At 68.0% G+C, this 56,741-nt stretch carries 50 protein-coding genes (2 of these 50 cut by a window edge); 26 read left to right on the top strand and 24 right to left on the bottom strand.

Features of this window, described 5'->3' with window-relative positions:
- The 5 genes from hpnD to mltG all read left to right on the top strand — a co-directional run.
- Nucleotides 1-418, top strand: the 3' portion of a protein-coding gene (gene hpnD / locus C556_RS0114145) for a presqualene diphosphate synthase HpnD (RefSeq protein WP_018748909.1). Its footprint begins 452 nt before the window's first position; 418 of the gene's 870 nt are visible here — the last part of the coding sequence; its start codon lies off the left edge, out of view; its stop codon occupies nt 416-418.
- Nucleotides 419-428: 10 nt separating this feature from the next.
- Complete coding sequence (hpnE, locus tag C556_RS0114140; protein WP_018748908.1) at nt 429-1,718, top strand: hydroxysqualene dehydroxylase HpnE; 1,290 nt, start codon at nt 429-431, stop codon at nt 1,716-1,718.
- A 15-nt stretch (nt 1,719-1,733) separates the two neighbouring features.
- Nucleotides 1,734-2,510, top strand: coding sequence for an SDR family NAD(P)-dependent oxidoreductase (locus tag C556_RS0114135; protein ID WP_018748907.1), 777 nt, complete (start codon nt 1,734-1,736; stop codon nt 2,508-2,510).
- 221 nt (nt 2,511-2,731) lie between these two features.
- On the top strand, nt 2,732-4,717 hold the full coding sequence (gene yoaA / locus C556_RS0114130) for a DNA repair helicase YoaA (protein ID WP_018748906.1): 1,986 nt from the start codon (nt 2,732-2,734) through the stop codon (nt 4,715-4,717).
- 22 nt (nt 4,718-4,739) lie between these two features.
- Nucleotides 4,740-5,717, top strand: a complete 978-nt coding sequence (gene mltG, locus C556_RS0114125; RefSeq protein WP_018748905.1) for an endolytic transglycosylase MltG — start codon at nt 4,740-4,742, stop codon at nt 5,715-5,717.
- Nucleotides 5,718-5,773: 56 nt separating this feature from the next.
- Here mltG and hemG read toward each other — a convergent pair whose 3' ends face one another.
- The 5 genes from hemG to C556_RS21775 all read right to left on the bottom strand — a co-directional run bounded on the left by hemG (nt 5,774) and on the right by C556_RS21775 (nt 12,363).
- Complete coding sequence (hemG, locus tag C556_RS0114120) at nt 5,774-6,319, bottom strand: menaquinone-dependent protoporphyrinogen IX dehydrogenase (RefSeq protein WP_018748904.1); 546 nt, start codon at nt 6,317-6,319, stop codon at nt 5,774-5,776.
- Nucleotides 6,320-6,439: 120 nt separating this feature from the next.
- A complete protein-coding gene (locus C556_RS0114115) occupies nt 6,440-7,240 on the bottom strand; it encodes an amino acid ABC transporter permease (protein ID WP_018748903.1) in 801 nt (266 codons plus the stop codon).
- Nucleotides 7,241-7,453: 213 nt separating this feature from the next.
- Nucleotides 7,454-8,191: a basic amino acid ABC transporter substrate-binding protein gene (locus C556_RS0114110; protein ID WP_245559257.1), complete on the bottom strand. Its 738-nt coding sequence runs from the start codon at nt 8,189-8,191 to the stop codon at nt 7,454-7,456.
- Between the two features lie 178 nt (nt 8,192-8,369).
- The gene (locus C556_RS20515; RefSeq protein WP_018748901.1) at nt 8,370-9,182 is read right to left on the bottom strand and encodes an HDOD domain-containing protein; all 813 of its coding nucleotides are present in this window, start codon (nt 9,180-9,182) and stop codon (nt 8,370-8,372) included.
- A gap of 133 nt (nt 9,183-9,315) precedes the next feature.
- A complete protein-coding gene (locus C556_RS21775) occupies nt 9,316-12,363 on the bottom strand; it encodes an Rne/Rng family ribonuclease (protein WP_083930605.1) in 3,048 nt (1,015 codons plus the stop codon).
- A 615-nt stretch (nt 12,364-12,978) separates the two neighbouring features.
- On the opposite strand from C556_RS21775, the gene C556_RS0114095 reads away from it, so the two are divergent.
- The 8 genes from C556_RS0114095 (at nt 12,979) to C556_RS0114060 (ending at nt 20,220) form a co-directional block, all read left to right on the top strand.
- Entirely contained in the window at nt 12,979-13,953 is a 975-nt protein-coding gene (locus C556_RS0114095) for an RluA family pseudouridine synthase (protein WP_026263102.1), read from the top strand.
- A 5-nt stretch (nt 13,954-13,958) separates the two neighbouring features.
- Nucleotides 13,959-14,612, top strand: coding sequence for an HAD-IIIA family hydrolase (locus tag C556_RS0114090; protein ID WP_018748898.1), 654 nt, complete (start codon nt 13,959-13,961; stop codon nt 14,610-14,612).
- Complete coding sequence (locus C556_RS0114085; protein WP_018748897.1) at nt 14,612-14,989, top strand: Rieske (2Fe-2S) protein; 378 nt, start codon at nt 14,612-14,614, stop codon at nt 14,987-14,989. The genes C556_RS0114090 and C556_RS0114085 overlap by 1 nt, the downstream gene beginning before the upstream one ends.
- Nucleotides 14,990-15,002: 13 nt before the next feature.
- Entirely contained in the window at nt 15,003-15,938 is a 936-nt protein-coding gene (locus tag C556_RS0114080; RefSeq protein WP_018748896.1) for a S49 family peptidase, read from the top strand.
- Nucleotides 15,939-15,954: 16 nt separating this feature from the next.
- Nucleotides 15,955-16,761: a flagellar motor protein MotD gene (gene motD / locus C556_RS0114075; RefSeq protein ID WP_018748895.1), complete on the top strand. Its 807-nt coding sequence runs from the start codon at nt 15,955-15,957 to the stop codon at nt 16,759-16,761.
- A 144-nt stretch (nt 16,762-16,905) separates the two neighbouring features.
- Nucleotides 16,906-17,649: an alpha/beta hydrolase gene (locus C556_RS0114070; protein WP_018748894.1), complete on the top strand. Its 744-nt coding sequence runs from the start codon at nt 16,906-16,908 to the stop codon at nt 17,647-17,649.
- Between the two features lie 376 nt (nt 17,650-18,025).
- Nucleotides 18,026-19,279: a 6-phosphofructokinase gene (locus C556_RS0114065; protein ID WP_018748893.1), complete on the top strand. Its 1,254-nt coding sequence runs from the start codon at nt 18,026-18,028 to the stop codon at nt 19,277-19,279.
- 239 nt (nt 19,280-19,518) lie between these two features.
- Nucleotides 19,519-20,220, top strand: a complete 702-nt coding sequence (locus tag C556_RS0114060; protein ID WP_018748892.1) for a MarC family NAAT transporter — start codon at nt 19,519-19,521, stop codon at nt 20,218-20,220.
- Nucleotides 20,221-20,375: 155 nt separating this feature from the next.
- On the opposite strand, the gene miaA is transcribed toward C556_RS0114060, so the two are convergent.
- The 3 genes from miaA to mutL are packed head-to-tail and all read right to left on the bottom strand — an operon-like array spanning nt 20,376 to nt 23,922.
- Nucleotides 20,376-21,302 carry a tRNA (adenosine(37)-N6)-dimethylallyltransferase MiaA gene (gene miaA, locus C556_RS0114055; RefSeq protein WP_018748891.1) on the bottom strand — a complete coding sequence of 309 codons (927 nt, stop codon included), beginning with the start codon at nt 21,300-21,302 and terminating at the stop codon, nt 20,376-20,378.
- A complete protein-coding gene (locus tag C556_RS0114050) occupies nt 21,299-22,069 on the bottom strand; it encodes a hypothetical protein (RefSeq protein ID WP_018748890.1) in 771 nt (256 codons plus the stop codon). The genes miaA and C556_RS0114050 overlap by 4 nt, the downstream gene beginning before the upstream one ends.
- Entirely contained in the window at nt 22,069-23,922 is a 1,854-nt protein-coding gene (mutL, locus tag C556_RS0114045; RefSeq protein ID WP_018748889.1) for a DNA mismatch repair endonuclease MutL, read from the bottom strand. The genes C556_RS0114050 and mutL overlap by 1 nt, the downstream gene beginning before the upstream one ends.
- Nucleotides 23,923-24,119: 197 nt before the next feature.
- Between mutL and C556_RS0114040 the strand changes: the two genes are divergently transcribed.
- Complete coding sequence (locus C556_RS0114040; protein WP_018748888.1) at nt 24,120-24,491, top strand: hypothetical protein; 372 nt, start codon at nt 24,120-24,122, stop codon at nt 24,489-24,491.
- Nucleotides 24,492-24,554: 63 nt separating this feature from the next.
- Here the strand turns inward: C556_RS0114040 and C556_RS0114035 are convergent, their stop codons facing one another.
- Both C556_RS0114035 and tsaE read right to left on the bottom strand, forming a co-directional pair.
- Nucleotides 24,555-25,862 (bottom strand): N-acetylmuramoyl-L-alanine amidase, encoded by a 1,308-nt coding sequence (locus C556_RS0114035; protein ID WP_026263100.1) that lies wholly within the window; start codon nt 25,860-25,862, stop codon nt 24,555-24,557.
- Nucleotides 25,835-26,311, bottom strand: coding sequence for a tRNA (adenosine(37)-N6)-threonylcarbamoyltransferase complex ATPase subunit type 1 TsaE (gene tsaE / locus C556_RS0114030; protein WP_018748886.1), 477 nt, complete (start codon nt 26,309-26,311; stop codon nt 25,835-25,837). The genes C556_RS0114035 and tsaE overlap by 28 nt, the downstream gene beginning before the upstream one ends.
- A gap of 29 nt (nt 26,312-26,340) precedes the next feature.
- Between tsaE and queG the strand changes: the two genes are divergently transcribed.
- The 7 genes from queG (at nt 26,341) to C556_RS0113995 (ending at nt 32,290) form a co-directional block, all read left to right on the top strand.
- Complete coding sequence (gene queG, locus C556_RS0114025) at nt 26,341-27,399, top strand: tRNA epoxyqueuosine(34) reductase QueG (protein ID WP_026263099.1); 1,059 nt, start codon at nt 26,341-26,343, stop codon at nt 27,397-27,399.
- Entirely contained in the window at nt 27,396-28,049 is a 654-nt protein-coding gene (gene pxpB, locus C556_RS0114020; RefSeq protein WP_018748884.1) for a 5-oxoprolinase subunit PxpB, read from the top strand. The genes queG and pxpB overlap by 4 nt, the downstream gene beginning before the upstream one ends.
- Complete coding sequence (locus C556_RS0114015) at nt 28,046-28,990, top strand: 5-oxoprolinase subunit C family protein (protein ID WP_018748883.1); 945 nt, start codon at nt 28,046-28,048, stop codon at nt 28,988-28,990. Before pxpB ends, C556_RS0114015 begins: the two co-directional genes overlap by 4 nt.
- The gene (gene pxpA / locus C556_RS0114010; RefSeq protein WP_018748882.1) at nt 28,966-29,721 is read left to right on the top strand and encodes a 5-oxoprolinase subunit PxpA; all 756 of its coding nucleotides are present in this window, start codon (nt 28,966-28,968) and stop codon (nt 29,719-29,721) included. The genes C556_RS0114015 and pxpA overlap by 25 nt, the downstream gene beginning before the upstream one ends.
- Nucleotides 29,722-29,926: 205 nt before the next feature.
- Complete coding sequence (murI, locus tag C556_RS0114005) at nt 29,927-30,739, top strand: glutamate racemase (protein WP_018748881.1); 813 nt, start codon at nt 29,927-29,929, stop codon at nt 30,737-30,739.
- Nucleotides 30,740-31,215: 476 nt separating this feature from the next.
- Nucleotides 31,216-31,563 (top strand): CidA/LrgA family protein, encoded by a 348-nt coding sequence (locus C556_RS0114000; protein WP_018748880.1) that lies wholly within the window; start codon nt 31,216-31,218, stop codon nt 31,561-31,563.
- Entirely contained in the window at nt 31,556-32,290 is a 735-nt protein-coding gene (locus tag C556_RS0113995; RefSeq protein ID WP_018748879.1) for an LrgB family protein, read from the top strand. The genes C556_RS0114000 and C556_RS0113995 overlap by 8 nt, the downstream gene beginning before the upstream one ends.
- Before the next feature lie 112 nt (nt 32,291-32,402).
- Here the strand turns inward: C556_RS0113995 and C556_RS0113990 are convergent, their stop codons facing one another.
- The 7 genes from C556_RS0113990 to C556_RS21765 form a co-directional block, all read right to left on the bottom strand.
- Nucleotides 32,403-32,873 (bottom strand): hypothetical protein, encoded by a 471-nt coding sequence (locus C556_RS0113990; RefSeq protein ID WP_018748878.1) that lies wholly within the window; start codon nt 32,871-32,873, stop codon nt 32,403-32,405.
- A gap of 182 nt (nt 32,874-33,055) precedes the next feature.
- Nucleotides 33,056-33,556 carry a putative pterin-binding protein gene (locus tag C556_RS0113985; protein ID WP_018748877.1) on the bottom strand — a complete coding sequence of 167 codons (501 nt, stop codon included), beginning with the start codon at nt 33,554-33,556 and terminating at the stop codon, nt 33,056-33,058.
- Entirely contained in the window at nt 33,553-35,664 is a 2,112-nt protein-coding gene (locus C556_RS21770; protein ID WP_018748876.1) for an ATP-binding response regulator, read from the bottom strand. The genes C556_RS0113985 and C556_RS21770 overlap by 4 nt, the downstream gene beginning before the upstream one ends.
- Before the next feature lie 259 nt (nt 35,665-35,923).
- Complete coding sequence (locus tag C556_RS20500; protein ID WP_157236190.1) at nt 35,924-36,460, bottom strand: putative metalloprotease CJM1_0395 family protein; 537 nt, start codon at nt 36,458-36,460, stop codon at nt 35,924-35,926.
- A gap of 148 nt (nt 36,461-36,608) precedes the next feature.
- Nucleotides 36,609-38,783, bottom strand: a complete 2,175-nt coding sequence (gene recG, locus C556_RS0113970) for an ATP-dependent DNA helicase RecG (protein WP_281166344.1) — start codon at nt 38,781-38,783, stop codon at nt 36,609-36,611.
- A 57-nt stretch (nt 38,784-38,840) separates the two neighbouring features.
- Nucleotides 38,841-39,464, bottom strand: a complete 624-nt coding sequence (locus C556_RS0113965) for a DUF6273 domain-containing protein (RefSeq protein WP_018748873.1) — start codon at nt 39,462-39,464, stop codon at nt 38,841-38,843.
- Nucleotides 39,465-39,505: 41 nt separating this feature from the next.
- Entirely contained in the window at nt 39,506-40,558 is a 1,053-nt protein-coding gene (locus C556_RS21765) for a rhomboid family intramembrane serine protease (protein ID WP_018748872.1), read from the bottom strand.
- Nucleotides 40,559-40,881: 323 nt separating this feature from the next.
- On the opposite strand from C556_RS21765, the gene C556_RS0113955 reads away from it, so the two are divergent.
- The gene (locus C556_RS0113955) at nt 40,882-42,360 is read left to right on the top strand and encodes a PTS transporter subunit EIIC (RefSeq protein WP_018748871.1); all 1,479 of its coding nucleotides are present in this window, start codon (nt 40,882-40,884) and stop codon (nt 42,358-42,360) included.
- A gap of 972 nt (nt 42,361-43,332) precedes the next feature.
- Nucleotides 43,333-44,982: an alpha,alpha-phosphotrehalase gene (gene treC / locus C556_RS0113950; RefSeq protein WP_018748870.1), complete on the top strand. Its 1,650-nt coding sequence runs from the start codon at nt 43,333-43,335 to the stop codon at nt 44,980-44,982.
- A gap of 97 nt (nt 44,983-45,079) precedes the next feature.
- On the opposite strand, the gene C556_RS20485 is transcribed toward treC, so the two are convergent.
- From C556_RS20485 to C556_RS21760, 3 genes are all read right to left on the bottom strand, one after another.
- Nucleotides 45,080-45,964, bottom strand: a complete 885-nt coding sequence (locus tag C556_RS20485; RefSeq protein ID WP_018748869.1) for a glycoside hydrolase family 16 protein — start codon at nt 45,962-45,964, stop codon at nt 45,080-45,082.
- On the bottom strand, nt 45,961-46,710 hold the full coding sequence (locus C556_RS0113940) for an alpha/beta hydrolase (protein WP_018748868.1): 750 nt from the start codon (nt 46,708-46,710) through the stop codon (nt 45,961-45,963). The genes C556_RS20485 and C556_RS0113940 overlap by 4 nt, the downstream gene beginning before the upstream one ends.
- Nucleotides 46,711-47,074: 364 nt before the next feature.
- Nucleotides 47,075-47,962, bottom strand: a complete 888-nt coding sequence (locus C556_RS21760) for an AraC family transcriptional regulator (protein ID WP_018748867.1) — start codon at nt 47,960-47,962, stop codon at nt 47,075-47,077.
- 242 nt (nt 47,963-48,204) lie between these two features.
- Here C556_RS21760 and C556_RS0113930 point away from each other — a divergent pair, with 242 nt between their 5' ends.
- Nucleotides 48,205-48,981 carry a DUF4397 domain-containing protein gene (locus C556_RS0113930; protein ID WP_018748866.1) on the top strand — a complete coding sequence of 259 codons (777 nt, stop codon included), beginning with the start codon at nt 48,205-48,207 and terminating at the stop codon, nt 48,979-48,981.
- A 64-nt stretch (nt 48,982-49,045) separates the two neighbouring features.
- On the opposite strand, the gene C556_RS0113925 is transcribed toward C556_RS0113930, so the two are convergent.
- A complete protein-coding gene (locus C556_RS0113925; RefSeq protein ID WP_157236189.1) occupies nt 49,046-49,513 on the bottom strand; it encodes a hypothetical protein in 468 nt (155 codons plus the stop codon).
- A gap of 246 nt (nt 49,514-49,759) precedes the next feature.
- On the opposite strand from C556_RS0113925, the gene C556_RS0113920 reads away from it, so the two are divergent.
- The gene (locus C556_RS0113920; RefSeq protein ID WP_018748864.1) at nt 49,760-50,305 is read left to right on the top strand and encodes a DUF2087 domain-containing protein; all 546 of its coding nucleotides are present in this window, start codon (nt 49,760-49,762) and stop codon (nt 50,303-50,305) included.
- 54 nt (nt 50,306-50,359) lie between these two features.
- Here the strand turns inward: C556_RS0113920 and C556_RS0113915 are convergent, their stop codons facing one another.
- The gene (locus tag C556_RS0113915; protein ID WP_018748863.1) at nt 50,360-52,129 is read right to left on the bottom strand and encodes an ABC transporter transmembrane domain-containing protein; all 1,770 of its coding nucleotides are present in this window, start codon (nt 52,127-52,129) and stop codon (nt 50,360-50,362) included.
- Between the two features lie 247 nt (nt 52,130-52,376).
- Here C556_RS0113915 and C556_RS0113910 point away from each other — a divergent pair, with 247 nt between their 5' ends.
- Nucleotides 52,377-53,342, top strand: a complete 966-nt coding sequence (locus tag C556_RS0113910; RefSeq protein ID WP_308417185.1) for a bestrophin family protein — start codon at nt 52,377-52,379, stop codon at nt 53,340-53,342.
- Between the two features lie 53 nt (nt 53,343-53,395).
- Here C556_RS0113910 and aceB read toward each other — a convergent pair whose 3' ends face one another.
- A complete protein-coding gene (aceB, locus tag C556_RS0113905) occupies nt 53,396-54,988 on the bottom strand; it encodes a malate synthase A (RefSeq protein WP_040431189.1) in 1,593 nt (530 codons plus the stop codon).
- Between the two features lie 474 nt (nt 54,989-55,462).
- Nucleotides 55,463-56,741: the 3' portion of an isocitrate lyase gene (gene aceA / locus C556_RS0113900; RefSeq protein ID WP_018748860.1), read on the bottom strand. 2 nt of this gene lie beyond the right edge of the window; 1,279 of the gene's 1,281 nt are visible here — the last part of the coding sequence; the start codon is cut by the window's right edge — 1 of its three bases falls inside, at nt 56,741; the stop codon is at nt 55,463-55,465.

The following is a 56,741-nucleotide window of genomic DNA, read 5'->3' as shown; positions in this document are numbered from 1 at the left end:
TCGCGATCGCCAGACCCAGAAGTACGCACACGACCTGGGCATCGCCTTCCAGCTGACCAACATCATCCGCGACGTCGGCGAGGACGCGCGGCGCGGCCGCATCTACCTGCCGGTCGAGGAATTGCAGCGCTTCGACGTACCCGCCGCGGACATCCTCAACTATCGCGAAACCGACAACTTCCGCCGCCTGATGGAATTCCAGATCGAGCGCGCGGAATCCTATTACGCCAAGGCCATCGAGCAGTTGCCCGCAGTGGACCGCAAGTCGCAGCGCACCGGCCTGGTGATGGCGGCGATCTACCGCGCCACGCTGGAGGAGATCAAGCGCGACGGCCCGCAGAAGGTGCTCAATCAGCGGCTGAGCCTGACGCCGATCCGCAAGCTGTGGCTGGCGTGGAAAACCTATTGGTTCGGTTGATGGGCCGATCATGAAGCGTGTCGCGATTCTCGGCGGCGGCTACGCCGGCATGGCCGCCGCGGTCGAACTGGCCGACGCCGGCCTGCGCGTTGCCGTGCTGGAGGCTGGCAAGGTGCTCGGTGGCCGCGCGCGCAAGGTGCCACTGGATGGCCGCGCGCTGGACAATGGCCAGCACCTGGTCATCGGCGGCTATCGCGATCTGCTGGCGATGATGCAACGGGTCGGCGTCGATCCGGATACCGCGTACCTGCGCACGCCGCTCGATCTGGCGGTGCAGCCCGATTTCCATCTACGCTGCCCGGCCTGGCCGGCGCCCTGGCATCTGGCTGCGGGCCTGGCACGGGTGAAGGGCCTGAGCTGGGGCGAGCGCTGGGCGCTGACCCGCGCCGTGCTCGGCGCCCAGCGCGCGCGCTGGGTATTGCCGACGGATTGCTCGGTGGCGGCCTGGCTGCACCTGGAGCGCCAACCGACGCGCCTGATCGATTGTTTCTGGCGTCCGCTGACGGTCGCCGCGCTGAATACGCCGCTGGAACTCGCATCGGCGCAAGTGCTGTTCAACGTGCTGCGCGACAGCCTGGGCGGTGCGCGCGATGCCTCGGACCTGTTGTTCCCCAAAGTGGATTTTTCCGCCCTGTTCCCCGAAGCCGCCGCGGCCTACGTCGAGCGGCACGGTGGTTCGATCTGGCTGGGGCAGACGGTGAAGCAACTGGCGCGGACCGGGGAGCGCTGGCGGGTCAACGACGACGCCACCGCGTTCGACGGCGTGGTCTGCGCGTTGCCGCCGCACCGCCTTGGCATGGCGCTGCATCGCGATCTGGCCGAGGAACTGGGCGTCGATGTGGCGGCGCTGGAATCCTGGGATTACCAGCCGATCGTGACGCTTTATCTCGAATACCATCGCGCCGCCCTGCCGCAACCGATGGTCGGCTTGTCCGGCGGCCTGGTGCAGTGGGTGTTCGATCACGGGCATACCCATGACGTGCCCAACCGCATCGCCGTAGTGTTGTCGGCGCGCGGTGCGCACAGCGAACTGCCCCGCGAGGTGCTGGAGCGGGCGGTGGCCATCGAACTGGACCGCGCATTCGGCTGGGGCCAGCCCGACTGGTGTCGCCTGATCGCCGAAAAGCGCGCCACCTTCGCTTGCGTGCCGGGTCTGTCGCGGCCTGCCAATGCCACTCGCGCGCCGACCTTGTGGCTGGCGGGCGATTACACGGTGGGCGATTATCCCGCTACGCTGGAAGGGGCCGTACAAAGCGGCCGAAAGGCGGCGCGTGGGATAATCGTCGCATTGCAAACATGAAGACGGTTGAAACGCATGAGCGACTGGAAGACCTATCAGGCCAAGGCCGATGAACTCAAGGACCGGGTGATTCTGGTGACCGGCGCCGGGCAGGGCCTGGGCGAGGCCGCCGCGCTCGCCTTCGCCCGCCAGGGCGCCACCGTGATCCTGCTCGGACGCAACGAAAAGAAGCTGGCGCGCATCTACGATGCCATCGAGGCGGCCGGCGGCGCACGGCCCGCGGCGATTCCGCTCGATCTGGCCAAGGCCAGCGAGGCGGAACTGGCGCAGATGGGCATGCTGATCCAGCGCGAGTTCGGTCGCCTGGATGGCATCCTGCATGCCGCCAACGGTTTTGCCTTCCTGTCGCCGCTGACCAGCCAGAAGCTGGACGAATGGGTGGACCAGTTCCGCGTCAACGTCGCCGCGCCGTTCGCCATGACCCGCGCGCTGCTGCCGCTGCTGGAGAAATCACCCGACGCGTCGGTGCTGGTGCTGGGTGAAAGCCATGCCTTGCAGCCCAAGGCCTACTGGGGCGGTTACGCCGTCTCCAAGGCCGGTCAGCGCTCCTGGGTGGAGATCGCCGCGGACGAATGGGACCAACTGCCCAACCTGCGGATCAACCTGCTGGTGCCCGGCCCGATCCGCTCGCCATTCCGCACCAAGACCCACCCGGCAGAGTCGCCCGACACGCTGCCGGCCACCGACAGCATCGTGCCGTCACTGTTGTACTGGATGGGGCCGGCCAGCAAGGGCCAGAGCGGGCAGACGGTGATTTTCAACGATCGCGAGCCCGGTGCGCCGGCCGCGTAATATGTCACAGAACCTTTCAACGATGGCGGCGCTCTACCTTGAAGGCTCTACGTGCCTCCCTCTTTCGGAGCATGCCTGAACCTTTGTAGTGTCTCCATCTCCCTGTTGTACGCCCTGCTCACGCAGGGCGTCTTTTTTTGCCGCGCGGCGCGCAGGGCGGAATTGCCGGAGCGGCGCCATGCCGCCTGATACAATTCCCGCTTTCCCAGTGCACGCAGTTCATGACGATCGAAGAACTCTTCGCCGCCGACGGGCCCATCGCCGCCGCGTTTCCCGGCTACACGCCGCGGGCGCAGCAGGTGGCGATGGCGCAGGCCGTCGAGCACGCCATCCGCCAGCGCGGCCGGCTGATCGCCGAGGCGGGTACCGGCACCGGCAAGACCTTCGCCTACCTGGTGCCGGCGCTGATGAGCGGCGGCAAGGTGATCGTCTCCACCGGCACCAAGACCTTGCAGGATCAGCTCTATGCGCGCGACCTGCCGCTGGTGCGCGACCTGCTCAAGGTGCCGGTCACCATCGCCCTGCTCAAGGGGCGCGCCAACTATGTGTGCCACTACCATCTGGAGCGTGCGCGCCACGAAGGGCGCTTCCTGCGGCGCGAGGATATCGCCGGCCTGCAACAGGTGGAGCGCTACGCGCGGCTGACCCAGTCCGGGGACAAGGCGGGCTGTACCGGCGTCGCCGAGGACGCGCCGATCTGGGCTCACGTCACCAGTACCCGCGACAATTGCCTGGGTAGCGATTGCCCGCACCACAAGGACTGCTTCGTGCTGAAGGCACGCAAGGAGGCCCAGGAAGCCGACGTGGTGGTGGTCAACCATCACCTGTTCTTCGCCGATGTCTGGTTGCGCGACGAGGGCGCCGGCGAGCTGCTGCCCGCCTGCAACACGGTGATCTTCGACGAGGCGCATCAACTGCCCGAGGTGGCCAGCCTGTTCTTCGGCGAAACCATCACCTCGGGCCAACTGGTGGAACTGGCGCGCGATGCGCGCGCCGAGGCGCTGGTGATCGCCAAGGATTACGTGCGCCTGCCGCAGGCATCCGAAGCGCTGGAAAAGGCCGTGCGCGACTTCCGCCTGGCGTTCCGCCCCGAGCCGGCGCGGCTGCCGCAGAACGAACTGGCGACCAAGTTCAAGGAATACGAAGCGCGGTTGGCCGAGCTGGGCGACAAGCTGGCCGCGCTGGAGGGCGAACTCGCCGCCCAGGCCGAGCGGGCGGAAGAATTGCAGAAGTGCCACGAGCGCGCCACCGCGCTGCGCGAAGTGCTGGCGAAGTGGCAGGGCGGCGACGACGAAGAGGCGGTGCACTGGATCGACATCACGCCGCACGGCTTCATGCTGCACGCCACCCCGCTCAACATCGCCAAACTGTTCCAGCGCCAGCTCAACAGCGGCCAGCGCGCCTGGGTATTTGCCTCCGCCACGCTGGCGGTCAACGGCCAGTTCACCCACTTTCAGCACGAGCTGGGCCTGTGGGAGGCGGAAACCGCCACTTGGGACAGCCCGTTCGACTACAAGCAGCAGGCCGTGCTCTACGTGCCGCGCGACATGCCCGAGGCCAACGCGCCCGGCTTCACCGCCAAGGTGATCGAACGCGCGTGGCCGCTGCTGGAACTGACGCAGGGGCACGCCTTCCTATTGTTCACCAGCCTGCGCGCCATGCGCGAAGCGCACGAACTGGTGACGCAAAAGCTGAAGGACGCCAAGCTGGATTGGCCGGTGCTGCTGCAAGGGCAGGGCAGCCGCACCGAATTGCTGGACAAGTTTCGCCGCTCGCCCAATGCCATCCTGGTTGCCAGCCAGACCTTCTGGGAGGGCATCGACGTCAAGGGCGAGCAGTTGTCGCTGGTGGTGATCGACAAGCTGCCGTTCTCGCCGCCGGACGACCCGGTCCTGTCCGCCCGCATCGGCCAGATGCAGAAAAGCGGGCGCAACGCCTTCGTCGATTACCAGTTGCCGCATGCCGCCATCACCCTCAAGCAGGGCGCCGGTCGCCTGATCCGCGACGAACGCGACACCGGCATCCTGATGATCGGCGATACCCGGCTGGTCGATAAACCCTATGGCAAGCTGCTGTGGAAAAGCCTGCCGCCGATGTTCCGTTCCCGCGAACTCGACACCGTCAAACGTTTCTTCGAGGTAAAACGCCAGCATGGCCGCCCGCAAGACGACCAGCAGACCGGCCCCGCGCCGGCCGAAAAAGACTAACGGAGGCGGCTTCGGCCGCTTCGTGCGCCGCCTGTTCACCGGGCTGTTGCTGCTGGCGCTGTTGGGGGCCGCGGCCGGTTATTACTACGCCACCCGGCCGCTCGACCTGCCATTGCCGACGCGTTTTACCGTCGGCCCCGGCTCGGTGCGGGCCACCGCGGTACAACTGGCGCAGCAGGGCGTGATTGATTCGCCGCTGGCCTTTCGCCTGCTGGCGCGCCTGACCGGGCAGGACACCAAACTCAAGGCCGGTGTCTACGACCTGACCGTGCCCACCTCGATGGTCGAACTGATCGGCAAGCTGGCGCGCGGCGAGGCCAGCCAGATCGCCTTCACCGTGATCGAGGGCTGGAACTGGCGTGAACTGCGCGCGGCGCTGGCGCGGCAACAGTCGCTCAAGGCCGAGGCGGTGTTGCTCAGCGATACCGAACTGCTGATGAAGCTGGGTATCGATGCGCCCAGCCTGGAAGGCCAGTTCTTCCCCGATACCTATTTCATCGCGGTCGGCGGTTCCGACCTGCAAGTGCTGGTGCGCGCCCATGAGCGCATGCAGGGCAAGCTGGACGCCGCGTGGGCCGCGCGCGATCCCGCCACACCGCTCAAGACGCCGTACGAAGCGCTGACGCTGGCATCCATCGTCGAGAAGGAAACCGGCATCGAGGCCGACCGCGCCATGGTCGCCGGCGTGTTCGCCAACCGCCTGCGCATCGGCATGCGCCTGCAGACCGACCCGTCCGTGATCTACGGCATGGGCGAGCAATACACCGGCAACATCCGCAAGCGCGATCTCCAGACCGACACGCCGTACAACACCTACACCCGCGCCGGCCTGCCGCCCACCCCGATCGCCATGCCCGGCGAGGCCGCATTGCTGGCCGCCACCCGGCCGGCGCCGACCAAGGCGCTGTACTTCGTCGCGCGCGGCGACGGCAGCTCGCATTTCTCCGAATCGCTGGATGCCCACAACGACGCGGTGAACCGCTATATCCGCAAGCGCTAGCGCGGGATAAGCCGTCACTGAAAGGCTGATTCGCCCCGCGCCCGCCGCAGCGCCGATCAGCCGCCGTGCATCAGCGCGGCGCAGCGCTCGGCAAACGCATCCACCTTGGCCCAGTCGGTGTACTCGATCCGCGTCGCCGGATCGGTCGGGCCGCCGGTCAGCGCCATGATGGCGCGGATCATCTGGCGATCCAGCCAGCCGTAGCGGGGGTAGTCCAGCACGCCGGCGAAGGCGGTGGCCAGTGCCGGGGTCAACTGGTGGCGAGCCAGCCATTTGCGCAGATAGGGATTGTGCTGGGCGTCGTCGCGGCCGGGCTTGCGCGCCACCAGGTTTACCGAAGCCAATGCCAGCGGCTTGCGGACCAGCGCCTCGCGATGGCGCAGCAGAAAGGTCTCGGCGCTCGGCAGATGGTGGCCGTAGCGCACGGCGGCCACCAGTACCACTGCCTGCGCATAGCGCAGCTGGCTGGCGTCGGGTTGCGCGGCGGCCAGGTCAAAGTTTCTACAGGACAGCCCCAGCAGTGACGGATGTTCGGCGATGCGTTCGGCAATGCGCCGCGACTGGCCATCGCGCGTGGCATGGCAGATCAGCAGGTAGGTCATCCCCGCAGCTTAGCGGGCCCAGCGCGCGCCGGCTTTGCGCAGGGCCAGCCTTCGGTGCCCGGCAGCGGTGAATAAAAACGGCAGACCGTGGTCTGCCGTTGTGGGGGTGGCGCAGCCGGATCAATGAATGCCGCCGCTGGCCTTGAAGCGCTTTTCCATCGCGTGCACGCCCCAGGCCATCAACATGGTGAGGATCAGGTAGATCACCGAGATGGTGATGTAGGGTTCCCACGGGCGGGCGTAGTTGCCGAAGACCGTACGCGCGGCGTAGGCCAGCTCGGTGAAGCCGATGGCCGAGACCAGCGAACTGTCCTTGAGCAGCATGATCGCCTCGTTACCCAGCGGCGGCAGCATGCGGCGGAACGCCTGCGGCACGATGACGTGGTGCATGGTCTGCCAGTAGTTCATGCCGAGCGAGCGGCTGGCCTCGAACTGGCCCTTGGCGATCGACTGGATGCCGGCGCGGAAGATCTCGGTGATGTAGGCGCCGGAATTCAGGGTCAACGCCATGAAGCCGGAAATGAACGCGCTGTAGTTCTGATTCAGCGTGTTGGCCAGTTCGCCGCTGATCAGCAGGCCGTCGTCCGGGTTGACCAGCAGCGGCCTGAGCGCGAAGTGGATCAGCAGGATCTGCACGAACAGCGGCGTGCCGCGAAAGTAGGTCACATAGGCGGTGGCCGGCCAGCGCACCAGCAGCTTGATCGGGTACTTCCACGGCCCGTGGCGCACTTCGGCCAGCCGCGCCATCCCCATTACCAGGCCGATCAGCGTGCCGAAGACCACCGCCAGCGCGGTGATCAGCAGCGTCATCTTGGTGCCTTGGATGAACAGCTCGCGATACTCCCAGACGATCTGCAACCGGAAGTTCTCGAGCAATGGCACGCTGTGCTGGACGTACCCCCAAAACTGATTGAAATCCATGTTCTTGTCTTGTCGAAACCAAACAGGAGCGGCTAGCAAAACCCAGCGTAGCGGTCCTGGCAAGGAGCGCGAAACGCAGACAGGAGGCGTACGGCAAGTTCAGCTCGGCGCCCCTGCGCGACGCAGCCAGAAGGGTTTTGTCAGCCGCTCCAAAAAAAGCGCAAACCGGAGCCGGGTTGCGCTTCGTGTCGCGGGCGGGCCGCTATCGGGCGATCAGTTGCCGAAGTACTTGCGGTAGATCTTGTCGTAGGTGCCGTCGGCCTTGATGGTGGCCAAGCCCTTGTTGATCTTGGCGAGCAGATCCTTGTTGCCCTTCTTCACCGCAAAGCCGTAGTGCTCCTTGGCGAAGCTGGGATCGTCCAGCGTCTTGAGCTTGGCGTTCTTGTTGTTGGCCAGGAAGTTCACCACCACGCCATTGTCGGCCACCACGGCATCAACGCCGCCGGACAGCAGTTCCTGCAATGCCAGCGGGGTCGATTCGAAACGCTTGATGTTGGGGCTGGTCTTGCCCAGCAGCTTCTGTACCACTTCGTCGCCGGTGGTGCCGGTCTGCACGCCCACCTTCTTGCCTTTCAGGTCGGCGAAGCGCTTGATCGGGCTGTTGGCCGTCACGGCGATCAGCTGCTTGGCCTCGAAGTACGGATCGGAGAAATCCATGGTCTGCTTGCGCTCGGGGGTGATGGTCACCGCCGAGGCCACGATGTCGCGATCGCCGGTGGCCAGCGTGGCGAAGATGCCTTCCCACGGCGTGTTGTGGAACTGCACCTTGATGCCGGCCTTGGCGGCGGCTGCGCTGAGTACGTCGATGTCGAAGCCGACGACCTTCTGGTTCTTGTCCTGCCACTCGAACGGGGCATAGGCGGCGTCGGAAGCCACTTGATAGACCTTTTCCGCTGCCTGGGCGCCGGCAACGAGGGCAAGGCCAAGCACGGCCGCAAAAAGGCGATTCATGGAACGCATCGGTTCTCTCCTGAAGGCGGGCGAAACACCCGGCATTGTAAGGTTGGCTGCTCGCAGACTAGGCAGAGCGTTCCCGCCCGCCTATTAGGTCAAACCCTAGCCCAGCCGAGCGGTGTCCGCTTTGGGGCGGATCAGTATTCCAGGGAGAAAGTGCCGGAGCCGGGCCGGGTCAGCTCAGGATGCGTTCCATCTCGGGATCGAGCGCGGTCAGCTCGTCCACCTCGGCGGCGATCGCCTCGCGCAGCGCCGGTTCGTGGTCGGCCAGCAGGCGCGCCAGGCCCGATGCCAGTTGCTCCGCGGAAGGGGGTTCCGGCTGGGCGGCCAGCAGCACTGCCAGTTGCAGCAGGCGCGACAACGGGGCTTCCGGCGTCGGCTGGTTCTGCTCCGCCAGGGCGTGCTGGATCGGCGCCGGGAAGTTCCAGCGCGATGCCAGTTCGGCGGCGACCTGGACGTAATCGAATCCGATGTTCTGGTCCTCCAGCGCGATGCGGTTGCTGCCACCTGCCACCGAGCGGTCGATGCGTACCGCCAAGTCGGGCTGGACCACGTGGATCAGCAGTTCGCCGATGTTATGCAGCAGACCGCAAAGGAAGGCCGCCTCGGGATTCACGCCCAGGTGAGCGGCCAGTCTGCGGGCGGTGCTGCCGACGCGCAGGCTGACGCGCCAGAATGCCTTGCGATCGAAGCCCGGGGTGGCGACGAAGGCGCCGGTCACGCCCGATGCCACCACCAGGGTGCGCACGGTGTCGAACCCCAGCACGATGATGGCCTCGTTGACCGAGCCGATCCTGCGGCTGGCGCCGAACTGCGCGGAATTGGCCAGCCGCAGCACCTTGGCGGTGATGACCTGGTCCAGTGAGATGCGTTTGGCGACCTCGCCGATGTTGATGTCGCTCTGACTGAAGGTGCCGAGCAACTCCTGCACGATGCGCGGAATGGTGGGCAGTTTGTGGGTCTGATCGAACAGGTCTTCCAGATGCATGCATCCTCCGGCGGGCGCGCGGGCCCTTGAATCAGCCGCCATGCTAACGCAGCAGCTGGAGCAAAAACAGGACGACCGACAAGGAAAAAGCCGCCAGGGATCGGCGGCTTTTTCCTTGGGGCGGGCGACGCGATCAGGCGTCGCGCGTTTCCACCTGCGTCAGCGGCTGTGCTTCGGGCTGCGGCGCGGCGACGGCATCGCTGCGGCGGGTGCGCGCGGCGGGCTTGGCCGGTGCCGGCGCCTCGGCGGCCGGCGCGGCGTCGGCGCGGGTCTCGACCAGTTGCAGCGGCTCGCTTTGCGCCGCCTGATCGGCGGACTGCTTCACGTCGCGACGGCGGCGGCGCGTCGGTGCCGGCGGCACGTCGACCGCTGCCGGTGCCGCTTCGGCGCGGGTGGCGACCATCACCAGACCGGCTTCCTCGGGCGTGCCGACTTCGATGGCCGGTACGCTGGCAGGCGCGGCCGGTTCGAAGGCCAGCGCGCTTTGCTGCGGCGCGGTGGCGACGGGTTGCACGTCGGCTTCGGGCTTGGCTTCCACCTGTTGCGCAGGGACCGGTGCCTCGACCACGACGACCTCGACCGCGGCAGGCTCGGCCACCGGTGCTTCCTGCACCGGCTCTGCCACTTCCACGGCTTCGACAACCGGTGCCGGTACAGCGGCAACCGGCTCGGCCGTTTCGATCGGCGCGGGGGCCGCAGCGGCAACCGGTTCGACCGGCGCCGGAGCGGGCGCGGCGGTGGTCGGTTGCGCTACCGGCGCGGCCTGTTCCTCGACCTCGGTCTTGGTTTCCCACCACGGTTGGCCGGCCGGTGCGGCGGTAGCCGGCACTGCGGCGGCTTGCGGCGCCTCGGTGGTGCCTTCCTCGGCGATCACGCCGGCTTCGGCGTTCTCGGCCACATTGCCTTCGCCATTACGGTCGCGACGGTCGCCACGGCGGTTGCGACGACGACGGCTGCGGCCTTCACCTTCGGCTTCCGCGTTCGGCGCGGCCTGCGCCTCGACGGCCGGCACGGCGGCCAGCGGGGTTTCCAGTTCGGCCACCGGCGCGGGCGTCACTTCCTTCGGCGCGCGTTCGGCGCGCGGCTGGCGCTGCTGACGCGGCTCGCGCGGTTCACGTTGCTCGCGATTGCCGCGCTCGCTCTGGGTTTCCAGGGCCGGGCGTTCCTGGCGTTCGTTCCGTTCCTGGCGCTCGCCACGCTCGGACTGGTTCTGGCGCTCGTTGCGGTTGCCGCGCTGGCTGCGGTTGGCGAGATCTTCCTCGATGCGGGGCTTGTTGCCGCCGCGGCGTTCGTTCTGGCCGCGTTCCTGGCGTTCGCCGCGCTGCTCCTCGCCACGCTCCTGGCGCTCGCCACGGTTGCCGCGATTGCCGCGCTCGTTACCGTTGCGTTCGTTACGGTCGTTGCGCTCGCGACGGCCGTTGCCGCCCTTCTGCTGTGCGCGCTTGGGTTCGGCGGCCGGTGCGGGCTGCGCTTCGCCGCTGCCGCTGAGCCAGCCGATGATGCGCGACCACAGCGACGGGGCGCTCGGCGCGGGCGTCGGGGCCGGCAGCGTGTCACGCGCCGAGACCGGCGCCGGCTGTGCCGGGGTGATGCCCTTGACGGCGGCTTCCGGGCGCTTGGCCTGTTCTTCCTTGGCGCGACCGGGCTGATAGCCTTCCTCGGGCGGCACTTCCATCATCTTGTACGACGGCAGCACTTCCTCGATCTGGTTCAGATCGTCGTGGCGCAGGCGGGTGACGGTGTAGTTCGGGGTTTCCAGATGGATGTTGGGGATCAGCACCACCGCCACCTTGAGGCGGGCTTCGATGGTGTGGATCTCGGCGCGCTTCTCGTTGAGCAGGAAGGTGGCGACGTCCACCGGCACCTGCGCGTGCACCGCGCCGGTGTTCTCCTTCATGGCCTCTTCCTGCATGATCCGCAGGATGTGCAGCGCGGACGATTCGATGCCGCGGATCACGCCGGTGCCGTGGCAGCGCGGGCAGGCGATGTGGCTGGTTTCCTCCAGGCTCGGTTGCAGGCGCTGGCGGGAAAGCTCCATCAGGCCGAAGCGGCTGATCTTGCCGGTCTGGACCCGGGCGCGATCGAAGTGCAGCGCCTCGCGCAGGCGGTTCTCCACCTCGCGCTGGTTCTTCGGGTTCTCCATGTCGATGAAGTCGATCACGATCAGGCCGCCCACGTCGCGCAGGCGCAGCTGGCGGGCGATCTCGTCCGCGGCTTCCAGGTTGGTGCGCAGCGCGGTTTCCTCGATGTCGGTGCCCTTGGTGGCCCGCGCCGAGTTCACGTCGATGGAGTAGAGCGCTTCGGTCTTGTCGATGACGATGGCGCCGCCCGACGGCAGGGTCACTTCACGGGCATAGGCGCTTTCGATCTGGTGTTCGATCTGGAAGCGCGAGAACAGCGGCACGTCGTCCTGGTAGATCTTCACCCGGTTGACGTTGCCCGGCATCACGTGGCTCATGAACTGCCGGGCCTGCTCGTAGATGTCGGCCTTGTCGATCAGGATTTCGCCGATCTCGGGCTGGAAGTAATCGCGGATGGCGCGGATGACCAGGCTGGATTCCTGGTAGATCAGGAACGCGCCGTTCTGCGAGGTGGCGGCGCCTTCGACGGCCTTCCACAGTTGCAGCAGGTAGTTCAGGTCCCATTGCAGCTCTTCGACCGAACGGCCGATGGCGGCGGTGCGGGCGATCAGGCTCATGCCGGACGGGGTTTCCAGCTGGTCGAGCACGGCGCGCAGTTCCTGGCGCTCGTCGCCCTCGATGCGGCGCGACACGCCACCGCCGCGCGGGTTGTTGGGCATCAGCACCAGATAGCGGCCGGCCAGGCTGATGTAGGTGGTCAGCGCCGCGCCCTTGTTGCCGCGTTCGTCCTTTTCCACCTGGACGATCAGCTCCTGGCCTTCGCGCAGCAGGTCGGCGACGCGACCGCGGCCGCTGTCGCCTTCGCTCATGTAGGAGCGGGCGATTTCCTTGAATGGCAGGAAGCCGTGGCGCTCGCAGCCGTAGTCGACGAAGCAGGCTTCGAGACTGGGCTCGATACGGGTGATGACACCCTTGTAGATGTTGGACTTGCGTTGTTCCTTGCCGACGGTCTCGATGTCGAGATCGATCAGTTTCTGACCGTCGACGATGGCGACGCGCAGCTCTTCGGCCTGCGTCGCATTGAACAGCATTCTCTTCATGAAAAAGGCTCCTGCACGCACTCCTACGGCAGGGAGCCCCGGCGCGCAAACGCCAGCAACCCGGGATCGGTTGCGCAACAACCCGGCGACAGGCGCAGGATCGTGCGGCAACGGGTGAAAAAGCGGGTCGTGGTGTGCGGAATATCCTCAATCGGGCGTCGGATCGACGCGAAGGGAGCCGGGGTGACCAGGGCTGGCTGCGGCGCGACGCGCGGCGGGTGCTTCAGCGCTGGCATCCACGTTCTAGGCCGCTCGGTCGCGCTCCCTTCCCGGGCTGCGCGGGCCGCGCGGTATCAAACCGTGCGAGTGCGTTGCGTGTACAAATCAATTACCATCGCTACTTTTTTGCGGTGAGCAGGTTTAACCGCTTCCCGGATCGAGGACGACCCGGACGCGCCGCTGCGAGACCCGCGCACACACTCCCGATAACGATGCCGAATAGACGGCGCCGGGAGGGGTACGACATACGGTACGGCGGGAAAGGTGATCGCTGGCGTATGCGGCCGGAACGGCCAAAGAACGGGAAAAAAACGCGCTGCGACGAGATAGGCGGCATGGCTCGAATGGCGAACCCGTTCCGGCCCTGTCGCGGCGTGCAACAGAGTATATGTCAAGATGTCACAGACTAGCAAAGCACCTGCTCCACCCGCCGTTTCCTTCGTGACGGTGAGCGCCGACAACGCCGGGCAGCGGATCGACAACTTCCTGCTGCGCGAGCTCAAGGGCGTGCCCAAGAGCCGTATCTACAAACTGATCCGCGGTGGCGAGGTCCGGGTGAACAAGGGCCGTATCGACGCCACCTATCGCCTGCAGGAAGGCGACGTGCTGCGCATTCCACCGGTGCGCGTGGCCGAGAAACCCGACGCCGCGCCGGCCGAGATGGCCAGCGAGCGCATCCAGGTGCCGGTGGTGTTCGAGGACGACGCGCTGCTGGTGGTCGACAAGCCGGCCGGCCTGGCGGTGCATGGCGGCTCCGGCGTGTCGTTCGGCCTGATTGAGCTGCTGCGCGCGCAGCGGCCGCAGGCGAAGTTCCTGGAACTGGTGCACCGGCTGGACCGCGAGACCTCCGGCCTGCTGCTGGTCGCCAAGAAGCGCAGCGCGCTTACCGCCCTGCACGAACTGCTGCGCGACGCGCACAACATCGACAAGCGCTACCTGGCGCTGGTCAAGGGCGCCTGGCCCGACGAAAAGCGCAACCTGCGCTACAAGCTGTTCAAGTACACCACCGCCGACGGCGAACGCCGGGTGCGGGTGACGCCGGACGGCCAGGACGCACATACCGTGATCTACCGCCGCAAGCTGTGGTCCGACTGCGCGCTGGTGGAATGCGAGCTGAAGACCGGCCGCACCCACCAGATCCGGGTGCATCTGGCGACGGCCGGCTATCCCATCCTGGGCGACGAGAAGTACGGCGATTTCGCACTGAACAAGGCACTGGTGCGCCACGGGCTGAAGCGCATGTTCCTGCATGCCTGGAAGCTGCAATTCGCCCACCCGCTCACCGGCCAGCCGCTGGCGCTGGAAGCACCGCTGCCGCCCGAGCTGGCCGCCTACGTGGCGTCGCTGGATCGGACCAACAAGGAAGACTGAACCCCATGCCCAAGCCTTTCGACCTGCTGATCTTCGACTGGGACGGCACGCTGATGGATTCGACCGGCACCATCGCCCGCTCGATCCAGCGCGCCTTCGCCGACGTCGGCCTGCCCGAACCCACCGATACCCAGGCGCGCTTCGTGATCGGCTACGGCCTGACCGAGGCGATGGCCTACCTGGCGCCGGGTGCGGACGAAGTCACCATCGGCCGCGTGGTCGAGGCGTATCGCCACTACTACCTGGCGCAGGACCAGTCGCTGGTGCTGTACGACGGCGTGCGCGAATGGCTGCCGCGCCTGCGCGACGCCGGCTACCCGCTGGCGGTGGCCACCGGCAAGTCGCGCGTCGGGCTGGATCGTGTGCTGGCGCATACCGGGCTGGGCGAGCTGTTCGAGGTCACGCGCACCGCCGACGAGGCGTTCTCCAAGCCGCATCCGGCGATGCTGGAATACATCCTCGACTACATGGACGTCACGCCGGAGCGGGCACTGATGGTGGGCGACACCACGCACGACCTGCAATTGGCGATCAACGCCGGCACGCGCAGCGCCGCCATGACCTACGGCGCGCATCCGCTGGCCGACATGCTGCCATTGGCGCCGCTGGCGCATTTCGATGCCTTCCCGGCGCTGGCGCGCTGGCTGCTGGAGGCATGATGCAGGACGATCCGCTGATCCAGCCCGGCCAACGCATCTGCGACCTGGCGCAACTGCCCGACCGTGGCCTGGGCGTGCGTTTCGCGCTGGACTACGCCGGCGAACGCCGCAATGCCTTCGTCATCAACTTTCATGGTCGGGTGCACGGTTACCTGAACAGTTGCGCGCACATCCCGGTGGAACTGGACTACCGCGCCGGCGATTTCTTCGACCTCTCGGGCGCCTATCTTGTCTGTGCCACACACGGCGCCTACTATGCCCCGGACAATGGCATGTGCCTGGGCGGACCGTGCCCGGGCCGCAGCCTGACCCCGGTGGCGCTGCAACTGCGCGACGACGGGGTCTACCTCGCCGACGAGCCGATCAACTTCGATTAAGCGGATTTCGCACATGCAAGACAACTGGGAACGTCAGGCGCTCACCGATCTGTTGCAGGCCGGCGTCAAGGAACGCCGCGCCGCCAGGCGCTGGGGCATCTTCTTCAAGCTGATCGGCTTCGGCTACCTGTTCCTGCTGCTGGCGCTGGTGCTCGGCTGGGTGGGGCAGCGCAGCGCCGAGCAGACCACGCGCGGACCGCATACCGCACTGGTCAACCTGGATGGCGTGATCCAGTCCGGTGGCGAGGGCGACATCGGCGTGGTGGCGCAGGGCCTGCGTGCCGCGTTCGACGATGCCAACACCAAGGGCGTGATCCTGCGGGTGAACAGTCCCGGCGGCAGCCCGGTGCAGTCGGGCCAGCTGCACGACGAGATGCTGCGGCTGCGCAAGGAGCATCCCACCATCCCGCTCTACGTGGTGATCGAGGACATCTGCGCTTCCGGCTGCTACTACACCGCGGTGGCCGCCAACTCGATCTACGCCGACAAGGCCAGCATCGTCGGCTCGATCGGCGTACTGATGGACGGCTTCGGCTTCACCAACACCATGAACAAGCTGGGCGTCGAGCGCCGCTTGCTCACCGCCGGCGAGAACAAGGGTTTCCTCGACCCGTTCTCGCCGCTGAACGACACCCAGCGTGCGCGGGCGCAGCAGATGCTCGACGAGATCCACGCGCAGTTCATCTCGGTGGTCAAGGCCGGTCGCGGCAAGCGCCTGGGCGACGATCCCGAACTGTTCAGCGGTCTGGTCTGGAGCGGCGAGAAGAGCGTGAAGCTGGGCCTGGTCGACGGCCTGGGCTCGGTCGGCAGCGTGGCGCGCGACATCGTCAAGGCCGAGGACGTGGTGGACTTCACTCCGCAGCCGGATTACCTCGACCGCCTGGCGAAGCGCGTCGGCGTCGCCGCCGCGTCCACCCTCGGCTCGCGGCTGGATCTGCAACTGCGCTGACGCAACGGATCGACCGATGGCCCGCCGCAAACGCCCCGAAGAGCACGAAAACCACGAACGCTGGCTGGTGTCCTACGCGGACTTCATCACCCTGCTGTTCGCCTTCTTCGTGGTGATGTACGCGATCTCGTCGGTCAACGAGGGCAAGTACCGCGTGCTGTCGGATTCGCTGATCACCGCGTTCCGCAACGATCCGGCGGCACAGGTGGCGACCATCCGCGTCGATCAGGCGCAGGGCCAGCCCAAGCGCATCGTCCAGCCGCTGAAGAGCCAGACCGGCAGCCCCACGCCCAGCCCGGCGCTGGAAGAGGAAACCCGCCGCATGCGCGGCATGGCCGGCAGTCTGCGCACCACGCTCGGCCCGCTGATCAACCAGGGCAAGGTGCGCGTCACCCAATCCAAGCGCGGCATCGCCGTCGAGATCGCCGATTCGGTGCTGTTCCAGACCGCCAAGGCGGACCTGCAACCGCAATCGGTGGCGGCGTTGACCGCGGTGGCCCGGCTGGTGAGCCAGACCGACAACCTGATCCAGGTCGAAGGCCACACCGACAACCAGCCGATTAACTCGCTGCAATACCCCTCCAACTGGGAGCTTTCCGCCGCCCGCGCCGCGTCGGTGGTGCGGCTGTTCGCCGACGAGAACGTCGCGCCGCAGCGCATGGTGGCGATCGGCTACGGCGAATACCGGCCGGTGGAATCGAACGACAGCGATGCCGGCCGCGCGCGCAACCGGCGCGTCACGCTCAACATCCTGGCCGACAACCGCGACGACGTATCGGTGCTGCCGCCCGACCCCCATCACCAGGCTGCTTCCGCGCCCTGAGTCTTCGCCTCTCCGCTTCGTATGGCGACGTGCGGGCTGCTGCCCGCGCATGCCGTAATTGCCCAGATTGTCCTCGGTGCTGGTGCGGCGGCGGGCGGCGGTCGTATCGTCCGGGTTCTTCGATCCGCTTTTGCAGGAGCCGTCATGCCAACCCCCAACGTGGTCTTCGACGATCAGGGCGTCCCGCTCACCGGCAGCATCGACGTGCCCGACACCGGCATCGGCCGCGACGTGCTGCTGCTGATGCACGGTTTCACCGGGCACCGCATGGAGCTGGCGTATTTCTTCGTCGACCTGGGGCGGCGGCTGGCGGCGCGGGGCGTGACGGTGTACCGCTTCGACTTTCGCGGCTGCGGCGAAAGCGGCGGGCGCTTTGTCGACATCAGCGTCGCCGACCAGATCCGGCAGATCGAGGCGCTGATGCACTGGCTGCGCGAGCGCCATCCCGAGGCGCGGTTGCACCTGGCCGGCTTCAGCATGGGCGGCCTGGCCGCGGCGCATGCCACCGCGCGCGGCGCGGCGCCCGCCACGCTGACGCTGATCGCCCCGGCCGGCAACTTGAAGGACGTGGTGCAGCGCAACTGCGACGCCGGGGTGGCGCTGGCCGACGGCACGGTGGACCTCCTGGCGCTGCCGATCGGCCCCACCTTGCGCGACGAACTGGCAAACTTGGATACCTACGCCGGGCTGGCGCGCATCGACGTGCCCACCCTGGTGATCCAGGGCAGCGCCGACGCTGCCGTGCCGTTGGCGGTGGGGCGGCGCATCGCCCAGACCATTCCCGGCGCACGCTGGCACGAAGTGCCCGACGCCGACCACATCTTCGGGCGGATCGCCGCCCGCGATGCGCTGGCGCGGGCGATGCTGGCGCGTATGAGCCTGGAATGAACTGGCCATCGTCCGTGGCTACGGCACCGTGAGCAGGCCCCCGGCGGAGCCGGGCGCGCTTCGCCGGTGGCGCGCCGGTACGGCTCAACCTTGATCGATTCCACTCCCCCCGCCCTCGCCGCCGCGAGGGAGCCTCGCTGCGCTCGTTCGTGGCGCGATTGCGGTGGGTTGGGGGCTGTTGTTTGTTTTGGGTGATGGGCGGGAGCCTCGCTTTGCTCGGGGTTTCGTTTGGCTGGAGGGCCTCGGTGGGCCGGGTGTCTTATGCCACGTGGCCAAACGGCACCATGGCGATTCTCCCCTAGCGGAAACTCCCGATGCCGTGGCGTGTTGCGCTGCGCAAAACTGGGCGCAGTCCATGCTTGCTCGCGGAGTCGCCATGCCCAAGAACGCGCTGTATGCCCAGTCCGGCGGGGTCACGCCCGTCATCAATGCTTCCGCCTTTGGCGTGATCTCCGCCGCGCGCCGCCACCGCGACCGCATCGGCAGCGTGTTCGCCGCGCGCAACGGCATCCTGGGCGCGCTGGACGAAGTGCTGATCGACACCGCGCAGCTCACCGACGAGATGATGGTGCAACTGAAATACACGCCCGGCGGCGCGTTCGGTTCGTGCCGCCACAAGCTGCGGCACGGTGCCGAGCTCAAGCGGTTGTTCGAGGTGTTCGAGGCCTACGACATCGGCTACTTCTTCTACAACGGCGGCGGCGATTCGGCCGACACCTGCCTCAAGGTGGCCGAGTTCGCGCAGTACCACGGCATCGACCTGACCGCCGTGCACGTGCCCAAGACCATCGACAACGACCTGCCGCTGACCGACTGCTCGCCGGGCTTCGGCTCGGTGGCCAAGTACGTGGCCACCTCGGCGCGCGAAGCCGGGCTGGATACCGCATCGATGGCCGCCAGCTCCACCCGCGTGTTCATCCTGGAGGTCATGGGTCGGCACGCCGGCTGGATCGCCGCGTCGGCCGGGCTGGCGTCCGCCGACGCCTTCGGCGCGCCGCACCTGCTGCTGACCCCCGAAGTACCGTTCGAGGCCGGGCGCTTCCTGCGCAAGGTGGACGAGACCATCGCCCGCGTCGGCTACTGCGTGGTGGTGGCCGCCGAGGGCATTCGCGACACGCACGGGGTGTTCCTGGCCGAATCGGGCGCGGTCGATGCCTTCGGCCATGCGCAACTGGGCGGCGTGGCGCCGATCCTGGCCGGCCTGGTCAAGCAGCATCTCAACCAGAAATGCCACTGGGCGGTGGCCGACTACCTGCAACGTTCGGCGCGCCACCTCGCCAGCGCCACCGACCTGGCGCACGCCGTGGCGGTGGGCGAGACCGCGGTGGCCTACGCGCTGGCCGGCATCCGCAGCGTGATGCCCGCCATCGTGCGCGAGGACAACGAGCCGTATCGCTGGCGCATCGAGCCGGTGCCGCTGGCCGACGTCGCCAACCACGAAAAGCCCCTGCCGCTGGATTTCCTCACCAGCGACGGCTTCCACCTGTCGCCGCGCGGCCGCGAATACTTCGCCCCGCTGATCCAGGGCGAAGCCCCGCCGCCGTTCCGCGACGGCCTGCCGGATTACCCGCAATGGCAGTTCGTGACCCACGACAAGAAGCTACCGGGGTTCGATCCTTCGCGCGGGTAAAAGGAAAAACGAAACCCCAAACCTTGAACCACAGAGGGCAGTGAGAACACGGAGTTGCACGGAGAAACCAAGGACATTCGGGCTGGCGTGTTCCTGCCTGTTTTCGTCCTTTCTCTGTGACCCCTCCGTGTTCTCACTGTCCTCTGTGGTTCGAGACGTGGGGTTTCACATCCCCGAACAGCTTGGCAGCAACGACCCGCTGCACCATGCTGGCAGGATCCACCCGCCGAACGCCCGCCATGCTCCAGGAACTGCTTGCCACCTTTCTCGCCACCATCACGGCGCTGCTGCCCATCATCAACCCGCTCTACACCGCCGCCGTGCTGCCGGCGATGGTGGCGAACCTGTCGCCGGCGGAGCGCGAGCGGCAACTGAAGCGGGCGTGCTACTACGCCGCCGCCATCCTGGTCACCTTCCTGCTGGCCGGGGCGCTGATCATGGATTTCTTCGCCATCTCGATCCCCGGGCTGCGCATCGCCGGCGGCATGATCGTGGCCTACATCGGCTTCACCATGCTGTTCCCCACCGAGGGCGGCACCCTGACCGATGCCGCGCAGGCTGAGGCGCTGGCCAAGCGCGACATCTCGTTCACCCCGCTGGCGATGCCGTCGCTGGCCGGGCCGGGCTCGATCGCCGTGGTGGTGTCGCTGTCGTCGTCGATGCACAGCAACAGCGAATTGCCGCTGTGGCTGGGCTACCTGACCGTCAGCCTCGGCATCGTCACCGTGGCGTGGATGTCGTGGCTGTCGTTGCGCGCGTCCAAGCGGCTGTACGGCTGGCTGGGCGAGAACGGCATCAGCGCCGTCTCGCGGGTGATGGGCTTCCTGCTGATCTGCATCGGCGTGCAGTTCTTCATCAACGGCGTGCGCGACCTGCTGCACGACCCGCACTTCATGCCGCAGCGGGGGGCGGTGGTGGTGACGGGCAACCCCAAATCTTGAACCACAGAGGGCACAGAGAACACGGAGATTCACAGAGAAAACCAAGGACATTCAGGCTGGCATGTTCCTACCTGTTTTCGTCCTTTCTCTGTGACACCTCCGTGTTCTCACTGTCCTCCGTGGTTCAAGGTTTGGGGTTTCAATCCCCCCTCCGACTAGATCAACCCCCGCACCCGTGCCACCACCTGCGCCGGCAGGTCGGGGGCGAGGCAGTCGAGCGGGGCGACGTCGTCCATGCCGCGCAGCCAGGTGAGCTGGCGCTTGGCGAGCTGGCGGGTGGCGAAGATGCCTTTGTCGCGCAGCGTGGCGGCATCGATGTCGCCATCCAGGTATTCCCACGCCTGCCGATAGCCGACGCAACGCATCGACGGCAGGTCGAGCGACAGCGTGTAGCGCTGGCGCAGCAGGCGCACTTCGTCCAGCAGGCCCTGCGCCAGCATGGCGTCGAAACGCAGGGCGATCCGCTGGTGCAGCGCGGCGCGCTCGCCCGGGATCAACGCCAGCTTGTGCAGCGCGTAGGGCAGCGGTTCGGCGGCTGGTTCGGCCAGCAGCGCCGACATCGGCCGCCCGGCCAGCAGGCAGATCTCCAGTGCGCGTTCCACCCGTTGCTGGTCGTTGGGCTGCAAGCGCGCCGCGGTCGCCGGGTCGAGTTGCGCCAGCCGCGCGTGCAGCGCAGGCCAGCCTTGCGCGGCGGCATCGGCCTGGAGTTGCGCGCGCAGCGCCGCGTCGGCCTGCGGCAATTCGTGGATGCCATGTTGCAACGTGTTGAAGTAGAGCATGGTGCCGCCGACCAGTACCGGCAGCCGCCCGCGTGCGGTGATGTCGGCCATCAGCGCCAGCGCGTCGCTGCGGAACTGCGCGGCGGAGTACGCCTGCTCCGGCGTGATCAGGTCCAGCAGGTGGTGCGGCGCGCGCGCCAGCTCGTCGGCGCCGGGCTTGGCGGTGCCGATGTCCATGTCCTTGAACACCAGCGCCGAATCCACCGAGATCAGCTCCACCGGCAGCCCGGCCTCCACCAGCGCGATGGCGCTGGCGGTCTTGCCCGAGGCGGTCGGGCCCATCAGGAACAGTGCGGGCGTCATCGGGCCGCCCGCCGCGAAACCGCATGGATCAGCGCGCCGCATGCCAGCGTGGCGGCAACGGCGGGCGGCACCGCCGCCGCGCCCCAGCGCGACATCAGTGGCGCCAGGATCAGGAAGCACACGCCGAAGCCGAGCAGGCCGGTGAGAAAGCCGCGCAATTGCAGCAACAAGGCATCGCGGCCAGAGCCGGCCAGGGTGAATGCCGGCAGCACGGTGGCGGCGACCGGCCCGCCGGCCAGCACGCCGGTCAACGTCGGCCCAAGCGCCAGGGACGCGCTCGACAGCACGGCGACGACCAGTAGCGCCGCCAGCATGCGCGCACCGAGTTCGGCCCGGGGCAGCGGTTGCAGGCGGGGCATGGCGACAGGGCGGGGCAGCAGTCGTAGCGCCAGCAACAGGCCGAACAATGAGGCGGCGCCCACCCAGGTCGAGGTGGCGAGACCGCTTTGCGCCAGCGCCAGCGCCACGGCCAGGTACACCATCCAGCCGCATAGCAGCGTGCCGCGCCAGCCCAGACGGCGGCTGGCGTACGCCAGCGTCAGCATATAGGCGGCATTGGCCCACAGGCCGGTGGGGGCCGCGTGCGCGGCCTGTTGCGCATAGGCCACGCCGTGCTCCAGCCAGAGCACGGCGATCACGCAACCGGCGATCAGCGGCAGGCCCCCGACCATGCCGGCCACTGCGGCGCCCCAGCGCTTGCCGGCCAGACTGGCCGCGGCGATCACCGCCGGGCCGGCGAACAGTTTGACGGCGATGACTGACCCCATCACTGTCCCCGCATGAAGAGCCCGTCGAGCTCCTTCATGGTCAGGCGGAACCAGGTCGGCCGGCCGTGGTTGCACTGGCCGGAGCGCTCGGTGGCCTCCATTTCGCGCAGCAGCGCGTTCATCTCGGGGATGGTGAGCGAGCGGTTGGCGCGCACCGCGCCGTGGCAGGCCATGGTGGCGAGCAGCTCGTTGCGTCGTCCGGCCAGCGCCTGGCTGGCGCCGACCTCGCGGATGTCCTTGAGCACCGCGCGTGCCAGTTCCACCGCGTCGGCATCCTTCAGCAGCAGCGGCACGCCGCGGATCGCCAGTTGGGTGGGCGAGGCCACCGACAGGTCGAAGCCCAGCGCCAGCAGCGCGTCCTGGTGATCCTCCACCGTGGCCACGTCCAGCCGCTCGGCCGGGAACAGGTGCGGGATCAGCAGCGGCTGGGTGGGCATGCGTTCCAGGTCGAGCGCGTGCTTCAGCTTTTCGTAGACCACGCGCTCGTGCGCGGCGTGCATGTCGACCACGATCAGGCCGTCGGCCGTCTGTGCCAGCACGTAGACACCGTGCAGCTGTGCCACGGCGAAGCCCAGCGGCGGGATGCCGTCCTCGTCGTCGGCCGGCATCGCGGGCGACGGGGCGAAGCCGGTCCACGTGGGCGGCGGTTCGGCCACCGCCACCGGATCGCGCTTCAGGTCGCCGAACAGGCGGTCGTAGGTCGCCAGCGGTTCGCTGGCCATCGGCAACGGCATCGGTTGCTGGCGATATGCCTGCTGCGCGTAGTCCTGCGGTTTCCAGCCGCTGGCGGGCTGCGTTGTCGGCGGCGCGGCGGAGGCCAGGATCTCGCCGGTTTCGGGATCGACGTTGGCCGGCGTCTGGCCGGCGCGGGTGCCCGACAGCGCCTTGGACAACGCCGAGAACACAAAGCGGTAGATGCCCTGGCTTTCGCGGAAGCGCACCTCGATCTTGGTCGGGTGGACGTTCACGTCCACGCCTTCCGGATCCAGCTCCAGGAACAGGCAGTACGCGGCATGGCGGTCGTGGTGCAGCACGTCGCGGTAGGCTTCGCGCAGCGCGTGCTGGACCACCTTGTCGCGCACGAAGCGGCCGTTGACGAAGAAATACTGCGCATCGCGGCTGGCCTTGGACAGCGTGGGCGAGCCGGCGATGCCCCACAGCCGCAGCGGGCCGACGCGCTCGTCCAGGCGCACGCCGCTCTGCACGAATTCGTCGCCCAGCAACTCGGCGCAGCGTCGCGCCAGGTCGCCCCGGGTCAGGCGCAACTGTGCGCGGCCGTTGTGGGTCAGCGTGAACTGCCTGCCGGGGTTGGCCAGCGCCAGCCGCTTCACCGCATCCTCGCAGTGGGCGAACTCGGTGGCGTCGGATTTGAGGAATTTGCGCCGCGCCGGGGTCTGGTAATACAGCTCGTGCACTTCGACCGTGGTGCCCATCGCCAGCGCCGCCGGTTCCGGCTCGCCGACACCGCCGTGATCGGCCTCGACGCGCCAGGCGTGCGGGGCGCCTTCGAAGCGGCTGGTCAGCACCAGGCGCGACACCGAGGCGATCGACGCCAGCCCCTCGCCACGAAAGCCCAGCGTCGCCACGCGCGACAGGTCGTCGAAACTGCGGATCTTGCTGGTGGCGTGGCGATGCAGCGCCAGGTGCAGATCGTCGCGCTCGATGCCGCCGCCGTCGTCGATCACCTTGATGAGCTTGGTGCCCCCGGCCAGCAACTCGATGTTGAGGTTGTCGGCGCCGGCGTCCAGGCTGTTTTCCACCAGTTCCTTCAAGGCGTTGGCGGGTCGTTCGACCACTTCGCCGGCGGCGATCTGGTTGACCAGGGTGTCGGAAAGGATCTGGATGCGGGGCATGGCGGGGCGGGGGTACGGCGGAAAAACGGCAGTATATCAGCCGCTTGGCCTCCCACTCGTCGGGAGAAAACGCTGGGCGGCGGCTCAGCGGGGGCACTTTGGCAAAACTATCGCCGTTCTTGCCGCACTATTTACTCAGTAGGGCTTAAAGGCCGGATATATAGTTGCATTCTGAATTATTTCTTGGAGATGCCATCATGAATGTCGGATCGGTCCAGTCGTCCAATTGGCAAGCGCTGCAACAAACCCAGCGCGCCACGGCGCCCTCGGCGACCAATGCCGCCAATCAAGTGGCGACCAGCGCTCCCACAACCGGCGAGGTCGACCCGGCCCGCCCACAGTTGAGCGACGATCAGAAGCAGATGGCCGATGTGCTGTATCTGTCGAACACCGCGCAGAACAACATGGATATCTACATGGCGGTGATGGCCGAGCAGAACAACCAGAACGTCACCTGGACGGTACAGCCGGACACCAGCAACAACCTCAACTTCGTCACCCAGGACCCGAACGGCGAGCAGCAGAGCATTCCGTATTCCACGGGCAGCATACTCAATACCAGTGCTTGATCGGCCTGCGGCGACACAAAAAAAGCCCCTCTTGCGAGGGGCTTTCTGCTGGGCGCCGGCTTCTCAGCCGCGGGCGACCTTGGTGCGCGGCGCGGGCGGGTTGGCGGCGAAATAGCGCTTGATGCCCTGGTGCAACGCGTTGGCCATCTGCTGCTGGTAGTCGTCGCTGATCAGCTTGCGCTCTTCGGACGGGTTGGAGATGAACGCGGTTTCCACCAGCACCGACGGGATGTCGGGCGCCTTCAGCACCGCGAAGCCGGCCTGCTCCACCTGCGCCTTGTGCAGGCGATTGATATTGCCCAGCTCGCCCAGCATCACCTTGCCCAGCTTCAGGCTGTCGTTGATGGTGGCGGTCTGGGTGAGATCCATCAGCGTGCGCGCCAGGTGGATATCCTTGGTATCGATCTTCACCCCGCCGATCAGGTCGGCGTCGTTCTGGGTCTGTGCCAGCCATTTGGCGGCGGTGGAGGTGGCGCCGCGCTCGGACAACGCGAACACCGACGAGCCGTTGGCGTCCGGCCGGGTGAAGGCATCGGCATGGAGCGACACGAACAGGTCGGCCTTGGCGGCGCGTGCCTTGCGCACCCGCGTGCCCAGCGGCACGAAGTAGTCGCCGTCGCGCGTCATCACCACCCGGATGTTGGGTTCCTTCTCCAGCAGCGCCTTCAGGCGGTTGGCGATCTGCAACACCACGGTCTTCTCGCGGTTGCCGCCGGGCCCGACAGCGCCCGGGTCCTCGCCGCCGTGGCCGGGGTCGAGCACCACGGTGACCAGGCGATCCACCTTGAGGTCGCTGCGCTCCACCACCTGCGGCTTGCTGCTGGCCGGCGTCGGCGTCGGCGTGGGCGCCGCCGCCACGGCGGGGGCCGAGGCGCTGGTCTGTTGTTCGTCGAGGAAAGCCAGCAGCGGGTCGTTCTGCACCGCGGGGTAGAGGTCGATCACCAGTCGGTTGCGGTACTCGCCCACCGGCGGCAGCGTGAACACCTGCGGCTTGATCTCGGTCTTGAGGTCGATCACCACCCGCACCACGCCGGGTTTGAAGCGGCCGGCGCGCAGTTGCTGGATGTACGGGTCGTCGGCCGTCAGCTTGCCGGCCAGGCTTTGCAGTTCGCTGTTCAGCTCCACGCCTTCCAGATCGACCACCAGCCGATCCGGGTTCTTGAGCAGGAACTGCTTGAAGGTAAGGGGGGCGTCGGATTCCAGGGTGACGCGGGTATAGGCGTCCGCCGGCCACATGCGCACGGCGACCACGGTGGGCGCGGCGGCGCGGGCGCCGACCGGCAGCACCGACAGCAGCAGGGCGCCGGCCGCGCCACCCAGCAGGCGGCGGCGGTCGGCGTCGATCAATTCAGGGCGAGGCGAGCGAGACATTCGGTTCCAAGCGGTGTTGCGGCGACGATCTCGGCCCGTCGCCCCTGGCCCTCCGGCGCCAGCCTGATCAACAGGTCCGGCGACGGCAGCAGCCCTTCGGCTTTATCGGCCCATTCGATCAGGCAGACGCTCTGCGGGTTGAAATAATCCCGGAATCCGGCGTCTTCCCATTCTAGGGGGTCGTGAAAGCGATATAAATCAAAGTGATACAAGTATAAGTTCGAAAGCGTATAAGGTTCAACCAAGGTGTAGGTGGGGCTTTTCACGCGCCCGGCGTAGCCCAGCGCGCGCAGCATGCCGCGGGTGAGCGTGGTCTTGCCCGCGCCGAGGTCGCCTTCCAGGAACACCACCAGCCCTGGCCGCACCGCTTGCGCCAGGGCGGCGCCCAGCGCCAGGGTGGCGGCCTCGTCGGGCAGGTAAGGCTTTCGCGTATCATCGAAGACAGACATAAAGGGCTCGGCAGGCTGTGGACGAAGCGGTGGTGGACAAACAGGCGGTGGTGGCGGATATCCGGCGATGGGCCGCGGAGCTGGGCTTTGCCCGCGCGGCGATCACCGGCCCCGATCTGGCGCACGCCGAGGCCGGCATGCTGGCCTGGCTGGAGGCCGGTTTCCACGGCGAGATGGATTATATGGCACGCCACGGGCTGAAGCGTGCGCGGCCGGCCGAGCTGGTGCCGGGCACGCGCAGCATCGTCAGCGTGATCCTGCCGTACCTGCCGCCGTCGGCCGCGGACAGCGAAGCGGTGCTGGCCGACGACGCCAAGGCCTACGTATCGCGCTACGCGCTCGGTCGCGACTACCACAAGGTGCTGCGCGCCAGATTGCAGGCCCTGGCGGATCGGCTGGCTGCGCGCATCGGTCCGTTCGGCCACCGGGTGTTCGTCGATTCCGCGCCGGTGCTGGAGGTGGAGCTGGCCAAACAGGCGGGCCTGGGCTGGCGCGGCAAGCACACGCTGCTGATCCATCGCGACCACGGTTCGTTCTTCTTCATCGGCGAACTGTTCACCGACCTGGATCTGCCACACGACGCGCCGACGGCGGTCGAGCACTGCGGACGCTGCACCCGCTGCCTGGACTTCTGCCCCACCCAGGCCATCGTCGCGCCCTATACCGTGGACGCGCGCCGTTGCGTGTCCTACCTGACCATCGAACTGAAAGGCCCCATCCCGCTGGCGCTGCGCCCGCTGATCGGCAACCGCGTCTATGGCTGCGACGACTGCCAGCTGGTCTGCCCGTGGAACCGCTTCGCCGCCGACAGCCGCGAACTCGATTTCCAGATCCGCAACGGCCTGGACGACGTGACGCTGGTGGAGCTGTTCGCCTGGAGCGAAGCCGACTTCCAACGCAACCTCGCCGGCAGCGCCATCTACCGCATCGGTCACGAACGCTGGCTGCGCAACCTGGCGGTCGGACTGGGCAATGCGCGCACCACGCCGTCGGTGGTGGCCGCGTTGCAGGCGCGCCGCGACGACGCCAGCGAACTGGTGCGCGAACACGTGGCCTGGGCGCTGGCCCGGCATGGAGCGGCGGCGTGAACGAAATCTCCCCTTCGATCCAGCCGCTGGGCGAAACCGCGCTGGTGTTGTCCGTGGGCCTGGACCTGGCGGCGCAGCGACGGCTCTGGGCCGCGTGGCATGCGCTGGAACAGCGCCTGCCGCAGGTGGAATGGATTCTCGGCATGGGCAACCTCACCGCACATTTCGATCCGCTGACCACCGCCGCGCGGGTGGTGATCCGTGCGCTGGAAGGCGCCTGGACCAACAGTGTCGGCGTGGAGCTGGCGTCCGGCCAGGTGGTGACGGTGCCGGTGCGCTACGGCGGCGAGCACGGCCCCGACCTGGCGCTGGTCGCCGAGCATGCCGGCATGACCCCGCGCGAAGCGGCCGAACTGCACGCCGCGCCCGACTACACCGTCTACTGCCTGGGCTTCCTGCCCGGCTTCGCCTACCTGGGCGGGCTGGACCCGCGCCTTGCTGCCCCGCGCCGTGCCGACCCGCGCCTGGCGGTGCCCACCGGCGCGGTGGCCATCGGCGGCGCGCAGACCGGCATCTACCCGATGCCGTCGCCCGGCGGCTGGCAGCTGATCGGCCACACCACCGCCGTGCTGTTCGACCCCTATCGCGAAACGCCCGGCCTGCTGGCGCCGGGCGATACCGTGCGCTTTTGCATCGAGGACATCGCATGACGCTGCTGATCCGCAAGCCCGGCCCGCAGAGCACGGTGCAGGATCTGGGGCGCGTCCGCTACCGCTTCCTGGGGGTGCCGGCCGGGGGCGCCTGCGACGAAATCGCCCTGCGCGTCGGCAACCTGCTGCTCGGCAACGCGCCGGATTGCGCCGCGCTGGAGATCGCCCTCGGCGGGCTGGAGCTGGTGTTCGAGGTCGCCACGCGCTTCGCGCTGACCGGCGCGGCGGTCGGCGCCACGCTCGACGGCGCGCCGGTGCGCGGCTGGCGCGTGCTCGACGCCGCAGCCGGCGCCAGCCTGCGCCTGGGCTATGCCGCGCACGGCGCGCGCATCTATCTGAACGTGGCGGGCGGCATCGACGTGCCGCCGGTGCTGGGCAGCCGTTCCACCGGCCTGCTCGCCGACCTGGGCGGCTTCCAGGGGCGCGCGGTCCAGGCGGGCGACCAACTGCCGCTCGGGCCGGTGGAAACCCTGCCGCCGCATTGCGCGGTGATGGCGCCGCCGCGCGGCCAGGTGCTGCGCGTGCTGCCGGGGCCGGAGTGGGGGCTGTTGCCGCGCGACACGCAGCGCGCGCTGTTGTCCAGCGACTGGACGGTGACACCGGCCAGCAACCGCATGGGCGCGCGGCTGAGCGGACCGGCGCTGGCATTGAACGATTCGGCCGAACTCGATTCCCACGCGGTGTTGCCCGGCGTGGTGCAATTGCCGCCGTCGGGCCAGCCCATCCTGCTGCTGGCCGACGCGCAGACCACCGGCGGTTACGCCAAGCCGCTGATGGTGATCGCGGCCGACCTGTGGCGTGCCGCGCAATTCCGGCCCGGCGAGGCGCTGCGCTTCGCCGAGGTGGAGCCGGCGCAGGCGCTGGCCGCGTTGGCCGCGCAACGACAATGGCTGGAACATCTGGAAAGGAGCCTGCGATGGCAGCAACGAGCATCGACCTGAACGCCGACCTGGGCGAGGGCTGCGCCGACGACGCCGGGCTGATGGCGTTGATCTCGTCGGCCAACATCGCCTGCGGCGGCCATGCCGGCGACGTGGACAGCATGCGCGCCGCCGTGCGGCTGGCCTGCCAGCACGGCGTGGTGATCGGTGCCCACCCCAGCTATCCCGACCGCGAGCATTTCGGCCGGGTGTCGCTGGACATCTCACAGATGCGGCTGGCCGAATCGATCACCGCCCAGCTGTGGGCGCTGAAGGCGGTCTGCATCGAGGAAGGGGTCGCCGTGGCGTACGTGAAGCCGCACGGCGCGCTGTACAACGACGCGGCGTGCCATCCCGGGCTGGCCGCGCTGATCGCCGCCACCGTGCGCGAGATCGATCCCGACCTGGCGCTGATGGGGCTGGCCGGCTCCTCGCTGATCGAGGCCGGCAACTACCAGGGCCTGACCACCATCGCCGAAGCTTTCGTCGATCGCGCCTACCTGGACGACGGCTCGCTGATGCCGCGCAGCCAGCCCGGCGCGGTGCTGGCCGACGAGGCCGCCGCCGTGGCACAGGCGGAAAGCCTGGCGCTGTCCGGCGGCGTGCAGACCGCCGACGGCACCTGGCTGCCGCTGGCCGCGCACAGCCTGTGCCTGCACGGCGACGGTCCGCACGCCCTGGCGCTGGCCCGCGCCACCCGCGCCATGCTGGAGCGGCGCGGCGTGAAGGTGATGTCACCACTGCTGGCGTGAGCGGGGCAGGGGAGCAAGGCGTTGCAGGGTAAAGATGCTGACATTACCCTGCCACCCCTCACCCCTCACCCCTCACCCCTCACCCCTCACCCCTCACCCCCCCCGTTTCACTCCGTAGCATCGCCCCGCTTCTGGCCGTCATCGTGGCGGCGTAGAATCGCGCGTTTCCGGTCGCGTCGGTCGCGGCCGTGCGGAGCCGTATTCCATGTCCACCCCAGATCCCCGCAGTGCCATTGGCGTCTTCGATTCCGGCATCGGCGGCCTGACCGTCGTCCGGGCGCTGATGGATCGTCTGCCTTTCGAGAACATCACCTACTTCGGCGATACCGCGCGCGTGCCGTACGGCGTGAAGTCGGTCGCCACCATCGAGCACTACACCCAGCAGATCGTCGACTTCCTGCTGCACCGGCAGGTCAAGCTGCTGATCATCGCCTGCAACACCATGGCCGCCGTGGCCGCCGACGCGGTGCGCGCCAACGCGCCGGTGCCGGTGCTCGACGTGATCGAGGCCGGCGCGGCCAACGCGGCGGCGCTTACCCGTTCCGGCGGCATCGGCGTGATCGGCACGCCTACCACCATCAACAGCAACGCCTACGCCCGCGCCATCCACCAGCTCAACCAGGATTGCCGCGTCTATTCGCAGGCGTGTCCGCTGTTCGTGCCGCTGGTGGAGGAGGGCTGGCTGGACCACGCGGTGACGCGCATGACCGCCGAGGAATACCTCAAGCCGGTATTCGTCGAGCGCATCGACACCCTGGTGCTCGGCTGTACCCACTACCCGCTGCTCAAGCCGCTGTTGCAGGACGTGGCGGGCGGGCATATCCAGCTGGTCGATTCCGCGATCTCCATCGCCGACGAGGCCGCCGAGCTGCTGCAAAGCCAGGGCCTGGCCAACCCCAGTCGCGAGCGCCCGCAATACCGCTACCACGTGACCGACGTGCCGGTGCGTTTCCAGACCATTGGCGAGCGCTTCCTGGGGCGCAGCCTGGGGCAGGTCGAATTGGTCGCGTCTTTTTGAGCTTGGCGGACAGTGGCGGTTTGCTACGTGCAGCAAGCGTCCGGCGGAGCCGGACGCGCTATTTGAATGGTTTGCGAGTAGCGACGCATCCTGATTGATTCCACTCCCCCCGCCCTCGCCGCCGCGAGGGAGCCTCGCTGCGCTCGTGGGTGGCTTTGGTGGGCGGGGTGAGGCGCGCGTATGCGGTGAGGCGTGGTCCAAAGGCGTCGGTGGCGTGCCTCGCTAGTTCCACGTTCCCGTGCTGTCGCGAGCAGTCCTGTCGCATGGGGCCAAGTCCCGAAGCCGGGCCGGCAGTTTCTTTCCCCTTCTTGCCTTTCTCTGTGTGCTCCGTGTTCTCAGTGCCCTCTGTGTCCACAGACTTGCCCTTTGCGGCCCCGGCCCACGGCGCGTATTCGCTCGGATATCCCAAACGATTTTGGCTGGCGCGGCGGCTGGGCTAAGGTAGCGGCTGGGTGTGTGGTGCTGGAGGGATTCCGATGTTGTATGGGCTGACCGTGATCTGTGCGTTTCTGCTGGCTGGCGAGTTGCTGAGCCGGCTGGCCGGGGTGCCGGTGCCGGGGGCGGTGCTGGGCATGCTGCTGTTCACCGGCTGGACGATGTGGCGCAAGGACATCGAGCCGCGGGTGGCGCGGGTGGGGGCGGGGTTGTTGCGCTATCTGCCGTTGCTGTTCGTACCCGCCGGGGTCGGCCTGATCGAGCTGGGGCCGCGGCTGGCGCAGGAGGGTGTGGCGATGATCGCGGTGCTGGTGCTGTCCACCGCCATCACGCTGGGCGTCACCGCGCTGACCTTGCAATGGCTGTTGCGCAGGCGCTCCCGTGGTTGACCCGGCCGCGCACTGGCACGAAGCCACCGGCTGGCTGCGGGCGTATCCGGGCCTGTGGCTGGTGGTGACCGGGGCGGTGTTCCTGCTGGCGGACAAACTGTTCCGCGCCGGCGGGCGCTTTGCGCTGCTGAACCCCGTGCTGCTGTCGATCCTGGCGCTGATCGCCATCCTGCACGGCTTCGGGGTGTCGTATGCCGACTACTTCGCCGGCGCGCAGATGATCCACCTGCTGCTGGGGCCGGCGACGGTGGCGCTGGCGATGCCGCTCTATCTCAACCTGCACCACGTGCGCGCCTGGCTGGTGCCGTTGACCCTGGCGCTGGCGGTGGGCTGCGTGGTGGGCATGGTCAGCGCGCTGGCGCTGGGGCAGTTGTTCGGTCTGTCGCCGGCCACGCTGCTGTCGTTCGCGCCCAAGTCGGTCACCACGCCGATCGCCATGGCGCTGGCCGCGCACCAGGGCGGCATTCCGGCGCTGACCGCCAACGTGGTGATCCTGACCGGCGTGCTCGGCGCGGTGGCCGGTCTGCCGCTGATGCGCTGGCTGAAGGTGGACGATCCGATGGTGCAGGGCTTTGCGCTGGGGGTGGCGGCGCATGGCATCGGCACCGCGCGCGCCTTGCAGGAATCCGAAACCGCCGGGGCCTTCGGCGGTCTGGCGATGGGCTTGAACGCGGTGCTGACTTCGCTGTTGCTGCCGCTGATCCTGGCGTTCTGGCCGGGTCTCTGATCGAACCTTTGAGCTCGGCAACCATGCTTGGCGTGGGATAGGCCGTCGGGCCCCCGTTGCTCGATGGCTTGGCCGATCTGGATGGGGTGCCCGGTCCGGGAAGGTGGTCGTGTTACAGCAGCCCGAGGGTATCCCGGTCGTAGATGTCCGGCGCCCAGAAGCCGATGCTGGCGTCGTCGGGTCTGGCGCGGTTGCGGTTGACCACGATCACCAGCCCGTCGAAGTAATAGGTGGCCGAGGGCAGCCGGACGCGTTCGCGCCGGGCGGGGCCGAGCAGCTTGTCGATGGCGGCGCGGTCGCGCTCCAGCGACAGCCCGTGCGGCAGCGGGTGGGCGAAGGCGCGGCGGAAGGTGACGCCGGCCAGGATGTAGGCCCCGTCGCTCTTCCTGGGCAGCAGCGATTCCTTGTCGAAGGTCAGGCGCGACTGGAAGGTCAGCACCAGCGTGCCGTCGTCGCTCGCCATGTCCTCGGTGGCGCCATCGGTCTCCGGCCGCCGCGTCACGCCATGGGCGGTCAGGAACTGATCCAGCGCCGGGTGGTTGCTGCTGTGGCCGAGGAATTCGATGAGGCGTGCGGTATCCATGTCCTTTCCTGTTGCTGGTGCCGGCGCGCGATGCCGGCCGAAGTCGCTGTCGATGCCGCGCTTGCGCCCGGCAAGGGCCGAATCATCGCATCCATTGCCGCAAATTGCATGGGTGGCGGCGCAGGGGCGGGCATTTGTGTGGGAAATGGCGACAACGCCGGCCCGGGGCGAAGCGGCGTTCGCTAGCGCACTTCGATTTCCGACAACTGCCACACGCAGCGGCGGAAATACTCGGTCTGCCGCAGGGCGGGGGCGCTGGAGAACGGATACATCACGAACAGCGGGCCCTTGTCGCGCACGCTCATGGGCTTGCCGTTGCGCTTGCGGGCGACGATCACGTCGTAGCGTTCGACGTCGTCGCGCGGCACGGCGATGGCGTAGTCGTTGAGCGCGCGCAGCAGCAGCTGGCGACCGGGCAGGCCGGCCTGGCGCAGCACATCGCGCAGCAGCGGCCCTTCGAAGTGCTGCGGCTTGGGATACCACGGCGTGCTGACGACGTAGCCGTGTTGGGGCAGGGCGGCCAGTTCGGCGTCGCTGAAGGCCTGCGCCGTCGGCGTGTCGTCGGTGGCGCCGATGCCGCGCACCACCAGGATGGTCGCATCGTCGGGGGATTCGCCGGCGGCGGCGCTGCCGGTGAACAGGGCGAAGCCGACGATCAGGCCGGCGAGCAGTCTCGGAATCATGGTGCGGGGATATGCGATAGCGGGGTGAGGGCGGCCAGTGCCTGCAGGGTCTGGCGGAACAGGTCGCGGGCGGCGGCGTCGCCGCGCTCGGTGGGGGTTTCCTCCAGTTCGCCCAGCGCGTGCGCCAGGCGCGGCGTGCCGATCTGCAAGGCGATGCCGCGCGCGCTGTGGGCATGGCGCCGCCGTTCGCCGTCGTCGGCTTCGGCCAGACGCTGGTCGAGCAGGGTCTCGATGCGGGCCAGGCCGCGCGCGGCCAGTTCGTACCAGCGCTGCGCGGTGCAGCCGAGCTGGGCCAGCGCGTCGGCCTCGGCCAGCAACAGCGGTGCGGTGCCGGCGGCGGCGGGTGGTGCCACGGTCTCGCCGCGTACCGCCTGCACCAGGGCCAGCGTGGAGAACGGCTTGGGCAGCCATTGGTCGATGCCGGCGGTGCTCAGCCGCGATTCGTCCGGCTTGAGCCCGGCGCTGATCAGCACCGCGCGGCCGGGCCAGCGCCGGGCGCGCAGCGCGCGGGCGGTGGAGACACCATCCAGCGCGGGCATGTTGTAGTCGAGCAGCACGCAGTCGTAGCCGGGGTCGCGCCCCAGCTCGTCGAGGATCGACAGGCCGTTGTCGGTATCGAACACGGTGGCGCCGGCGCGCAGCAGGATGTCGCGCATCAGCTCGCGGTTGATCTCCTGGTCCTCGGCGATGGCCACGCGCAGGCCGTGCAGCGACGGCTGGGCGTCGGGGCGCTGTGGCGCCGGCAGGGTGGTCGGCTGGGCGCGCACGGTGGCGATGAACAGCGAGCCGTGGCCGGCGGCGCTGTCCACCGTGATGTCGCCGCCCATGTGGCGGGCGTAGCCGCGGCTGATCGCCAGCCCCAGCCCGGTGCCGCCGACCAGCTTGCCGCTGGCGGTCTGCTCGAAGCGGTTGAACAGCCGGTCCTGTTCCTCGGGGGCGATGCCCAGCCCGGTATCGCGCACCATGGCGCGCAGCAACAGGCCGTCGCCGCTGTCCACGCAGTCGAGCAGCACGCGCACCGTGCCGCGGTCGGTGAACTTGATGGCGTTGCCGATCAGGTTGATCAGGATCTGCTGCCACTTGCCGCCGTCCAGCAGTAGGCCCGGCGGCAGGCCGGGGTCCAGCGTCAGGGTGAAGGCCAGGCCCTTGGCGGCGGCCTGCGGCTCGAACAGCGCGGACAGCGCCTCGGCGACGGCGGCGCTGGACAGCGGCGCTTCCTGCAACTGCACCCGTCCGGCTTCGATCTTGGCCACGTCGAGCACGTTGCCGATCAGGCCGGTGAGGTAGTTGCCGCTCTGCAACACGTGTTCCAGCTGGCGGCGCTGCGCGTCGTCGCGCGGCTGGGCCAGCGCCTGCTCGGTGTAGCCGATGATCGCGGTCAGCGGGGTGCGCATTTCGTGGCTGACGCCGGCGAGGAAGCGGGTCTTGGCGGCGCTGGCCTCCAACGCCGCGCTGCGGGCGTCGTCCAGCTCGCGGCTGCGGGTCTCGCTGCGCCACAGCTCGCGCAGCGCGATGGCGGCGAAGAACAGCAGCAGCAGGAACTGCAGCACCAGCATCGCCATGCGCCAGTCCCCAAGCCGCACGATCAGCCGTTCGTTGTTCACCAGCCGATCGCTGAAGTGGCTCTGGATCTGCTGCATCGACAGGTAGAAATTGGGTTCGAGCGCATCGACCACCCGGTTCAGGCGCTCGACTTCGTCCGGGGTGATGCCGCGCTCGAACGCTGGATCGAACGCCTTGAACATGCCGTTCACCGGCGCCAGCAGCCGGCGATAGGTGTCGGTGTTGCCGAACAGGCTGTTGAGCGCGCCGTTCTGGGTGTCGAGCACGCGCCCGGCCAGGATGTCATAGCGCAGCTTGAGTTCGGGCAGCGCGCCGGGGTCGCGTCGCGCCAGCCGCACCGCGGCGACGAACTGCATGAACTCGCGGTTCATGGCGAAGGTGTTCCACAGCTCGTCCTGGGCGCCGTAGTCGGTTACGCCGGACAACTGGGTGCGCAACTGGTATTCGAACCAGGTGGAAAGCGCCAGGGTGCAGCACAGCACGAACAGGGTGACCCATAGTGCGGTGCGGACACGGCGCGGCATGTCGAGCAGGAAGGCGAGCACGTATGAAAGCGCTTGAAAATCGGCGACGGCGTGGAGTGTAACGGTAAGGACGACGGCATGCCATGTGTCGCCGTCAGCTGGTTGTGTACAGGTATGTTTGTTTTCTTGTAACGGCTGAAAGACGCGCCCAGGCTGGCGTTGTGCTGCACGCTTTGCCGGGCTTGCCGTACCGGCGATCGTCAGGGCGGATGACGTATCCGGCGGCGCTGCGCAGGCGGTGAGCCGCGCGGGTCACCACGATCGGGAGAGCAACGCGCGCTTACGCCTGGGCGGCGAAGAAGCCGCTGGGCATGCTGTCGTCGTAGCCGCTGTAAGCGTCTGAAAGTTGCCGCTGGGTGCCGCTCTGGCTGGCCAGTTCGGCCTGGGCCTGCTGCTCCATCGCCTGCGCCTGGGCGGCGATGCTGCGGTCGGGGCCGGAAGGATCGGCGGGCGCCAGCGCGGCGGCCTGGATGGCGCGCGCCTTGCGGATGGTCTCCTCGGGGGTGCGGCCGGGCGATACGTCGATGCGCACCTCGCCCGCCACCGCGTATTGCTTGCCGTCGGGGCCGGTCTGGAGCGAATAGCTGGGGCCGCCCTGGGTAAGGCCGCTGCCGGCGGCCATGTGCGCCTGCTCGTGGGCGCGCACCTTGCGGTCGATGTTGGCCAGCTTGTCGGCGTAGGCCTGCTCTTCGGCGCTCAGCGGCTCGCCGACCTTGTGCGCACTGCCGCCGCCGAGGCCCGTCGTCGAGTACGACGAGGTGTTCAGCCCCGAATACGGCGTGGTCTGCAACGAAGAAGGTCCGGTACCGGCAAGCATGGCGACTGGGCAGCAGAGCGGATGAGTTCTTGAATTTTAAATCTTTTTCCCGCGCGTGGCGCCGGTCGGGGCCGGTCTGGCCGTGGCGGGCCTGCCGCTGGTCGCCCCATGGTGACAATCGGCGGAAATCACCTCATCGCCGGTCGCGCTACACCCGCAGCAGCGCTTCGCGCCCGGGCAGCCAGCGGTCCAGGTGCGCCAGCGCCGCCGCCTTATCGTCGGCCAGCAGCCCTTCGGCCGCTTCGCGCGCGGCGTCCACCAGATCGGCGTCGGCCTCCAGGTCGGCGAAGCGCAGCATCGGCACGCCCGACTGGCGCACCCCGGCCAGCTCGCCGGGCCCGCGGATGCGCAGGTCCTCCTGGGCGATGACGAAGCCGTCGGTGTTCTCGTAGATCACCCGCAGCCGTTCCTTGGCGGTATCGCCCAGCGGGCCGCTGTACAGCAGCACGCACAGGCTGGCGTGTGCGCCCCGGCCGACGCGGCCGCGCAACTGGTGCAGTTGCGACAGCCCCATGCGCTCGGCGTGCTCGATCACCATCAGGCTGGCGTTGGGCACGTCCACGCCCACCTCGATCACCGTGGTGGCCACCAGCACCTGGATGCGGTTGGCGATGAATTCGGCCATCACCGCGGCCTTTTCGTCCGGCTTCATCTTGCCGTGCAGCAGGCCGACGGCCATGCCCTCCAGCTCTTCGGAGAGCTGGGCGTGGGTGTCGACGGCGGTCTGCAATTGCAGAGCCTCCGATTCCTCGATCAGCGGGCACACCCAGTACACCTGGCGGCCCTCGGCCACCTTGGCGGCGATGCGCTCGATCACCTCGTCGCGCCGGGCGTCGCTGATCAGCTTGGTGACGATGGGCGTGCGCCCCGGCGGCAGTTCGTCGATCACGCTCACGTCGAGGTCGGCGTAGAAGCTCATCGCCAGCGTGCGCGGGATCGGGGTGGCGCTCATCATCAACTGGTGCGGGCTCTGGCCCTTGGCGCGCAGCGCCAGCCGCTGCGCCACGCCGAAGCGGTGCTGTTCGTCGACGATCACCAGCCCCAGGTTCTTGAACTCCACCTGCTGCTGGAAGATGGCGTGGGTGCCGACCACCAGTTGCGCGGTGCCGAGCGCGGCATCCTCCAGCGCGCTGCGCTTCTGCCTGGCCTTGAGCGATCCGGCCAGCCACGCCACCTTGATCTCCAGCGGCGCCAGCCAGGCCGACAGCTTGCGGTAGTGCTGCTCGGCCAGGATCTCGGTCGGCGCCAGCAAGGCCACCTGGTAGCCGCACTCGATGGCGTGGCAGGCGGCGATGGCGGCGACGATGGTCTTGCCCGAGCCCACGTCGCCTTGCAGCAGCCGCTGCATCGGGTGCGGTTGCGCCAGGTCGCGCGCGATATCGAGCAGCACCCGGTTCTGCGCGCGGGTGAGCTTGAACGGCAGCCCGCCGACCAGCCGCGCCGCCAGCCGGCCCTCGGGGGCGATGCGCGGCGCGTTCTTCTCGCGGCGCGCGGCGCGCGCCATGCGCAGGCTGAGCTGTTGCGCCAGCAATTCGTCGAATTTCAGCCGCCGCCACGCCGGGTGGGTGCGCTGTTGCAGTGCCACGTTGGGGATGTCGGGCGTCGGCGCGTGCAGCAGCGCCACGCTGCCGGCGAAATCGGGCAGGCCGTAGGCGTCGCGCACCGCGTCGGGCAGGGTGTCGGGCAGCGGGCAGGCGCGCAGCGCGCGGTCGATCAGCTTGCTCAGCGTGGCCTGCGGCAGCCCGGCGGTGGTGGGGTACACCGGCGTCAGTGCTTCGCTGAGCTGATTGTTGGCGCCGACGCTGCGCACCTTGGGGTGCACCATCTCGTCGCCCCAGAAGCCGCGCCGGATCTCGCCGTAGAGCCGCACCCGCTTGCCCACCGCCAGCTGTTGCGCCTGGTTGGGATAGAAGTTGATCAGCCGCACCACCAGCATGCCGCTGGCGTCCGCCACCCGCGCCACCAGCTGCTTCTTGGGGCGGAACATGGTTTCGCAGGTCTGCACCTCGCCTTCGACCAGCACCGGGCCGCCGACCGGCGCGTCGGCGATCGGGCACAGATGGGTTTCGTCCTCGTAGCGCAGCGGCAGATGCAGCACGAGGTCGAACGGCCGGGTCAGGCCCAGCTTGGCGAGCCGGCTCTGGATGCCGGGGGCGAGGGTGGACAGATCCATGGATGGTGAACGAATGTTCGGTCGATCGGACTTTAGCCGGTTTGGCCGCCGGGGTGAAGGCGCGCGACGTTCATGGCGCGGCCCGATGCGTGAAATGCCCCGCAAGGCGGTAAACCGGGCTTCTTTCGGCCGCAATACCGTAAAGCGCACCGCCGGTGAGGCGCGGTGCCGCCAGCAGGGTCTTGTTCGCCGCGCTTTTCCTTCACCTCACAGTTTCAGCCACAGGGATGGACGGACGCCGCCGCGGTGGTCGCCGGTGGAAGGATGAAAACAGGAGCTGATGTTGCATTTGAGGATATTGTTGCCCTGGATGCCGATGTTGCCATCGCCGTGGATATACGCCGCTTTCACACTGACGCGGCCGGGCGAGCGTAGCCACCACCACCATTCGTATCCCGCGAACGTCGATCTGCGTTTGTCGTTGTTCTCGTCTTTTCGCTGAAACCAATAGTTCTGGTTTTTCCCGCGGTTTTGCAGTTTTGCGCTGCTGTCGCCGAAATAGCGGCAGACCGCTTCCTCGATGCTCAAAACGAATACCTTGTCCTGCGTATCGACGCCGCCCGGCGAGCCATGCCACGGATTGTCCGGGGTGTGAAGGTCGGTGGCGAGGATTCTGGAGCGATCCGCTTTGCTGAATTTTTCATGGAATTCGCCGTTGAGGTATTTCCTCAGCGCGCAGTCGGCCCAGGTGATGGGCTTATAGGAATCGTGGTAAATGCGTAGTTCCGCGATGTGTTCGGTGATCAGCAGGGCGGCATCGTCCTTTATATCCAGCACGCGCCAGTCATGCCCCCCGAACGGCACGATGGCGCCGACATTGAACTCCCTCATTGGTCATTCCTCGATCGGAAATCACAGAAAACCGTGGCGCTTCAGTCTGGCTTCGTTGCCAGTCGCAGCGCCAGCGTCGGCCACAGCCGATCCGCCTGCATGCGGTAGCGCCAGTCCGGCGCGAGGTAGCCGCTGCCGCGCCAGTTGCCCTGGTTCACCCGGTACTGCGCCAGCCGCAGGTTGCAGTAGTGCGCCAGCTCCGTCGCCAGGCGATGCTGGGCGTCGTCCAGCGCCAGCGTGGCGGCGTGCTGCTGGGTATCCACGCAGGCCTGCCATGCCGCCACCGCCTGCGTCAGTTCCGCCGTGCGGCGGGGTGTCGGGGTGTCGCGCCAGAAGGCGTCGAAATCGCTGTAGCGCGCCACGGTGGACAGGCTGTCGTCCAGCGTGCGCTGGAACCACAGCCGGTCCGACGACTGCCAGCGCACCACGCCCGCCAGCGCGCCGGACGCCAGCAACAGGCAGACGACGCTGCGTAGCCACACCGGGCGACGGCGCGCCGCCCAGACATAGCTCCAGGTGAGCAGCGCGCCGCCGGCCAGTCCGCCCAGGTGGCAGGCGTTGTCGATGCCATCGATGGCGAAGCCCAGGCCGACGTTGAGCACGATCACCTGCGCGATCTGCCGCAGCGCCGCGGCATGGCCGGGACCGCCACGGCGGCGCATGGCCAGCAGTAACGCGAAATAGGCGCCGGCCAGGCCCATGATCGCGCCCGACGCCCCGGCGCTGAGCGTGTTGGCGTTCCACAGGGCGCTGGTCAGCCCCCCGGCGATGCCGGCGACCAGATAGACGCCGACGAAGCGCGGCGTGCCCAGTTCGTGTTCCACCAGCGGCCCCATCACCGCCAGCGAATACATGTTCACCACCAGGTGGATCACCCCGATGTGCAGGAACATGCTGGACAGCAGCCGCCAAGGCTCGCCGGCCAGCGTCAGCCCGTGGGTATTGGCGCCCCACTGCACCAGCGCCGCGCTGTCCGGTCCCAGCAGCGGCACGCCCAGCGACAGTTGCACCAGGAACACCAATACGTTGGCGGCGATCAGCACCACGCTGGCGGGAGCGTGGCGGAACCAGGAAAGCGGGGGCAGCAGGCGCATGGGCGGAAGACGGTGAGGACGGCCTGCGGATGGTAGGCCGAATTCGCGCCGCGACGCGAGCGCGGCGCGCGAATCCGCATCCGGAATGCCTTGTCTTTGCCTCGCCACCGATGGCAGACGGGCAACCGCCGCCCATCGGCCGACCGGCACTGTCGCCAACGGCAGCATTCCCAGCGGGAGGGCGATTACTGCGTGTTATCTAGTAGGTGAGGTGTGAGGAGTGAGGTGTGAGGGGTAACGTCAAAAGCACCGGCAACAGCGCGGTTTTGACGTTGCCTTTGCACCTCACTCCTCACACCTCACTCCTCACCAAAAGGACTGCCATGGCCGAAGACCATCGCAAGATCGCCGGCGACATCCTGGCCTTGATCGGCGGGGCCGAGAACGTCGAGCAGCTGACGCACTGCATCACGCGGCTGCGGCTGGTGCTGCGCGACGAAAGCCGGGCGCAGGCGGACGCGCTGCGCGACGTGCCGCTGGTGAAGGGCGCCTTCAGCAACAGCGGGGTATTCCAGATCGTGATCGGCTCGGGCGAGGTGGAGCGGGTGCACGCCGAGCTGACCGAACTGATCGGCGCCGCCCGCGTCGAGCCCCCGCCGCCGGTGGAGCCGCGCCTGCGCGACATCGGGCCGCGCACCCTGGAGGCGCCGCAGCGCGTGGTGCGGGTGTTCGCCGACGTGTTCGTGCCGATCCTGCCGGGGCTGGTGGCCGCCGGCCTGCTGATGGGCATCAACAACCTGCTGGCGGTGCCGGGGCTGTTCTTCCCGGGGCAGAGCGTGCTCACCGCGCTGCCGCGCTTCAACGGGCTGTGGCACATGGTGTCGCTGATGGCGAGCACCGCCTTCGTGTTCCTGCCGGCGCTGGTCGGCTGGTCCGCCGCGCGGCGCTTCGGCGGCAGCGAACTGCTGGGCCTGGTGCTGGGGCTGATGCTGGTGCACCCCGACCTGCTCAACGCTTCGCACTACGGTCGCGCCGCCGCCGGCCTGAACGGCGTGCACATCCCGTATTTCGACATCTTCGGCCTGTTCCAGGTGGAGCAGGTGGGCTACCAGGGGCAGATCCTGCCGATGCTGGTCACCGCCTGGGTGATGAGCCGGGTGGAGCGCTGGCTGCGCGGCCACGTGCCGGCCGGCGCGCAGATGCTGGTGGTGCCGATCACCACGCTGGTGATCAGCGGCGTGCTGGCGCTGGCGGTGATCGGCCCATTGACGCGCCACGCCGGCGCCGGCATCGCCCAGTCCATCGTCTGGCTGTTCGACACCCTGCCGCTGGCCGGCGGGCTGCTGTTCGGCCTGCTCTACGCGCCGCTGGTGGCCACCGGCATGCACCACATGTTCCTCGCCGCCGACCTGCAATTGATCGCGCACCAGGGCGGCACCTTCATCTGGCCGATGATCGCGCTGTGCAACGTGGCGCAGGGCAGCGCCGCGCTGGGCATGGCGTGGGTGGCCAAGCACGGCAACGAGCGCGGCATGGACTGGACCTCGGCGGTATCGGCGTACTTCGGCATCGCCGAGCCGGCGCTGTTCGGGGTGAACCTGCGCTTCAAGTTCCCGTTCTACGCCGCGCTGATCGGCTCCGCCGTGGCGACCACGCTGGTGTCGTTGCACCACGTGGAAGCCAGCGCCATCGGCGTCGGCGGCCTGCCGGCGGTGATCTCGGTGGTGCCGGCGCAGATTCCGGTCTATCTGATCGCGGTCGCCATCGTGCTGGTGGTGCCGTTTGTGCTGACGTGGTTGTTGTCGAAGCGTTATCGGCGGTTGGAGGTGGTGGATCCGGTGGCGGTGGGGGCGAGTTGTTAGGGGGGGGCAGCGGTGGCTGCGACTGCGACTGCGACTGCAACTGCAACTGCAACTGCAACTGCAACTGCAACTGCAACTGCAACTGCAACTGCAACTGCAACTGCAACTGCAACTGCAACTGCAACTGCTTGGAACCCTGTTAGCGCCTTCGGCGCGTGGATTGACGCCCTCTGCCGCCGTGCGGGCGGGTTCATTTCTTTTGCACGGCCAAAAGAAACGAACCAAAGAAAAGGCCGCCCCGCATACGCGCCCCTGCGGGGTACCCTCGCGCCGGACAATCGGGTCGGCGGCTGCGAAACTCGGTCGCTGCGCGCCCTCAAACAGTCCTCGCCGAAACCCCGCCCCGCTTGTCCTCTGCTCGGCGCTGCTGAGGGGCCCCGGGCAAACCATCCTCACCCCCGGCCCCTCCCCTTGAAGGGAAGGGGTGACGCGTGCCAGTACCTGCGGGTGAATCAGCATCCTTCGCAGCCCCAAAAGTACAAGCCGGCGTTTGTTTTTTTCCCACTTCCCGTCGCACCCAACGGGGGTTCCTCCCGTTACGTGGCGCCGAGGAGGGAGCGAGACCTTAGGCTCGCGACCGACGTAGGGAACCCCGGAGGGGCGCAGACGCGGGGCTCCTTTTCTTTGGTTCGTTTCTTTTGGAGAAGCAAAAGAAATGAACCGGCCCGCCCGGTCGCGAAGGGCATCAATCAACCGCGCCGCAGGCGCTAGGCGTTTCAGGTGTTGATGTTGACGTTGAAACCGCCGGCCTCACCGCATTGGGCATCAATCAACCGCGCCGCAGGCGCTAGGCGTTTCAGGTGTTGATGTTGACGTTGAAACCGCTGGCCTCACCGCGTTGGGCATCAAACAACCGCGCCGCAGGCGCCAGGCGTTTCAGGTGTTGCAGTTGAAGTTGACGTTGAAACCGCCGGCTTCACAGCGCAGGCATCAGTCAGCCCGCCGCCGCAGGCAAAACCCCAAGGAACCCCCATGAACCCCACCTGGAAGCAAAGCGTCATCTACCAGATCTACCCCAAGAGCTTCTGTAGCGCCCACGGCCAGGCCACCGGCGATCTGGCGGGGGTGACGGCGCGGCTCGACTACCTGCAATGGCTGGGCGTGGACTGGATCTGGCTGACGCCGATCTACCTCTCCCCGCAACGCGACAACGGCTACGACGTGGCCGACTACCTCGCCATCGACCCGCGCTACGGCGACATGGCGGACTTCACCCGGCTGGTGGCCGAGGCCGGGCGGCGGGGGATTCAGGTGATGCTCGACATCGTGGTCAACCACACCTCCACCGAGCACGAATGGTTCCAGACCGCGCGGCGCGAGCGCGATCACCCGTGGCGCGATTTCTACCTGTGGCGCGACGCGCCGAACAACTGGCAGTCCAAGTTCGGCGGCCCGGCGTGGGAATACGACCCGGTGGCGGGGCAGTACTACCTGCACCTGTTCGACACCAGCCAGGCCGATCTCAACTGGGCCAACCCCGAACTGCGCCAGGCGGTGTTCGCCATGATGCGTTACTGGCTGGAGCGCGGCGTGCGTGGTTTCCGGCTGGACGTGATCAACCTGATCAGCAAGCCGGCGGATTTCCCCGAGGACGACAGCGACGGACGCCGCTTCTACACCGACGGCCCGCAGGTGCACGAGCACCTGCAACAGATGCACCGCGAGGTGTTCGCCGGGCGCGAGGTGCTGACGGTGGGCGAGATGTCGTCCACCACGCTGGAGCACTGCATCCACTATTCGCGCCCGGATCGGCGGGAATTGTCGATGACCTTCAACTTCCACCACCTGAAGGTGGATTACCCCGAAGGCCGCAAATGGGTGGCCGCGCCGTACGATTTCATCGCGCTCAAGCGCATCCTCTCCACCTGGCAGGAAGGCATGCACGCCGGCGGCGGCTGGAACGCGGTGTTCTGGTGCAACCACGACCAGCCGCGCGTGGTCAGCCGCTTCGGCGACAGCGGCGCCTGGCGGGTGCCGTCGGCCAAGCTGCTGGCCACCGCGCTGCACGGCCTGCAAGGCACGCCATACGTATACCAGGGCGAGGAGATCGGCATGGCCAACCCCGGGTTCGCCGACATCGCCCAGTACCGCGACGTGGAAACGCTGAATGCCCACCGCCTGCTATTGGCGGCCGGGCTGCCCGAGGACGAGGTGATGGCGGCGATCCGCCAGAAATCGCGCGACAACGCCCGCACCCCGATGCAATGGGATGCCGGCCCCAACGCGGGCTTCTCCAGCGAAGCGCCGTGGATCGACCTGGCGCCGGACTGGCGCGAGGTCAACGTCGCCGCGCAACGCGACGATCCCGACTCGGTGCTGCATCACTACCGCCGCCTGATCGCGCTGCGCAAGCGGCATCCGGTGCTGGCCGACGGCGACTACCACTGCCTGACCCCCGACCACCCCGCGCTGTGGGTCTACCTGCGCCGCACCCCCGCCGCCACGCTGGTGGTGGCATGCAACTTCAGCGGCGAAACGGTGGCGGAGACGCTGCCGCCCTTGGGCGAACTGGCCGCCACCGGCCCGGCACGCACGTTGATCGCCAACCATCCCGATACCCCACCGCTGGCCGCCGCATTGCAGTTGCGGCCGTGGGAGGCGGTGATGTGGCTGGTGGATTAGGGTAGGGAAGAGGGAAGGGGGAAGGGTAACGTCAAAAGCACCACAACCCTGGCGCTGCGGATTTTACCCTTCCCTCTTCTCCCTTCCCCCTTCCCATTCACAGCTCGCACAACGATGGCGGCACCGGCGGCTTGGGCTGCATCGTGTCCAGCCGCTTCTGCCCGGCCTTGCGCCAGTCGGCGATGTGGCGGTTCACTTCGTCGGTGCTCCACCACTGGTCGGCCACGTGCAGCACCCAATCCACATCCTGTTCCCAGCGGCGCGGCTTGGGCGTGGGGGCGAGGTGGTCGGCGACGAACCACAGGTTGAAGTTCATCGACATCAACACCGGCGGCTGGTCGTTGCGCTGGTGCGTCACCGCCGGCTTGCCGTCGACGAAGAAGCCCAGCTCGCCCGCCCGGGCATGCAGCACCAGCGTGTGCCAGCCGGCATGGCTGCCGGCGACGTTGCCCGAGGTCGCCACCGGCTCGCCGCCGGGCGGGAACGGCCGGCTTTCCCACTTGTTGAGCGTCAGCGTGGGGCCGACGTGGCCCCAGCCGCCGTTGGGCAGGTACTCGTGGTCGAACTCGCTGTAGAACGGCTCGCCCCAGGCGCCCAGGGTATAGAAGGTCTGCACCACCTCGTCGCCGTTGGGGCCGCTGACCGGCTGGTCGGTGAAGCGGATGCGCACGGCGTAGGTGCCGTCCAGGTAGTGGCGCTGGTGGCACAGCTGTGCCTGGCGCGTGCCGTCGTTGCTGCCGTCGGTCTCGGCCGCCAGCCGCAGCAGGCGGTTGCCGGGCACGGCCGGGTCGTCGCGCAGCGCGATGCCCTCCACCCACCAATGCGCACCGGGCACCCCCGGGAAGCCCTTGCCGCTGCGCAGGACCCAGCCGTCCGCTTGCAAGGTGGCGCGGTCGGGTTGCGAGAAATCGTCGAAGTAGAGCGCATCCGCCGCCGTGACCAGCGCGGGGCACAACAGCGTGACAAGCAGCAATCGCTTCATGGCAAGGGCACCGTTCGTTGGATGAAGGCCGTGATCTGCTGTTCGATCGCATCGCCGTCGCCGGCGCCGAAGATGTCGGTGCCGTGGCCGCCACCCTTGGAGACGATCAACTCCTTGGGCTCGGCCGCCGTTTCGGCCATGCGCCGGGTGTCTTCCATGGCGAAATCGTACTTGGCGCCGACGAACAGCTTGGGCGCGGCGATGGCCTTCAGGTTGTCGTCGCCTGCCACCAGCCCGTTGAACGACGGCCCCACCGTCAGCAGCACGATGGCCTGCGGTTTGGTCGCCACCGCCACCGGCACCGTGGCGATGCCGCCCATGCTGGCCCCGACCAGCGCCAGCGCCGTGGCGCCGTTGGCCCGGGCATAGGCCACCGCGGCGCCGAGGTCGCGGTCGATATGGGCGATGTCCTGCTTGCCGCCCGAATCGCCGTACCCCCGGAAATCATAGGTCAGCACGGTGTAGCCGGCGCCGGCCAAGCGGGTGGCGAAGTTTTCCCAGCTTGTCTGGTCGCGGTTGTACTGGTGCGACAGGATCACCCACGCCGCCCCCGGCGCCCCATAACGCCGCCCGGCCAGCGTCACCCCGTCCTCGCTGGTGAACCCCACCCGCTCGAACGCCGGCGCGGGCGCCGTCTCCACCACCGGTTGAGGCGTGGGCGCCGGCTTCGGCTTGCGCGCAGCCCAGGCCAGGCTGGCGCAGGTGGCGGTGAAGGCGATGACGATCCATTGCAGTTCCTTGCGCATGACGTGCTCCGTAGCAGATGTGGTGGGACCAAGATACGGAGCGCGACCACACCCGGGCAGCGCCCAATGACAGCGGGACTGTGCGGAATGACAACGGTAGGGGGACGGCGGGAAGGGGGAAGGGTAAAACCACCCCAAACCCCAAATCTTGAAACACAGAGGACACAGAGAGCACAGAGAAAACCGGAGAAAGCGAAAGGCGGCCTTGCTCGTTTTCTTACTTGATCGAGCACGATGGGAAATGCCAATTCACCACTCACTGTTGGTGGTTTTCTCTGTGAATCTCCGTGTTCTCTGTGCTCTCTGTGTTTCAAGATTTGGAAGTTACGCCGTTGCCCTTCCCCCTTCCCAGGGATACGCCCCCCTACATCCACCCATGCCGCGCCCGATAGGCGCTCGGGGTCAGGCCGGTCAGTTGGCGGAAGGTGCGGGTGAAGTGGCTGGGGTTTTCGTAGCCGACGCGGCTCATGATCTCGGTCACCGGTAGCAGGGTGTCGCGCAGCAGCGCGGCGGCGGTGTCGATGCGCAGGCGGATCACGTAGTCACGCACGCTGGCGCCGGTCAGCTTGCGGAAATGCGTGTTCAGCGTGGTGCGGTTGCTGCCGCACCAGCGCGCCAGGTCGGCGACGGTGAAACGGGTGTGATAGCGCTCGTGCACCCGCAGCAGCGCGTCGTCCAGTCGCTCGGTCGCGGCGGGTAGCGCCAGCGCGGCGGCGTGCTCGGCGGCGCGCAGGCTGAACAGCAATTCGAACAGCCACGAGCGGGTACGGCAGGGCCAGTTGTCGTCGCGCTGGGTGTCGGCCTCGTCGGCGATGCACGCCAGCAGGCGGGTCAGGTGCCGCGCCTGGCTCGGCGACAGCCGCAACGCGCGTCGCGCGGGCTCGGTCGCGAGCAGCGGTTGCAGCAGGTAGAAATCCTGCAACGCGGTGCCGTCGAACGAGCCCTGGCGCAGGCTGTGCGGGGTGAATGCCGAGTTGACGATGGCGGGGTCGAAGTGCACCGAGCGCACTGTCAGGCCGGGCGCGTGATCCAGCTCGGGGCGGGTGCGTTCGTCCAGCAGCAGCGCGGCCGGGGCGCTCCACAGCAGGCGCTGGCCGGCGAGCGTCAGTGTGGCGGTGCCGGCCTCGGCCACGGCGACGACGAAGCGCGGCGCGTCGGCGAGCACCGCCGCCGGTGGGGTATCGCTGACGCAGACGGGCAGGGCGTAGCCGCGGTGGAAGTGGCGGCCGGTGATGGCGAGCGGGGCGTTCATGGCGGTTGCGGTGGGGAAGGACGATCCAGCCTAGCGACGACGCGGGGCCTTGTCACCCGTCCGGCGCGCATGGCCGCATTGCAAAACCGTTATGCCATACGGGTGTGTTTGTAAGTGCTCGCCGACAACCGTATCCGGGTGTGTCCGGCTGCATACGGCAGAGCCGGCAGGTAATTTCAGAGCCACTCGCGACCCCCGTGCGCGGCGAGACAGCTGGCTCAACACACTGCGAAGGTGCCCCCATGAAACTGCTCAAACTATTGCTGCTGGCGACGGCGACGATGTCCATCCTGACCGCTTGCGGCGGCAGCGACGACGACGATCTCGACGACCGCCTGAACATCGCCGATCCCAAGCTGCGCTTCGTGCACGCCGTGCCGGCCGGCCCCAACGTCACGCTGTACCGCAACGGCAACGCCGAGGCGGACGCCACCGACGTCGGCTACAAGTACGCCTCGCAGTACTACGACATCGGCGAAGGCAACAGCGCGCTGGAACTGAAGACCGCCGACGGCGCCATCAGCGTCGGCAGCAACAGCTTCGACGCGCAGCGCGGCCACAAGTACACCAGCGTGGCGCTGATCGGCGACGGCAAGGCCGACGTGATGCTGGTCGACGATCCGTACAACAAGGGCATCACCAGCGACAACGCCCGCGTGCGGGTGGTGAACGCCGCGTTCAACGCGCAGAACGTCGATGTCTACCTGACCGACCCCGGCGTCGATCTCGCCACCCAGACCGCGCGCTTCGCCGCCGTGCCGTACAAGACCGCCAAGCCGGATTCGGGCAGCGATTCGGAGGAACTGGAAGGCCAGACCTACCAGATCCGCGTCACCGAGGCCGGCACGCAGAACGTGATCTTCAACGCCACCGCCGACCTGCCGGCCAACGCCGACTGGCTGCTGCTGGTGGTGCCGGCCGACGGCATCGGCGCGCTGGTGCCCAACAACGTCAAGGTGCTGGTCGCCAAGTCGGACGACGACACCAAGGCTACGCTGGAGCTGACCAACACGCCGTGAGGTGTGGGTGGTGACTCAACAAAAAGCCCGGCTGATGCCGGGCTTTTTGTTGGGTGCTGCGCGGTTACCACAACAGGCCGCTAAAGAGCCCGCCGAACACGGTCCAGAGAAAGTACGCGACGGTGCCGATCCCCAGCGCCATCCCGAGGTAAGTCAGAATCAAGCCCGCCAAGGCCAGCTTGCGATCCAGTCGGTTGAGTTCGGTGGGCGACGCGCTATGGGCGAGGTGGCCCAGGGTCAACGCGACCGGCAGCAGGACCAGCGCTGCCTGCCAATGGCCCAGCCCCATCACCGGGTACATCAGCGCCGCACAGACCAGGCTGAGCGCGCCAAAGCGCAGTTGGCCGATGTCGGAATCGGCAGGCGCGGCAGGCTGGGATGCGGTGGGTCGGGAGGGTTGCGACAGGTCTTGGGGCATCGGTTGATCCGGGAGGAGTTCAGGTGCGACGCATGCCGACACTCGCAGGTCGTCGCCGGTGGCGTTCAGCCTATCGCAAGGACGGTGAATGTCGGGTGTTTTCTTTCCGGTCATGTAGATTTCGTTGCGGATGTGTGACAGGAATGGTCGGGCCCATCCGCCCACCGGCGGTTGTCACGCCCCCGCCTCGCCGCGCATACTGCCACCCCGGTCGGCAGTTCACCCAGGCGTCGCCACTCCGCAAGGAGCGCTAAACCTGCCTTCGCAGTACTTCATCTTTCGACGCGCGATCCGTGCCGCGTCGGCAAGGGCGACCCCCGACCCCTGTCCTGCAGGGCTGGCACACATCGAGGATTGAACGTGTCCAGAACGCAACTTCCCTACGTCGCCGACGATATCTCGGCGCTTTCCCGCTCGCTGGTTAGCCAGCTGAGCCAGCTCGACCACCTGCCCGGCCATGTGGAAATGCTCAACCTGCTCGCCGGGGCGGTGGGCTTTCGCAACTTCCAGCATTGGCGCGCCGCGCGCCAGGCCGCCGATGCGCTGGCCGCGCCGGCGCCGCTGACACCGGAGATCGACTACGCGCTGGTGCGGCGCCTGCTGCGTTATTTCGACGCGCAGGGCCGGTTGCAGGCGTGGCCGACCAAGCACAGCCACCGTGCGCCGTGCCTGTGGGTGGTGTGGTCGCACCTGCCGCCGCGCCAGGCGATGAGCGAGCGCGAGGTCAACGATGCCATCCGCGCGGTGGAAACGCTGGGCGACCATCTGCTGCTGCGGCGGCAGATGGTGGACGACGGCATGCTGACCCGCACTGCGGATGGCGCGATTTACCGCCGGGTGGAGCAGGCGCCGCCGCCTTTGGCGCGGGCGCTGCTGGCGGCCTTGGCGGGCAACGCCGCGACGTAAAGCAGAACGGGAGGCTTCGGCCTCCCGTTTTTTGTTGCCGATCCGGCGCGCCGATCAGCCGCCCGCCGCGCCGTCGGCGAATTGCAATGCCGCCAGCCGCGCGTACAGCGGCGAGCTGTCCAGCAGCGCGGCGTGCGTGCCCTCGGCGACGATGCGGCCGTGCTCCAGCACCACGATGCGGTCGGCCTGCTGCACGGTGGCCAGCCGGTGCGCGATCACCAGGGTGGTGCGGTCGTGCGCGGCGTTGTCCAGCGCCTGCTGCACCGCGCGTTCGCTGGCGGCGTCGAGCGCGCTGGTGGCTTCGTCCAGCAGCAGGATCGGCGGGTTCTTGAGGATGGCGCGGGCGATGGCGATGCGCTGGCGCTGTCCGCCCGACAGCCGCACCCCGCGCTCGCCCAGGAAGGTGTCGTAGCCCTCGGGCAGCGCTTCGATGAAATCGGCGGCGGCGGCCATCGCGGCGGCGGCGCGCACTTCGGCGTCGCTGGCGTCCAGCCGGCCGTAGCGGATGTTGTCGGCCACGCTGCCGGCGAAGATCACCGATTCCTGCAACACCACGCCGATCTGCGCGCGCAGGTCGGCCAGCGCGGCGTCCCGGGTCGGCACGCCGTTGAGCACGATGCGGCCGTGCTGCGGGTCGTAGAAGCGCAGCAGCAGCTGGAACAGCGTGGTCTTGCCGGCGCCGCTGGGGCCGACCAGCGCCACGTGTTCGCCGGGGCGGATGTGCAGGTTCAGATCGTGCAGCGCCGGGGTATCGGGGCGCGAGGGATAGGCGAAGCCCAACTGCTCGAAGCGGATGCCGTCGCCCTGGCGCGGCAGCGGTACGGGCCGGGCGGCGTCGCGCACCGGCGATTGCAGCGCCAGCAGTTCCATCAGCCGCTCGGCCGCGCCGGCGGCGCGTTGCAGGTCGCCCCACACTTCGGCGATGGCGCCTACCGCGCCGGCGGTGACCACGGCGTAGAGAATGAACTGCGACAGCTCGCCCGCGCTCATGCGGCCATCCATCACCGCCTGCGCGCCCAGCCACAGCACGAACACCACGGCGGCGAACACCAGCAGGATCACCACCGCGGTCAGCCACGAGCGAGCGCGCACCCGTTGCAGCGCGGCGGCGTAGGCGGATTCCACCGCGCGGTCGAAGCGCGCCGCTTCGTGCGGCTCGCGGGTGAACGATTGCACCGTGGGCATGGCGTTGAGGATCTCGCCGGCCAGCGCGCTGGCGTCGGCCACCTTGTCCTGGCTGGCCTTGGACAACCGCCGCACCCGGCGGCCGAACACCAGGATCGGCGCGATCACCGCCAGCAGCGTCGCCAGGATGTAACCGGCCAGCGCCGGGCTGGTGACCACCAGCATGGTCAGCCCGCCCAGCAGCAGGAAGGTGTTGCGCAGACCCATCGACAGGCTGGTGCCGACCACGGTCTGGATCAGCGTGGTGTCGGTGGTCAGGCGCGACAGCACTTCGCCGGTCTGGGTGGTTTCGAAGAACTGCGGGCTCATGCGCAGCACGTGGTCGTAGACCGCGCGGCGCAAGTCGGCGGTGGTGCGCTCGCCCAGCCACGACACCCAGTAGAAGCGCAGCGCGGTGGCGACGGCCAGCACCACCGACACCGCGAACAGCGCAACGAAGTAGCGGTCGATGTGGCCGCGGTTGCCGGCGGCGAAGCCCAGGTCGATCAGATGACGGAACGCCACCGGCAGCGCCAGGGTGGCGCCGGCCGCCACCGCCAGCGCGGCGAAGGCGGCGATCCAGCGGCCCAGGTAGGGGCGCAGGAACGGCAGCAGCCCCAGCAGGGGGGTGATGCGGCGGGCGGGGGAGGTCTCGGACATGGCAACCTGGTCTGGGGTTGAGGGACAGCCGGTCGGGCGGGGCTGGCGTGAGGGCGGATCGCCGTGCGCAGGGCTGCGTTGCGCCTCGCTGGCGGGGATGACCCCACGGCACTCGGCACGCCTTGCCCTGCATCCCGGCCTTCGCCCTTCGCAGCCGCGTTTGAAGGTCGATTCGCCCTAGATGAGGGTGCATCCCATCTTTTGCCAGTGTGGGCGTATCAAGCGGTAACCCGCCCGACAGCGACGCATGGCTAGAATTGGCGGCCCTACTGCATTCCCGCGCCCATCGATGATCGTCCGCCCGCCGCAACACTGGTTATTCATGGTTTTCACCTGGCGTGGCTCGGTGCTGTCGTCCATTCTGCCGCGCCTGGGGCTGAACCTGGCGTTCGCGCTGCTGGTGGTGGCATTGCACGGCTGGTTCGAGGGCTTCGGCCTGCATCTGTCGATCGGGCCGTTCAGCCTGATGGGGATCGCGCTGGCGATCTTCCTGGGGTTCCGCAACAACACCAGTTACGACCGCTTCTGGGAGGCGCGCAAGCTGTGCGGCGGGGTGATGGTGCATACCCGCTCGTTGTTGCGGCAGGCCATCGCCATGACCGGCCGCGCGCCGGACGATGCGCGCATCGTCCATTTCGCCGCGCTGTTGCAGGCGTTCGCCTTCGCGCTGAAGCACCAGTTGCGCCAGACCGATCCGGCGGCGGACCTGGCGCGCCTGCTGCCCGCGCCGCTGGCGGCACGGCTGGCGGCGGCGCAGTTCGCGCCGGCGATGCTGTTGCGCGAACTGGGGTTATGGCTGGCGGAGGAACGCGCCGCCGGGCGGCTGAGCGACATCCTGTGGCAGTCGCTGGACGCCAACCTGGATCGGCTCTCGGACATCCTCGGCAGTTGCGAGCGCATTGCCAGCACGCCGCTGCCCTACGCCTACAGCGTGCTGCTGCACCGGACCATCTACCTTTACTGCTCGCTGCTGCCGCTGGGGCTGGTCGACAGCATCGGCCTGCTGACGCCACTGATCTCGGTGTTCGTCGCGTATACCTTCATGGCGCTGGAATCCATCGCCGGCGAGCTGGAAACGCCGTTCGGCACCGAGCCCAACGATCTGGCGCTCGACGCGATCTGCCGCACGGTGGAGCGCACGCTGCTGGAGATGACCGATGCGCCGCAACTGCCGCCGCCGTTGCAGCCGGATGCGCAGTACATCCTGCGCTGATGGCATGAACAACGGCGCCCCGCGGGGCGCCGTTGTCGTTTTGCCGACAGCGATCAGATCTTCTCGTACAGCGGCAGCGTGAGGAATTCGGCGAACTCCTCGCTGGTGCTCATCTGCTCGAAGATCTGCGCCGCCTGGGTGTACGGCACACGCTCGAAGGTGGCGTCGCCGTGTTCGGCGCGGATCGCGTCGAGCACCTGCGGAATCATGCCGCGCACCATCCCGGCGGTGACCTTGCGGCCGTCGTCGAGCACGCCCTTGGGCGAGCGGATCCACTGCCACACCTGGCTGCGGCTGATCTCGGCGGTGGCGGCGTCCTCCATCAGGTTGTGGATTGGCACGCAGCCGTTGCCGGCCAGCCACGAACCCAGGTACTGGATGCCGACGTCGATGTTCATCCGCAGGCCGGCCTCGGTGATCGGCTGCTCGGGCTGGAAGTCGAGCAGGTCGGCGGCGCGGGTGGTCACGTCGTCGCGCTGCTTGCCGAACTGGTTGGGCGCGTCGCCCAGCACCTTCAGCCATTCCTCCATCGCGATCGGCACCAGCCCCGGGTGCGCCACCCAGCCGCCGTCGAAGCCGTCGTTGGCGTCGCGGGTCTTGTCGGCGCGCACCGCGGCCATCGCCTTGTCGTTGGCGGCGGGGTCGTTCTTGATCGGGATCAGCGCGCTCATGCCGCCGATGGCGGGCGCGCCGCGTTTGTGGCATGCCTTGACCAGGTTCAGCGCATAGGCGCGCATGAATGGCACGGTCATGGTGATCTGGGCGCGGTTGGCCAGGCAGAAGTCGCGGTCGGTCTTGAACTTCTTGATGCAGCTGAAGATGTAGTCCCAGCGGCCGGCGTTCAGGCCGGCCGAGTGCTCGCGCAGTTCGTAGAGGATTTCTTCCATCTCGAACGCGGCCAGGATGGTCTCGATCAGCACCGTGGCCTTGATGGTGCCCTGCGCGATGCCCAGCTCGTGCTGCGCGGCGACGAAGATGTCGTTCCACAGCCGCGCTTCCAGGTGGCTTTCCATCTTGGGCAGGTAGAAATACGGCCCGCTGCCGCGCGCCAGCAGTTCCTTGGCGTTGTGGAACAGGAACAGCGCGAAGTCGAAGATGCCGCCCGATACGCGCGCGCCGTCGACGGTGACGTGCTTTTCGTCCAGGTGCCAGCCGCGCGGGCGCACCACCAGCGTGGCCACCTTGTCGTTCAGCCGGTATTCCTTGCCGGCCTCGTTGCGGAACGACAGGGTGCGGCGGATGGCGGCCTTGAGGTTGAGCTGGCCCTGGATCTGGTTCGACCAGTTCGGGGTGTTGGAATCCTCGAAGTCGGTCATGTAGCTGTCGGCGCCGGAGTTGAGCGCGTTGATGATCATCTTGCGCTCGACCGGCCCGGTGATCTCGACGCGGCGCAGCGCCAGGTCGGCCGGCACCGGCGCGATGCGCCAGTCGCCGTCGCGCACGGCCTGGGTCTCGGGCAGGAAGTCGGGGCGGCGACCGGCGTCCAGCTCGGCCTGGCGGCGCACGCGCGCGGCCAGCAGCTCCTGGCGGCGCGCCTCGAAGCGGCGGTGCAGCATGGCGACGAAGGCCAGCGCCTCCGGCGTGAGGATCTCGGCGAACTCGGGGGTGATCTCGGCGGTGATGGCGATGCCGGGGGGCAGTGTCATGGTGGTCTCCTGGATGGCGGCGACGCGCCGCAAAGGCGCGCATCGCTCGAAATGTTAGAGCCTGTTCACGATCTTTTCGCGACGGCGGCTGGCGCATGGCGATCGCATGCGACATTCACTGCGGCTGCCGACGCCGGGAGATACGGCGTCGGCGCTCCCTCTCATGGCGGGAACAGGTGGCGGGCCGATCCATGCGACGGACGCGGGATATGCCGTCGGATCGGCTGCCACATCGGGTACAGCCAGGAAGGCCATCCGCTGGACTGGATGCCTTCCACGCCCTGGGCGGCGCGGCCCGGCTTGCGGGTGGGCCGTGCCGCACCGCCTGGGGCGGTACTGCCTGGAACGACGAAGCGGAACGCTGGAGCGGCTGACAAAACCCTGTGAAGCGGTTCTGGCAAGAAGCGCGAACGCAGACAGTACGAGTAGTACGGCAAGTGTGCGCGACGCAGCCAGGAGGGTTTTGTTCGCCGCTCAGTGGAACTGTTCTTCCTCGGTCGATCCGGTCAACGCCGTAGTGCTCGACTGGCCGCGCTGGACGGTCTGCGTCACATCGTCGAAGTAGCCGGTGCCCACTTCGCGCTGGTGCTTCACCGCGGTGAAGCCGCGCTCGGCGGCGGCGAACTCGGCCTGTTGCAGTTCGACGAAGGCGGTCATGCCCTGGCGGGCATAGCCGTGGGCCAGGTTGAACATGCCGTAGTTGAGGGCGTGGAAGCCGGCCAGCGTAATGAACTGAAACTTGTAGCCCAGCGCACCCAGCTCCTTCTGGAAGCGCGCGATGGTGGCGTCGTCCAGGTTCTTCTTCCAGTTGAAGCTCGGCGAGCAGTTGTAGGCCAGCATCTTGCCGGGGAATCTGGCGTGGATCGCCTCGGCGAACTTGCGCGCGTATTCCAGATCGGGCTTGCCGGTCTCGCACCAGATCAGGTCGGCATACGGCGCGTAGGCCAGGCCGCGGCTGATCGCCTGCTCCAGGCCCGGCTTGGTGCGGTAGAAGCCCTCGGGCGTGCGCTCGCCGGTGCAGAACGGACGGTCGTTGGCGTCCACGTCGCTGGTCAGCAGGTCGGCGGCCTCGGCGTCGGTGCGCGCCACCAGGATGGTCGGCACGCCCAGCACGTCGGCGGCCAGCCGCGCGGCCACCAGCTTTTCCACCGCTTCGCGGGTCGGCACCAGCACCTTGCCGCCCATGTGGCCGCACTTCTTCACGCTGGCGAGCTGGTCCTCGAAGTGCACGCCGGCGGCGCCGGCCTCGATCATGCCCTTCATCAGCTCGAAGGCGTTGAGCACGCCGCCGAAGCCGGCCTCGGCATCGGCCACGATGGGGGCGTAGTAGTCGACGCTGTCGTCGCCCTCGGCGTGCGCGATCTGGTCGGCGCGCTGGAAGGTGTTGTTGATGCGGCGGACCACAGCCGGCACCGAGTTGGCCGGATACAGCGATTGATCCGGGTACATCTCGCCGGCGATATTGGCGTCGGCCGCCACCTGCCAGCCCGACAGGTAGATGGCCTTCAGCCCGGCCTTCACCTGCTGCATCGCCTGGTTGCCGGTCAGCGCGCCCAGCGCGTGCACATAGGGCTGCTCGTGCATCAGCGTCCACAGCTTCTCGGCGCCGCGCCGCGCCAGGGTGTGTTCGATTTGTAGTGTGCCGCGCAGTCTTTCAACATCCGCGGCGGTATAGGCGCGTTCTATGCCCTTCCAGCGCGGATTCTCGCGCCAGTCCCGTTCGATTTGTGCAATGCGTTCTTCCCGCGTCGTC

Source organism: Chitiniphilus shinanonensis DSM 23277 (genome assembly GCF_000374805.1).
Lineage (GTDB): Bacteria > Pseudomonadota > Gammaproteobacteria > Burkholderiales > Chitinibacteraceae > Chitiniphilus > Chitiniphilus shinanonensis.
Note: the sequence above shows the minus strand (reverse complement) of the source record. Positions and strands in the feature narration are given on the sequence as shown.

Excerpts from the sequence above, each read along its gene's own strand:
- hpnE (WP_018748908.1), top strand. The coding sequence starts at position 429 with ATGAAGCGTGTCGCGATTCTCGGCGGCGGCTACGCCGGCATGGCCGCC.
- C556_RS0114135 (WP_018748907.1), top strand. The coding sequence starts at position 1,734 with ATGAGCGACTGGAAGACCTATCAGGCCAAGGCCGATGAACTCAAGGAC.
- yoaA (WP_018748906.1), top strand. The coding sequence starts at position 2,732 with ATGACGATCGAAGAACTCTTCGCCGCCGACGGGCCCATCGCCGCCGCG.
- hemG (WP_018748904.1), bottom strand. The coding sequence starts at position 6,319 with ATGACCTACCTGCTGATCTGCCATGCCACGCGCGATGGCCAGTCGCGG.
- C556_RS0114115 (WP_018748903.1), bottom strand. The coding sequence starts at position 7,240 with ATGGATTTCAATCAGTTTTGGGGGTACGTCCAGCACAGCGTGCCATTG.
- C556_RS0114110 (WP_245559257.1), bottom strand. The coding sequence starts at position 8,191 with ATGAATCGCCTTTTTGCGGCCGTGCTTGGCCTTGCCCTCGTTGCCGGC.
- C556_RS20515 (WP_018748901.1), bottom strand. The coding sequence starts at position 9,182 with ATGCATCTGGAAGACCTGTTCGATCAGACCCACAAACTGCCCACCATT.
- C556_RS21775 (WP_083930605.1), bottom strand. The coding sequence starts at position 12,363 with ATGAAGAGAATGCTGTTCAATGCGACGCAGGCCGAAGAGCTGCGCGTC.
- C556_RS0114095 (WP_026263102.1), top strand. The coding sequence starts at position 12,979 with ATGTCACAGACTAGCAAAGCACCTGCTCCACCCGCCGTTTCCTTCGTG.
- C556_RS0114090 (WP_018748898.1), top strand. The coding sequence starts at position 13,959 with ATGCCCAAGCCTTTCGACCTGCTGATCTTCGACTGGGACGGCACGCTG.
- C556_RS0114085 (WP_018748897.1), top strand. The coding sequence starts at position 14,612 with ATGCAGGACGATCCGCTGATCCAGCCCGGCCAACGCATCTGCGACCTG.
- C556_RS0114080 (WP_018748896.1), top strand. The coding sequence starts at position 15,003 with ATGCAAGACAACTGGGAACGTCAGGCGCTCACCGATCTGTTGCAGGCC.
- motD (WP_018748895.1), top strand. The coding sequence starts at position 15,955 with ATGGCCCGCCGCAAACGCCCCGAAGAGCACGAAAACCACGAACGCTGG.
- C556_RS0114070 (WP_018748894.1), top strand. The coding sequence starts at position 16,906 with ATGCCAACCCCCAACGTGGTCTTCGACGATCAGGGCGTCCCGCTCACC.
- C556_RS0114065 (WP_018748893.1), top strand. The coding sequence starts at position 18,026 with ATGCCCAAGAACGCGCTGTATGCCCAGTCCGGCGGGGTCACGCCCGTC.
- C556_RS0114060 (WP_018748892.1), top strand. The coding sequence starts at position 19,519 with ATGCTCCAGGAACTGCTTGCCACCTTTCTCGCCACCATCACGGCGCTG.
- miaA (WP_018748891.1), bottom strand. The coding sequence starts at position 21,302 with ATGACGCCCGCACTGTTCCTGATGGGCCCGACCGCCTCGGGCAAGACC.
- C556_RS0114050 (WP_018748890.1), bottom strand. The coding sequence starts at position 22,069 with ATGGGGTCAGTCATCGCCGTCAAACTGTTCGCCGGCCCGGCGGTGATC.
- mutL (WP_018748889.1), bottom strand. The coding sequence starts at position 23,922 with ATGCCCCGCATCCAGATCCTTTCCGACACCCTGGTCAACCAGATCGCC.
- C556_RS0114040 (WP_018748888.1), top strand. The coding sequence starts at position 24,120 with ATGAATGTCGGATCGGTCCAGTCGTCCAATTGGCAAGCGCTGCAACAA.
- C556_RS0114035 (WP_026263100.1), bottom strand. The coding sequence starts at position 25,862 with ATGTCTCGCTCGCCTCGCCCTGAATTGATCGACGCCGACCGCCGCCGC.
- tsaE (WP_018748886.1), bottom strand. The coding sequence starts at position 26,311 with ATGTCTGTCTTCGATGATACGCGAAAGCCTTACCTGCCCGACGAGGCC.
- C556_RS0114015 (WP_018748883.1), top strand. The coding sequence starts at position 28,046 with ATGACGCTGCTGATCCGCAAGCCCGGCCCGCAGAGCACGGTGCAGGAT.
- pxpA (WP_018748882.1), top strand. The coding sequence starts at position 28,966 with ATGGCAGCAACGAGCATCGACCTGAACGCCGACCTGGGCGAGGGCTGC.
- murI (WP_018748881.1), top strand. The coding sequence starts at position 29,927 with ATGTCCACCCCAGATCCCCGCAGTGCCATTGGCGTCTTCGATTCCGGC.
- C556_RS0114000 (WP_018748880.1), top strand. The coding sequence starts at position 31,216 with ATGTTGTATGGGCTGACCGTGATCTGTGCGTTTCTGCTGGCTGGCGAG.
- C556_RS0113990 (WP_018748878.1), bottom strand. The coding sequence starts at position 32,873 with ATGGATACCGCACGCCTCATCGAATTCCTCGGCCACAGCAGCAACCAC.
- C556_RS0113985 (WP_018748877.1), bottom strand. The coding sequence starts at position 33,556 with ATGATTCCGAGACTGCTCGCCGGCCTGATCGTCGGCTTCGCCCTGTTC.
- C556_RS20500 (WP_157236190.1), bottom strand. The coding sequence starts at position 36,460 with ATGCTTGCCGGTACCGGACCTTCTTCGTTGCAGACCACGCCGTATTCG.
- C556_RS0113965 (WP_018748873.1), bottom strand. The coding sequence starts at position 39,464 with ATGAGGGAGTTCAATGTCGGCGCCATCGTGCCGTTCGGGGGGCATGAC.
- C556_RS21765 (WP_018748872.1), bottom strand. The coding sequence starts at position 40,558 with ATGCGCCTGCTGCCCCCGCTTTCCTGGTTCCGCCACGCTCCCGCCAGC.
- C556_RS0113955 (WP_018748871.1), top strand. The coding sequence starts at position 40,882 with ATGGCCGAAGACCATCGCAAGATCGCCGGCGACATCCTGGCCTTGATC.
- treC (WP_018748870.1), top strand. The coding sequence starts at position 43,333 with ATGAACCCCACCTGGAAGCAAAGCGTCATCTACCAGATCTACCCCAAG.
- C556_RS20485 (WP_018748869.1), bottom strand. The coding sequence starts at position 45,964 with ATGAAGCGATTGCTGCTTGTCACGCTGTTGTGCCCCGCGCTGGTCACG.
- C556_RS0113940 (WP_018748868.1), bottom strand. The coding sequence starts at position 46,710 with ATGCGCAAGGAACTGCAATGGATCGTCATCGCCTTCACCGCCACCTGC.
- C556_RS21760 (WP_018748867.1), bottom strand. The coding sequence starts at position 47,962 with ATGAACGCCCCGCTCGCCATCACCGGCCGCCACTTCCACCGCGGCTAC.
- C556_RS0113930 (WP_018748866.1), top strand. The coding sequence starts at position 48,205 with ATGAAACTGCTCAAACTATTGCTGCTGGCGACGGCGACGATGTCCATC.
- C556_RS0113925 (WP_157236189.1), bottom strand. The coding sequence starts at position 49,513 with ATGACCGGAAAGAAAACACCCGACATTCACCGTCCTTGCGATAGGCTG.
- C556_RS0113915 (WP_018748863.1), bottom strand. The coding sequence starts at position 52,129 with ATGTCCGAGACCTCCCCCGCCCGCCGCATCACCCCCCTGCTGGGGCTG.
- C556_RS0113910 (WP_308417185.1), top strand. The coding sequence starts at position 52,377 with ATGGCTAGAATTGGCGGCCCTACTGCATTCCCGCGCCCATCGATGATC.
- aceB (WP_040431189.1), bottom strand. The coding sequence starts at position 54,988 with ATGACACTGCCCCCCGGCATCGCCATCACCGCCGAGATCACCCCCGAG.